The sequence below is a fragment of the Clostridioides sp. GD02377 genome (assembly GCF_045899875.1).
GTDB lineage: Bacteria > Bacillota > Clostridia > Peptostreptococcales > Peptostreptococcaceae > Clostridioides > Clostridioides difficile_A.
Window position 1 is genome coordinate 230686 of the sequence record NZ_JBJODA010000001.1, and the last position, 57671, is coordinate 288356.

Below are 57671 nucleotides of genomic sequence, written 5' to 3' on the forward strand. Positions count from 1 at the left end.
AAGTTGACTTTTTAACTGTTCAACTCTTTCATCTCTATTTAGTATCTCGTCTAATCTATCTTTTATCTTTTCATAATACTCAAATATATCGTCTATACTATCTCCATATTTTCTTCTTAAATTGTTAATCTCATCAATTCTAAGTTCAATCTGCTCTAATTCATAAGGCTCAAAGTCTATATTATCTTTGTAATTTCTTATATCACTAGATATATCTTGTAACTCATACATAATTCTTTCTACAGTATCACTATATTCACTCAAAACACTATCATATTTTGATATGTCATTAAGTTCTTTAGATGCAAGACCTATTAGGTCAATAACATTATACTCACCATTATGTAACTTGCTATAACTTAAATTCAAGTTATTATATATCTTTTCACTATTTCTATAAACTTCTCTTTGTTTTAATAAATCTTCATATTCATTCTTATTTAAATTTGCTACCTCAATTTCATTTATTTGAAATTTTAACAAATCTATTTCTCTTTGAATTTGCATCTCATCCTTATTTTCTGTTAAACAATTTAAAGCCTTTTTTACTTCACTATACTTGTTGTACACTTTTTTATAGGCAACTTTGAATTTTTCTAATTCATTCTCTCCAAAAAGGTCTAGAAATTTCAAATGAGTGTCTTTATTAAATAAAGCCTGATTTTGATGTTGACCATGTATATCTATAAGTGTTGATGCGATTTCTCTAAGAAGAGATACTTTAACAGTTCTTCCATTTATTCTAGCAGTGCTCTTTCCATCTGAATATATCAATCTAGTTATGACTAACAAATTATCATCTTCTATACTTATATCATTTTCGTCTAGTATTTTTTTTAGATATATATTATCTGATAAAAATACGGCTTCAACAAGTCCCTTGTCTGTTCCTTTTCTTAGAAAAGACCTATCATATTTATCACCTAGACAAAGTCCAAGCGCATCTATTATTATAGATTTTCCTGAACCAGTTTCACCTGTAAGTATATTTAAATTTTTATCAATACTCAACCTTAGCTCTTCAACTAAAGCACAATTTTTCATATATAATTCGAGGATCAAGTCTAAGCCCCCTTTTAGCCTATTTGTCTAAATTATGTGAAGCCTCAACGACTTCCACTATTTTATTATCGTATGTGTTACTATCAAACTCATAACCTTCATTTCCATTTCTCAGATGAATTAGATACTCTATATTTCCTTCTGGCCCTTTAATTGGAGAAAAGTCTAATCCTAAAATTTCAAATCCATTTCCAACAGAAAAGTCAGAAATCATTTTTATGACTTCTATATGTGTAGATTTTTCTCTAACTACACCTTTTTTACCTACTTTTTCTCTTCCTGCCTCAAATTGTGGTTTAATTAAAGCGACAATTTCTCCGTCATGACGTACTAACTCCTTAGCTTTTGGAAGTACTAGTTTTAATGATATAAAAGACACATCAATTGATGCGAAATCCGCAAACTGCTTTGTATCTTCTATTGTCACATTTCTTATATTTGTTCTCTCCATACACACAACTCTATCATCTTGTCTTAATTTCCAAGCAAGTTGCCCATAACCAACATCTATAGAAAATACTTTTATTGCTCCATTTTTTAACATACAATCTGTAAAACCACCTGTAGATGCACCTATATCCATACATACTTTTCCATCAATAGTTAAATCAAAGTTTTTCATAGCTTTTTCAAGCTTTAAACCACCTCTACTAACGTATGGTATTGGATTTCCTTTTACTTGTATATTACAGTCCTCTTTTACTTCTGTACCAGCCTTATCACATCTTTGATTATCAACAAAAACTAGACCAGCCATTATTGCTTTTTTAGCTCTTTCTCTACTTTCAAAATGACCTTGTTCTACTAACAATAAATCTATTCTCTTTTTCATAAAATTACCTTTCTGTTAAAAGCTACTTTAATAATAACTAAAGTAGCTTAAAGTAACACACCTGATATTTATTTAATTGATAAATTTTATATTTTATATCAGTCTTAATTTATAATATTTTCATTAATTTTTTATTTAATAACTAACTTTTTTATTTTATCAGCAATACCTTTTGGTGATAGTCCTACAAAATCATATAATTCATCTGCATTACCATGTTTTATAAATTCTTCTGGTATTGCTATATTGAGTATATTTACCTTATGCTCATTATCTATAATAAACTTGTTTATTCTACTTCCAAACCCTCCAGTTACAATGTTATCTTCTATTGTAACTACATTTTTGTGATTCTTTAATAAAATATTCAACATATCTTCATCCATTGGCTTTAAGAATCTAGCATTAACTATTGTTGGATTTATTCCTTCCTTCAACAATAGTTCTTTAGCTTCTAAAGCATGTTTCACCATACTTCCAATAGAAAGTATAACTGTATCTTGTCCATCATCTAATACTTCATACTTTCCTAATACAAGTTCTTTATATTCTCCCTTGTCCAAGTAATAGCTATTTCCTCTTGGATATCTAATTGCTGATGGATAGTCTAGCTTTAATGATAAATCCATCATAAGTTCCATCTCTCTTGTATCTTTTGGTGCCATTACTACAATATTTGGAATAGAATTCAAGTAACTTAAATCAAACATACCATGATGAGTTTCTCCATCATTTCCAACTAGTCCAGCTCTATCTATAAGAAAAGTAACTGGCTTTTTAGTTATACATACATCATGAATAATTTGGTCGTATGCTCTTTGCAAAAACGATGAATATACAGCAAAGTAAGGTTTCATCCCACTTTTTGCAAGACCTGCTGCAAACCCTGTTGCGTGTTGTTCAGCTATACCAACATCATAATATCTTTTTGGGTATGCTCTTTCAAATAAATTTAACCCAGTACCAGATGGCATTGCAGCCGTTATTGCTACTATATCTTCATTATTACTAGCCATATCAACCAGTTTTTCTCCAACACTAACTGACATAGACTTAACTTTTGAAGATGTTACTCCTGTCTTTATATCAAACTTTGATACTCCATGATATTTATCAGGTTGCTCCTCTGCAAATCTGTACCCTTTTCCTTTTTTCGTAATTACATGTAAAAGTACAGGCCCTTTTTTATGTTTAGCCTTTCTCAATGTATCTATTAATTCTTTAGTATTATGACCATCTATAGGACCATAATATTTTATACCTAATGAATCAAAAAATGAACAATCTTGAGGCGAAAAGCTATACATTAACTTATCTTTAAATCTATGTGCAGTCTTAGATAAAATCTCACCTGTTTGTGTAACATTTAAAATTTTATCAACTTCATCTGTCATTTTTTCAACTGTTGAGTTTCTTATAATACTTGACAGATATTTAGACATTCCACCAACATTTTTATCTATGGACATTTCATTATCATTAAGAATTACTATCATATTGGTATTGATATATCCTAATTGATTTAAAGCTTCAAGTGCCATACCTCCAGTTATAGAACCATCTCCAATTACAGATATAACACTATAGTTTTCTTTTTTTATGTCTCTAGCACAGGCAATACCTGTAGCTACAGAAATAGATGTACTACTATGTCCTGTGTCAAAAATATCATGAGGACTTTCACTCTCCTTTGGAAAACCACTTAGTCCATTAAATTGTCTTAAAGATACAAAATAATCTTTTCTTCCAGTAACTATTTTATGAACATAAGATTGATGTCCTACATCCCATACGATTTTATCTTTAGGACTGTCAAACACTTTATGAAGTGCTAATGTTAGCTCAACTACTCCTAAATTAGAAGCTAAGTGCCCGCCTGTCTTAGAAACAGATTTTACTAAAAATTTTCTTATATCTTTTGCAAGTAAATCCATTTCTTCTATGCTCATATTTTTTATATCCTTTGGAGAATTTACTTTATCTAAATATTTATACATATTATCCTCACCTTTATTTTGTAAATTTTAAATTTACATCAATATTAAAGCTGTTACTATTCCAAGTAAAGCTCCAAACCAAACTTCTAGTGGTGTGTGACCTATTAATTCTTTTAATTTCTTCTGCTCTATATGCTTTCCATGCTGTATATCCGCTACTATTTGATTTAATATGATAGCTTGCTTACCTACAGCCCGTCTAACACCTGCTGCGTCATACATTATAATCAGGGCAAGCACAGTAATTATAGCAAAATCAGTAGAATTAAACCCTTTTTCAATACCTACCACTGTAGCTAAACTTGTAACAAAAGAACTATGGGAACTAGGCATACCTCCTGAAATAAGTATTCTTGATAACTCAATTCTTTTTTCCTTGCCAGTAAATATTTTTATAAATTGTGCTAAGAAACAAGCAATCAGACTTATTCCCAAAGCCCCATTGTTAAAAATCTCCGAAAAAAAGTCCATTTTTCCCTCCTCGATTTTAGCTGTATATTTTAGTATTCCCTATCTATTATATATTCAGCCAATCCCTTTAAAAAATCTACATCGTCAGATAATTTTTCTATACTTTTCTTTGCTTCATCAATCAAATTATATGCAATTTCTTTAGATTTATCTAAACCTAAAAGTGATGGGTATGTTGACTTGTGATTTTCTATATCACTTCCAACTTTCTTACCTAATTTAGCTTCATCTCCCACTATATCTAGTATATCATCTACTATCTGGAATGATAATCCGATATTTTTTGCATATTTAGTTATTTCTTCCATCTGTTCTGAATTTGCTCCACCGATAGTAGCTCCTGCTCTCATACAACCCACCATCATTGCTGCAGTTTTATTCATATGTATATAATCTAATTTTTCTTTTTCAATTTGTTTATTTTCACTTTCTACATCTACTACCTGACCACCTATCATGCCATATATACCAGCACCTTTAGCAATTTCATTTATAGCTTTTAAATACTTTTCTGGATTTTCTTTATTGATTGAACCTGAAAGCATAACTTCAAAAGCATAATTCAATAAAGCATCGCCTGCCAAAATACCCATAGCTTCTCCATATACTTTATGATTTGTTGGTCTACCTCTTCTTAAGTCATCATTATCAAGAGCTGGTAAATCATCATGTATTAGTGAATATGTATGTATCATTTCAATGGCCATAGCAAAAGGAATAGCTTCTTCTTCATTACCTCCAACTACTTTACAAGCTTCTAATGTAAGTATTGGTCTTAATCTCTTGCCTCCAGCACTTAAACTGTAGTTCATAGCTTCAATAACTGTTTTTTGATACCCTTCTTCTTTAGGCATATATTCTTTAAGTACATTTTCTATAAAACTTGCTTTTTCTTTCAGACATTGTTTAAATTCCAATTTTATTCCTCCTCAATTTTAAAATCTTCTTCTATTCCTAATTGATTAAATTTACTTATTTTCAATTTAGCATCATCTAAAAGCTTATTACAATGTTTGTAAAGGCTTATACCTTCTTCATACAAGCTTAAAGATTCATCTAAGCTAGCATTTTTAGATTCTAGTTCATTTAATATACTCTCTAATCTTTTATAAGCTTCTTCATAAGTTAAATTCATACTATACCTCTTTATTTTCAATTTTATCTATCATACATTCCAAATTTCCATCTTTTAAGACTATCTCTATGTTATCTTTTGTTTTCAATCCTTTTATACTGTTTATTACTTTTCCATCTTTTTGGGCTATGCTATAACCTCTATCCATAGTAGCTAATGGACTTAAATTATGAAGTAATGCTCCAATCTTTATTAGTTTCTCATCTTCCAATTTCAAATTATTTTCTATTCCAAAAATTATTTTATCATATATTTTATCTAATTGTATAACTTTATCTTTTATTGTATAAGAATCTAAATAGTTATTTATCTTGTTAAATGCTGATTCTAACCTGTATTGGTCTAGCTCAATTTGATTTGTAAGAGACTTACTCATTCTACTTTTTATATTTCCAAGTTTGTAATTTATATCATCTAACGATGGAGTAGCAATCTCTGCTGCTGCGGATGGTGTTGGTGCTCTCATATCAGATACAAAGTCACAAATAGTAAAATCAGTTTCATGCCCAACTGCTGATATTATTGGAATCTGAGAATTAAAAACCTCTCTTGCTACCATTTCATCATTAAAAGACCAAAGCTCTTCTATTGAACCCCCGCCTCTACCAATTATAAGTGTATCAACATTCTTCATATGATTAAAAAATCTGATTGCTTCACATATTTCTTCTGCTGATTTATCTCCTTGAACCGTTACTGGATAAAGCTTTATATTAATTTTAGGGTATCTTCTTTTTATAACATTTATTATATCTCTTATAACAGCACCTGTTGGAGATGTTATAACTCCAATTGAGTTTGGCATTTTAGGTATAGGTATCTTGTATTTAGAGTCAAATAAACCTTCTTTAGCAAGTTTTTCTTTTAATCTATTAAATTCTATGTGTAAATTCCCTATTCCCTCTATTTCAATTTCATTAATATATAATTGATACGCACCATCTCTTTCGTAGACCGATATGTATCCACTAGCTATAACTTTCACACCATTGTCTAATTTTAGATTACGATTAAAATTACTTTTAAAAATTACACAGTTTAACTTTGATGTTTCATCTTTAAGTGATAAATATACATTCCCACTACTATGAACCTTAAAATTGGAAATCTCTCCTTTAACCTTAAGATTAGAAAGTATTGGGTCGTTTATTAAAATTCTTTTAATATATGAGTTTGCTTCACTTATATCTAAAGCTCTTAGTTTCATACTCTTTCTCCTAAAAAGTTATTCAATCCTATTATAGCACACCCAACAGCATTATCAGTTGAATATTGTGGTTCTGTAAAATGAGCTTCTATATGTTTTTTTCTTAATTTTAGACTTAATTCTTTAAGAATATACCTACTTGCAGAAACTCCACCTGCAAAAACTACTTCATCTACATTATAAGTTTCACATAAATAAACTAAAGATTTAAACATATTTCTAACTACTGAATCTAATACTAATTTAGATACATATTCTTTTTGATTAGTATTATCTTTATTATCTTTTATAATCTTGTTTACCTGATTCTCTAATCCAGATAAATTCATATATCCATCTCTCACAGAAGTTTTCAGACCACTTTCTATTTTAAAGTTACAATTTAAAGCATTTTCATCTAAATATTTTCCTGAAGGAAACTTATACCCCAACTTAACTCCTACTCTATCTATAAGTTGACCAAAGCTAATATCTTTACTTCCTCCAATTATATCTATATTATATCCAAAATTATTGTATAGCTTACTTTTATCATCTTTTTTATTACTTATTCTGGTAATTGCACCTAAGCTACTATCCAATATATTATAATTATCATCCATTTTGTTTATTAAAAGTATCTCTGTAGTGCCACCAGACATATGAACAGAAATAAATCTATTATTATTTTTTAACTTACTATTTAATAAACTTGCTTCAATGTGATTTTCTTGATGAGTAGTCTCATAAAATCTACAACCATATATACTTGATAATAACTTTCCAAAATTATATCCTACATTAAATACAGGCATATATGAGTTTTCAACTGGTCTAGGTCTTATAGTTGAACAGACACCTTCTATATTAAACTTATCTTTAAATGACTTTACTCTATCACTTAAAAGCCCTAAATTATTTACATGCTGGAATACAGCTTCACTTTGTCTTAGTCCTTTTGTATTTTCTCTTACTTCTAGCATTATTTTCTCATTAAAGATAACTTTCTTATCTAAAGAGATAGCTGCTATAGAAGTAGTATAGCAGCTAGTATCAATTCCAATTATTATATTATTTACCGATTTCATCAACAACACTTCCCAATATACCATTTATAAATTTAGGAGACTTATCATCACAATATATCTTTGCAAGCTCTACAGCTTCATTTATTGACACTTTATTAGGAGTGTCCAAATAAGCTATTTCACATACAGATAATCTAAGTATAGACACATCTACCTTTGGCATTCTATCTACTGTCCAGTTTTTAGCATGCTTGTTTATTAACTCATCTATCTTATCATGATTTTCTTTTAGTGCTTTGCATACTCTGCTTATATAGTTTCTGTCTATAACATCTTCAAGCTTAGTATCTTCTAGCTTTAAATTTGCATTATTTGAATACTGAAGTGCAAGCTCTTCATATCTATTTATAATATGTTCTGAATTATCATTTAAAAAAGTATCTACTTTATCATCTAAAGTTTCAAAATCTTCCTTATTAATATTTATCTGGTATATAAGTTTCATTATATATTCTCTTGTTGTACTCTTTTGTGCCCTATCTTTTTTCATCAATCAAAATTCTCCTTTAAGTTTAATTATCTATATAAAAATCAAATGCCAACAAAAAACCCTCTGACTTTTCAGAGGGCTAATATTAATTTTTCTTAGTTGCTTTTGCTTCTTCTTTATCAACTTTATCTTTCTTAAAGCTGATTCCTTGAATGTGTATATTTACTTGAGAAACCTTCAGTCCTGTCATTGTCTCAACAGTATTTTTTACATTTTCTTGAACTTTAAAAGCTGTATCTGGTATTGACATCCCATATTTTATCATAACCATTACATCTAAATTAACATCCTCTTCTTCTATTTGTATTTTTACTCCATTATTTTTTAACAACTTATCTGTTAATGTTGCTGTAGTTTCTATGCCTTCAACTTCTAATGCTGCTAGACCAGCTATTGTAGCTATTACATCATTAGATATTTTTACTTGTCCAAACTTATTATCTTCCATATTAAAACTTACCTCCTGATTTTAAGGAACTATTTTTATAAGTATAATAATACCAAATACAAGTCTACTTTGCAAGAAAATAACCTCAGTTAATTCTGAGGTTTATTTTTTACTTTTTATTATTATTTGTAAGTTTAATATTTTCATACTTTACATTAGCTTGTTCTGCAACTAAGTCAAATATTTTTGCTGCATCTTTCTTATCTAATTTAGCTTCATTTACCACTACATTGACTTTACTATCACTTATATAAACTAATGCTTCTTCATATCCTTTTGTACTCAAGAGATTTTCTATTTGAAGTTCTTTTTCTTGAATTTTAACTATATTTAATTTCATATTAGAAGCTTCTTTTCTAGATTCTTCTGTTGTAGATGGATTATTTATCATTTCATTTAAATCTTGAACTAGTTCATTTCTTTGCTTTTCTCTATTCATTTTCATATCTAAAATATAAGATGCTTTTTTCATGTTTTTCTCAGATGATAGTTGTTCTTTTATTTCTTTACTTGTTTCAGTTACCTTTTCTTTTACTTTACTAGCTTTACTATCAACTATTTCTATATCAGCACTTTCTTTTGCATCTTGTTTATTCACATTACTAGAATCCTCTGTTTTACTACTATCACTATCATCAGTATTTTTCTGTAATTGAGCTTCTTCATATGCCTTAAACTCTTTTGATGTTTCTAATAAAGATTTCTTACTCAATTGATAATTTACTGTTCCTACTACAACCAACATTGCAGTTAAAGTTATTATTACAAATCCTCTTCCCTTATAATTAAACTTCATTCATTTATCCCCCCGGTTATATGTATTTATTTAGAATATATTTCTACTTGATGTCCAGCTACTTGTAATGATGTTTGTACTGCACTATAAAGTGTTTCTTTCACACTTGGGTCATTAGCTCCACTTGCTACTACTATCACTCCCTTTATCTTTGGCTCTGTAGTTTTTATAACTACAGGGTCACTTGAATTTGAAGTTATCATTGTTTTATTTTCACTAGAAGTCGTAACTGTTCTTTCTCCTCCTTGTGCATCTTTTTCCTCTGTTGTCTCTGTTGTTTGATTTGAATTAAAAGCAGGTTGTATTTCTTCACTTGATTCAAATGTAACCATTACATCAACATCCCCTGCACCATCAATTTTAGATAGTATTGTTGTTAACTTTGATTCCAAATCATCTTTTTCTTGTTCTTTAGTAACTTGTTTTTCAGTATTTTTGTTAGCCTCTGTTTTTCCAACTTGTTTATCGCTTTTGCTACTAGGAAAACAAGACAATAAGACTAATGACACCACACAGATTCCAGCTATAGTTATTAGTGAATATACCTTTCTCTTATCTTTGTCATTTAAGTTTTTCAACATTCTCCCAACTCCTATTTATCAATTTGTATATCTTCTATAGAAACATCAAGCACCTTTATTAAGTCATTTTTTAATTTGTTTTCATTTAGGTTCAGTTCATATTCTGTACCTTTTTTAAAAACTTGTTTAGAATTTTCTTTGTCATTAGAGTTTATGTTTTCTTCATCCTCTTTAGTACTATTATTTTTATTTTCTTCATCAATATTGCTATTACTTTTTGTACTATCATTTTTTTCTTTTATTTTTATATTATTTATATTTGCTCCGTTAAGCTCTATATCTTCTAAATCGTAACCATACTCATCAAGTTTCAATTTAAGCACTTCTTTTAAACCATCCTCATATCCTTTAGATAAACTATTGTTTCCAGTTTCTTTTGCTAAAGCATTTGTACTATCTACATATTGTTTGTTGTAGTTACCCATAGACTTCAAGATTCTATCTTCTAAGCTCATATCTTTTGAAAAAAATCCTACTACTGGAGTTATTACAATAAATACAAACATAAAGTTTAAAACTAAGTTGACATAAGGTTTTATCTTAGAACTTGGTAAAATCATATCTACTATATTTACTATAAATGCTCCTATTAAAACACTAACAATCCATGCCTTTATGCCCTCTAACATAGCTTCCCCCTCTCTACAAACTCTAAATTCGATGCAATTTTATATTGATATATATTATCCTTGACTTACGACACTTATCGATGTCAAGATAGCCACAGTTACAAAGAACATTATTGTTATGGCAATTACTGATGCTAGCATTATTATCATTAGATTTGCAACTTCATTTAAAAAATTAGATATCCCATCTTCTCCAACTGGCTCTACAATTATTGCAGCTAACTTGTACACTACTATTACTGATAAAATTTTTATAACTGGAAGTAAACAAATTCCAACAAGTAAGATAAGCCCTATTCCTCCAAATATATTTTTTATAAGCTGAGATGAAGATAATAGAATATCCACAGAATCAGATACAAATCCTCCAACAACAGGAATAAAATTACCTATAGCAAACTTAGCAGTCTTGACACTGAATTTATCAAAACTAGTTACATACAATCCTTGTATAGATACAAGTCCTAAATAAACGGTAAACATCGCCCCAATAGAAACATAATTTATTTGCTTTACAAAGGAGAAAAATCGTTTTAACCTTATATTTTTTGATAAATTGTTTATTATTAAAATACCAAATGCAACAGTAATTGATACAAATAAAAAGTTCTTGAAAAATACGTTTATAAATGTTACTCCTCCTATAAAGATAGGATTCAAAGTAGTAGATGTTATTGGAAATCCAATTAAAAGTAAAAATGTTATTAATATTGGCATTATAACTTGCATGAGACCTACAGTATGGTCTATTGCATCATAGCAAATCTGTAATACATCCTTAAATCCAACAAGTGTGAGTGATACCATTGTGATAAATATTATATATGTTGCGATTTGACTTACTGCACCTGATGAAAAAGAGTTTTCTAAGCTTTTTAAAATGGATGATAATAAAGCCAGTACTAAAATCACTGCTACTACCTTTAAACTTGCTTTAAATTCGTCAAACATCAATATCTTCAATCCATCTTTATTAAATAAATCTAAGATATTTTTTTTGCCACTAATTAAATCTTTTACAAACGATTTTAAATTAACATCATTAATAACTATTTCCTTATTTATATAGTCTTGTATTTCATTTATATCTAGCTTGTCTAACTGACCATCTATATATTTATCTATGCTATTTTTTGTTTCACCATATTCCTTATCTTCACTACTTGGTACTTCATTGGCGAATATCATAATAGCAAAGATATTTATAAAAAAGAAAGTAAATACAAAACCTATAATCATTGGTAAAAATCTTTTTTTCATAAGCAACCATGCCTCTCTTCACTCTATAAACCTCAATACAACGAAATCTCTTTAATATACCTATAGTTATCTTAAGATACACAACTATGGAATTATGTTCACTACCATTTCTACAATGGATAGAAGTATAGGGAAAGACATTGACATCACTATTATTTTTCCTCCAAACTCTAACTTAGAAGCAATGTTTCCTTCCCCACAATCTTTGCAAAGTTGTATTGCAAATTCCATTAAATATGCTATCCCAATTAATTTTATTATTAATGATATGTACATGGTTGGGATATTAGCTTTATTAGCTAAATCTTGTATGCTATCTACTATAAAGTTCAGCTTAAACATAACTGATAATAGTATTATTACTCCAGTTATTATAGCTATGAAATTTGCTATTTCTGGTCTATCTTTTTTAATTACTAAACAGAGTGTAGTTGAAATGATTGCAATTCCTATTAATTGCATTATTTCCAAATTACTCCCTCCCTTTAGTAAAGTTGAAACATTGTTCTTACAGTATTAAATAAATCACTTATTTCTGTTATTACCATTCCCAATACGATTATCACACCTGCCAATGTAGTAAGACCTGCCCAATCTTTTCTATCTGTTTTTTCCAATATCATATTCAATACTGATATTAGAATCCCAACGCCTGCAACCTTTAATATCAATGATATCTCCATAATAAACCTCCCCATATTTAAATCAATATAATACATATACCTATGCCTATAAATGTGACTAATTTTTTATACAATACACCTTTTTTGTTTATGTCATCTTTTGTCTCATAAGTCTGTTTTTTTAAATTTTCTATAGATAAATCTATCATTCTTTGTTGTGACTCTATATCACTTTTACCTAAAGTAAGTATTAGATTTTTTAACTCCTCAATTTCTTTATTACCTAGATAAGTCTCTTTGTTTAAAACATCAAGATTTTCTAATATTATCATTTCTAAAGTTTTGCCTTGTTCATTGTGAAGCTCTTCTGATACTTGAAGAAAAAACTTCCAAAAACAAAATTCTTTATTACCACCTATCCTCTTAAAAATCTCTTCCAATGTATAAAGTCCGAAAGATAAATCCATCCTTAATATTTCTAAAACTCTTATTAAATCATTTAATTGTTTATGTCTACGAGTATAAGTCTTGTATATGTGTTCACCTATCAAATAACTACTTCCTATTAAAAGAGCTATAATAATTATCTTAATTTGCAAAATACCATCTCTTTTCTTCTAAATCATAAATTTTTTCAATTGTTCCAGCACCTCTTTTTGCAGAAAGAATTATAACTTTTTTAAATAATTCTTTATCTAGAAGCCTATTTAATTCTTTTCTATTTTGTATATCCTCTATCGAATCTCCATGTACAGTAGTTATTAGTCCTATCCCTCCATTTAATGCTGTATATAATGCCTTTATCTCTTTTTCACTTCCAATCTCATCTGTCACAATAACATTTGGCGACATAGACCTTAAAAGCATCGTAATCCCCAAGTCTTTTGGGCAAGTTTCTATTATGTCAGTCCTTATCCCAACATCCATTTGTGGAACTCCTAGATAAGCACCTGCTATCTCATTACGCTCATCCACTAGAGCTACTTTTAAGCCTTTAAACCCATAATCCTCATTACCATTACTTAAATTCCTTACTATATCTCTTATTAAAGTTGTTTTTCCACATTGAGGTGGCGATATTATCAGAGTATTATTAATCTGATTTTTTCCATTTATGATATGACTTAAAATCTTATTTGAGCATCCAATGATTTCTCTTGATACTCTTATATTTAAAGACGATATATGCTTTATATTTTTGACTTGTCCATCTTCTACTATTGCTTTCCCAACTAATCCTACTCTATGCCCTCCTCTCAAAGTTATAAATCCTTTTTTTATATCATCCATAAATGAATGTATTGAGTATTTACATATTATTTGAAAAGTTTGCTCTACATCTTCTCTTGTCACTACATATGAGTCTTGTTGATTTAAATCGAGTGTCATAGTTTTTTGATTATAAAAATAATCCTTAGAGTTTGCATTTAGTATCAATGGTTTTTGTGAGCGTAACCTAATTTCTTCTATATTTAGATTATTGTTTGAGATTTTTTCTACCTTTTCTCTTATAGTTGTAGAAAGAGAGTTTATTATTTCATCAGAAAGTTTATTCATTTCTTGTCCTCCTCCTTTGTTTATATAATTCTATTTATAAAGGACAAGGAATATTACCAAAACATATACATTTTTTAAAATAATATTTATAAATAAAAAAATGACTCCATTTCTTTTGGATTCACTTAATACATAGACTCTATTAAACTACTATTATTAATCTTTATAAGATATTACTCAATAAAAAAGACACTTCAAATATGAAGTGTCTCTATAATAATTACATTTCTTTTATTAGTCCTTTTTTATAAGCCATTAAAAGTAGCTTTAAATCTTCTATTTCTTCTTGTATTTTTACTCCTTCATCGGTATCTCTCACCATTTTTCTCTTTGCCTTATGCTCTACTACAACAGTTGTCGATAAAATATCGCTTTCATTTGCAATAGCTTCCTCAGCAGAATTAAATGGTTCATGTGATACTAATTGTAGAGTTCTAGAATTATATATTAAAGTGTATCCAGCTATACCAGTCGTTTTTTGATACGCTCTAGAAAAACCACCATCTATAACAAGAATTTTACCATTAGCTTTTATTGGACTCTCTCCATTTTTACTTTCTACAGGTACATGACCATTTATTATATGTGATTCATCAAGTTCTAAATCAAATTCCTCAAATATTCTTTTACAAGCCATTTCATTTTCTCTAAGCTTAAAATAAGGGTTCTTATTTTCTTTATGAGTCTCTTTTTCTGCTATAAAGTATCTTTCAAATGTTGTCATATCATCTTTGCCAAATAATGATGAACATTTTCCAGTCCACAAATACCACATAATATCCATACCATATAACTTTTCTTCTGCCTTATCCTTAAAGAAAAACCCTTCTCTTGCTAGAGATTCCATTTTATCCATAAGAGCCTTACCTTTATACTCTTTTCCCATTATATTCATAGACATAAAACTTCCATCTTCATTTAATGGTACACATCCATGAATCAGTAAATTTAAGTTTGCCTTTAAATATATGCTTCCTTTAGAAAATAAAAACGAAACGTGTTTTTGTAATTTTTCACTACCTCTAAATGAGGATACCAATTTATCAATAACATTTTTTTCTTCTATTGTTAATTTGTATGGGTCTTTTTTGTCTATTGTAGGCAGATAAGTATCTTTTAATTTATATGTCTTTCCATTTAAAGTAATTGTACCTTCATCATAGTTTATCATATTAAGCAAAAGTCTATGTTCCATCTCAAATTCAGGTCTTCTTCTTATAACTTCACCTTCAAGCTTAAATTGGATTATACTTATTGCTTTGTGCATCTTAGCCATCAACGACTTTTCTGTTATTGTTACACTTTGGTCATTAATCTTTGGAATAAATTCTTTACAAGGGTCATCCTTATATGTATCTATAGCGAAAGTTGCTAGAGGTAATAGATTTATTCCATATATGTCTTCTACAATGTCTAAATTAGCATATCTAGCTGATATTCTAAGAGCATTTGCTATACAAGTTTTTTCACCTGATGCTGCCCCCATCCATAATATATCATGATTTCCCCATTGAATATCTACACAATGATGTTCAATAAGCTTGTCGACAATTATATCTGGTCTTGGACCTCTATCGTAAATATCTCCTATTACATGCAATCTATCAACAACTAATTTTTGTATGACTGTAGAAATAGCAATTATAAATTCTTTTGCTATCCCTATGTTGACTATTGTTTCAACTATACTTTTATAGTACTCTTCTTTATGTTCACTTTTGACATGCTCATGTAAAACTTCTTCTATTATGTATTTAAAATTTTCTGGCAAAAGTTTTCTAACTTTGGACCTAGTATATTTGCTAGAAGCATACTTACAAAGTTCTATAAGTCTATAAATATTTATTCTATAAAAATCATCTATATTTTCCTCTTGCTTAATTATTAGGTCTAACTTTTGTTCAGGATAATATACAAGAGTTGCCAACATCTTTTTCTCGCTATCTCTTATTGTGTTTGAAAACAATTCTTCTATTTTTCTCTTTATTACACCAGAACCATTTTTTAATACGTGCACAAATGGCTCATATTCGCCATGTACATCTGTTATAAAATGTTCTGTTCCCTTTGGAAGATTTAATATAGCCTCTAAATTTATTATTTCTGTACTTGCTTTTGATATACTTGGATATTGTTTTGATAATAACTTTAAATACTTCAGTTTGCTGTTTAAATAATCATCTGATATTTTACACAGATTTTTCATAATTCGTCCTCCAAAATTATATTAAGTTATATTCTTTTTTAATTATACCATACTTAATATACTTTTTTCGAGATAAAATGTACACTAATTATATTCCTAATAAAAGTGACATTCCTACTAAATCTGTATAAACACCATTATAATAACATTCTTTCTTTAATATACTCTCTACTTCAAATCCAACCTTTTTGTATAATCCTATAGCACTATGATTTTCTTCATTAGTAACAAGAGTTATTTTCTTAGTTATTCCATTTGATTTACACCACTCTATAAGGTCTAACATCAGTCTTTTTCCCAATCCAATTCCCCAATATTTTTCTTTTACAACAATTCCTAATACTCCAACATGCTTTCCTTTTGCTTTTTGATTAGAATCAATTGTCGCAATACCAACTATCTCACTATCTATAAATGCAATCAGTTTTACTGAATTATCAGATGATTTTACTGCTTCTATAGCATTTTCTTGTTCCTCTAATGATACTTTGTATTCATCTTTTCCAAATGAGAGAAAATGAGTTTCCCCTCCTACTTCATTATAAAAATCTATAATGTTTTGAGCATCTTCTTTTACTGCCTCTCTAATAAGTATGTCCACACCATTTTTTAAAGTTATTGTTGGCATAAATTTACCTCCTAACAAGTTTTTTATCTATAAACATAATACTATTGTTTTTAGCCTATTACAATATTTTTCATGTATTAATAACAATATAAGGTTATACTAAAATAAAAAATCAATAATATTTTAATATAACCTTATACATATTTATATATATTTAATTTTCTGCCAATATCCAACTTTATTTCAATTAAATTTTATAATATAATTAAACTATTTTTTTAATTCTTCTCCATAAATTTTTCTGTTATAAGACTTCATTATAAAATATAATGGTACTCCAATTGCCAATGCTCCTAATCCCATAATTAATTGATGCATAGATGCCTGGAATAACAGCCAAGTCCCAACGCATACTGCAATTAAAGGAATCACTGCTCCAAATGGAGTTTTAAAAGTACCTACTAATTCTGGTCTTTTCTTTCTAAATACTAATACTGATAAAGATGTTGGTATATACTGTATAAATCTAGCAACTGCACTTATTGCTGCTAATTCAGCAAAACTTCCAGATAAAGCTATTGGTATAGTAATTATCATAGTGGCTATTATTGCTACATATGGTGTACCTTTTTTATCTTTTCTTGCAAATAATCTAGGTAGCATTTTATCATCAGCCAAAGCTACACAACTTCTTGGATTTACGAAAGCACCACACATACAAATTCCTCCCACAGAAACCAGTGTACCAAAAGTTACCAATCCCGCACCCATATTTCCAAAACATATCCTTGCAGCATCTGCGACTGGTGTAGATGTACTAGATAATGAATCTCCTAGTATACCAACACATACAACTTGATTTAATATGTATATTATTGATGCAATTACTATTACACTTATAATTGCTATTGGTATATTCTTTTTAGGGTTCTCCATATCTTCTGCTGCAACTGCTATAGATTCAAATCCTGTAAATGAATAAAACATTAAAAGTGCTGCTGCCCCAAACTCTGTTACCCCAGCTCCTGGAGGTACCATTGTTGAAGTAGTAAAATTAACTCCTTTTATGAAGAATATACCTATTCCTATAAATAATATTAATGGAATTAGTTTACCTACAGTTATAACATTCTGTACAATTTTTGATAAAGATACACCTAATAAGTTTATAATTGTAAGACCAACTATCATAGCTACAATTATAATTTTCTGTATATGAGGGTCGCCTGCTGGAGCCCATACTGCTGACAATGATGTAGGAAAACCTACTATTAATGCTCCCCAAGATATACATCCTATTACCCATTTCATAAGACCTACTTCAAAGCCACAAAAATCTCCAAAAGCTTCTTTAGTATATACATAGGCCGCACCATTTTTATTAAATTTACCTGCCACCTCAGCAAAACAGAATGCCATTGACAAAACCAATAACATATCAAACATATATACAAATATACTTGCTACACCAAATGATTTCATTGCATCTCCTGGTAATAGGAAAACTCCAGCTCCTACAACTGCGTTAATACCTAAAAGTATAATACTTATTAATCCCATTTTATTCTTTTCGTTCATGTTCAATCCCCCCAAGGTATATTATAAATTTGAACAAATATTTATAAAATATTCAAACAATTTTCCCATCTTGTTACAGTACTCTACCATCATTTCTGGATGCCACTGTACTCCTACTACAAAATTTTCATCCTCTTTCTGAATAGCTTCTATTATACCATCTTTTGAATAGGCTATGGCTTTTAATCCTTTTCCAAGCTCATTAACACTTTGATGATGATAGCTATTTGTAAGTAATTGTTTTCCTAAGATTCCTTCTAAAATACTACCTTCTTTAACATCTACTTTATGAGTAGCTACATATCTCTTTGCAGATTGTGTATGTTTTATATAACTTCCTTCTATAAGATTATTATCTTGATATAAAGTTCCTCCTAAACTTACATTTAATATTTGTAGCCCCCTACATATACCTAATATAGGTTTTTTAAGTTCTAATGCTATACTTATAGCTATTAAATCAAACTCATCCACTTCTGGATATATAAATGTGGTTTCTTCTCTTGTTTCTTCTCCATATAATTGAGGATTAACATCCCAACCTCCAGATATTAAAACTCCATCAACCATCTCAATCTGTTTTTTTATAACTTCTTTATCTGTATTTACTGGAATTATAACTGGACTACCTCCACCTTTTAGTACAGCATTTATGTAATCATTATTTACATATGACCTTTCAAGACCTGGAAACATTCCATTCTCCATTATTATTAAATTTCCTAAAATCCCTATTATTGGTTTCATAATCAAGCTCCTAACTAATCGATTGTTTTGTGTATTTATTTTATATTTATATAATTTTCCAATGCTAGAGAAAGTTGATCTGGACAAGATGTTGGTTTTGTCTTACATTCAATTCCTTTTAATTTTTTAATTACATCTTCTATATTCATACCTTCAACTAATATTTTTAGTCCTTTTAAATTTCCATCACATCCACCAATAAAATTTACATTTGTAACTTTATTTTCTTTTACTTCAAATTCAATTTCTGTAGCGCAAGTCCCTGTTGTTTTATATTTCATAACTAAACCTCCCAATTATTTTGTCGTCTTATCCCTATAATTAGCAATATACATGCCAAGATTTATAATTATTTATATTTATTTTTTATCTAGTATTTTCAGTGCTTTTGCTGACTATATTTTTTATTGTTTATCTTATATACAATCTTTTGGAAAATAAAAATAGGTAATGGGTTATTTTATAATAACCTATTACCTATCTAAACCTATTTTTTCACCCTATTAATATTTAATTTAAAACCTTTAAAATGTATAACATTATATATCTACTATAATATAGTTTAAATTTTATAAGTGTAAAAGTTTGCACTTATTCAAATATTTATGTCCAGAATAGCTTATTTTAATATCAATATACTTAAGTCATTTTATTGTAAAGATTTATACCTTCTGGAGTTAGTTGACTTCCACATCTACCAGATTTAGATGATATATATCCACACTCACTTAAATAAGATAACACTTTTCTAACTTTATTTTCAGAAATCTCAATTCCTTCCTCTGTAAGTTTCTCGATTATAAATCCTCTTCCAACTCCAGAAGCTGAATCTCTTCTTTTATATAAGACTCTTAATATATCCTCAAGTTCTTTTTTTGTATATCCAAATCCATCTTCATAATTAGAAATATCTGTCTTTATATATGGTGGTAAGTCATCTTTAAAGACCATACTATCACACATTAGACTTACATAAGAAGCGACATTTTGTAACTCTCTTATATTTCCTGGCCAATTATATTTTTCTAAAATAGTTACAACTTCAGGTGAAAGCCTTATATTATGTTTCAAAAAGAAGTTCATAAGCGTTATTATATCTTCTTTTCTATTTTTTAACGATGGCACATCTATTGGCAATACATTCAGTCTATAATACAAATCCTCTCTAAATTTACCTTCTCTAATCATCTTTGGTAAGTTTTTATTTGTTGCTGCTATAACTCTAACGTCTATATTTATAACATTATGAGAACCTATAGGCATAACTTGCTTCTCTTGAAGTACTCTAAGTAATTTTGTTTGCAACAATGGAGGCATATCTCCTATTTCATCCAGAAATATAGTCCCATTGTTTGCAAGTTCAAAAAGCCCCTTTTTTCCTTCTTTTAAAGCTCCTGTAAAAGAACCCTTTTCATATCCAAACAACTGACTTTCTAATAAACTATCTGGAACCGCTGCACAGTTAACTGCTATAAATGGTTGATTACTTCTATTAGAGGTATTATGGATGGATTGAGCTAATAATTCTTTACCAGTACCACTTTCCCCTATTATTAATACAGAAAGGTCTGATTTAGATATTTTTTTAGCCAATTCTATACACTTTATCATATTTTTATTTTTAGTCTTTATATCTTTAAATGTGTATTTGGCTATTTGTCCTTGTTCTCTCAATTTATTAGTGAGATTTTGTTCTAATTTTTTTATATATGTTATCTCTTGTAAATTATAATATATACCAGCTTTATTCCCCATAGAAAATATATTTTTTTTATTTACATTTATATATTTTTTATTTGTAAATACTACTTCATCAACTATTTCTTTGTCTCCAAGTAGAATACTTAAATCTTTAGATATAACTTCTTCTATGTTTTTACTTTGGGGATTTTCATTTATCCCTAAAATCTTTAAAGCTTCTTTATTAAACGTATTTATAACACCATCTGCTGAAGTAAATATTATTCCGTCTTTTGATAAGTTTAATATGACATCTTGTTCTTCCATTTTTAGAAACAATTGTCTATAATTATCTTTGACTCCATTATCTAGACTTATTAAACGTTCAGAATAAGCCATTAAGTTTTTACGTATTTCCTTAACATCAATTCTAAGTCCATTTATTATTTCTATAAAAGTAGATATATCAATATATCTATTCCCAAGGTCAATTACTTTATTTATATAACTTGGTACTCTTTCTTTTACTCCAGGTGTTATAGCTATATCTATGTCTTTATAAATTTTTCCTTCAATGTATGGAGTGAACTTTAAATTTTTTACTCCTATCTTGTAAAATAAACTTATTGTTTCTAAAGTGGTTTCTTTAGTATCATTTACAACCAGTACTTCTGTTCCATTTGGAATTGAGAATAATCCATAGATTTCATTTTCTTTAAGAGTTCTTCTTACCACTATAATCTTGCTATCTTGTACCAAATGTTTTCTCATACTATTTAATCTATCGTCAGTCATTACCAGCACAAAGTCACCTTGTATTTTATCATCATCTTTTAAATTTTCTAAATAATAATGATTTATATCAATGTAATTGCCTAAAACCAAACGTATATTTTCTTCTAAAAAAGATGATAATTTGGTTATTTTATCAGTTACTATAGCTATTGATTGTTTCATGCTTATACCTCTTATTTATATAGTATATAATTACTTATATACTACTTTATTCCTACCAAGTTGTTTTGCTTTGTATAAATTTTTGTCAGCTTCTTCTAGCACATTTTTACTATCAGAAATATGAGCTACACCTGCACTTATAGTTACAGTTACATCTTCACCCCATTTTTTATTGGCAATTGCAATTCTTATATTATCAATTATATTTACTACTTCTTCACCAGATTTATTTCTTATCAGCACAGAAAACTCTTCGCCTCCATACCTAAATACTTTATCTTCTTGTTCCAACATAACAGAGATAGTATTCGTTATACCTTTTATAACAATATCTCCAAATTTATGCCCATAATTATCATTTATAAGTTTAAAGTTGTCAATATCTATCATTACAAGTGCAAAATTATTGTCTTTCTCTCTGTATTTTTCATACATAATATCAAAACTTTTTCGATTATAAACATTCGTAAGACCATCATGTAAATTTTGTGCTTTAAAATATTTGAGTCTATTATATAAAAAAGTAGACCCTAATATAGCAATTATAATCACTGTAAATAATATCTTATAATATTTGATTTCTTTTTTAGTTTTTTCAAATAATGCACTTTCATTTGATACTTTATCAATTATATAGAAACTGGTCTCCGAATCTCTTATACTTTTGTTCTCTTTATATTCATTTATTAGTATCTTTTGATATTTATTTACAGCATTTACATTTCCTTGTTTTTCATATATATTTAATATTTTCTCTAAGTTTTTTATTTTCTCTTGAGTTAACTTTCTTTTAGTGGATATTTCTAAACTTTTTTTATAATTATCTGATGCAGAATCATAATTTTCACTTTTATATTCTAAATTCCCCACTGCCATATAATAATACATATCTTTATCTAATATATGAACTGTTTTATCAGACTTTATAAGAGAATCCGCTCTTGCTAAAGAAGACTTTGCCTTTGATGTATCATTTTTTCCTATATATGCATTTGCCTTCATTATTGATGCCATTATCTCAAAATCATTGTAATCATCTGTATTTACAAACTTTTTATAGTCCACTACATTACTACAAGTTTCAATAGCTTTATCATATTCTCCTAATTCTACATATATTTCTGCTAGATTTATAAGAGCATATAATCTAACCATTCCATTTTTCTCACCTTCATAAACATCTATCTTAAAAGAATCTTTTATTAATTTCTCTGCTCTCTCATATGCACCTACCTTTAAAAGTATGCTCGCCAAATCAACATCTAGTCTTGCTCTTTCATAATTATCCCCTAATTTCTCAGCCAATTTTATAGATTTTACAGTTAAATCTACTGCTTTAGAATAATTATTATCCATTATATACACTGATGCTAGTCTTTTTTCTATATTAAATCTACACTCATCAGATAACTTTTCATCTGACATTCTCATTTTTTCTAATGAATCAATGACTATCTTCGTTCCATCTGGAACCGATGAAATGGTCTTTAACATATTCCACACTTCATCATATACTTTATTGTATTTTTTTTCAGGTATAGCTTCAAAAGAATTTTCAACCAATTTTTTTGCTTCATTGTACTTCTTGTCTGACACAAGACTTTCAGACATATACTTTCCCTTATTTATAATTTCTCTTTCTTTCAGCCCACTTTGGTCGTAATTTATAAACAAAATAATACTAATAAGTATTACACCTATAAAAATTATACTTTTTAGTAATCTTTTCTTTGGTAGTCTAAAATTCAAAATTTTAGTCCTCCTTCTGTATATTGTAGAATGGAAACTTACATATATATAAATAACCTCTTAATACCTAATAATACAATATATCAAAATGATTTACAACATATGCTAGAATTAAATCTCAATAAAAAAGTCCCCTAAAATAGTTTAGGAGACTTTAAATTTAATATATATGATTTATTTATACATATTTTTTTAATACAATTGTAGCATTATGTCCACCAAATCCTAAAGAATTTGATAGTACATATCTAACATTTTTTTCTTTACCTTGATTTGGAACATAATCTAAATCCAAATCTTCACCAACTTCTTGTAAATTTATAGTTGGAGGTACAAAACTATCTTCTATACTCATAGCACAAACAACTGCTTCTATAGCACCTGATGCTCCTAATAAATGGCCAGTCATAGATTTTGTTGATGATACACATAAATCATATGCCTTTTCCCCAAATACAGTTTTTATAGCCATAGTTTCATACAAGTCATTATAATAAGTTGAAGTTCCATGAGCGTTTATATAATCCACTTCTTCTAATGGAACATTTCCATCTTTCAAAGCCATATTCATAGACCTAGCTGCTCCTTCTCCATTTTCAGCTGGAGTTGTCATATGATATGCATCAGCAGTTAAACCATATCCAACTACTTCTGCATATATTTTAGCACCTCTTGCTAAAGCATGTTCTAAGTCTTCTAAGATAACAATACCTGCTCCTTCTCCCATTACAAATCCATCTCTGTCTTTATCAAATGGTCTTGATGCAGTTTTAGGGTCGTCATTTCTAGTTGACATAGCTTTCATATTACAGAATCCAGCAAATGCAAGACCTGTTACAGCAGCTTCAGAACCTCCTGCTACCATAATATCTGCATCGCCTCTTTGTATAACTTTAAAAGCATCACCTATTGAATGAGTTCCTGATGCACAAGCTGTACATACATTAGTGTTAGGTCCTTTTGCTCCTAAAAATATTGATACTTGACCAGCTGCCATATTTCCTATCATCATAGGTACAAAAAGTGAACTTACTCTTTTATTTCCTTTTTCTAAAAGAATTTTATGTTGAGTTTCTATTGCTTCAACTCCACCTATTCCAGAACCTATTATAACACCAACACGCTCTCTATCAGTTTTATCTAAATCAAGGTTTGCATCTTCAACTGCCAATTTTGCAGATACTATTGCAAATTGAGCAAACTTATCCAATCTCTTCAATTCTTTTTTGCTTATATATTCTTCTGGATGAAAATTCTTAACTTCTCCTGCTATCTGAGTTTGATATGTGCTAGCATTGAAATTAGTTATTTTATCTATACCAGATACTCCAGATTTTATGTTGCTCCAGAACTCATCTTTTCCCGTTCCCAACGGCGTAACACATCCAAGTCCTGTTATTACTACTCTTTTATTCATCGGATACCTCCACTTTTTTAAAGCTCGACTATTTATTAGCTTCTATATACTTAACTATATCTCCTATAGATTTGAAGTTTTCTGCTTCTGTATCTGGTATTTCTATACCAAATTCATCTTCAAGTGCCATTATTATTTCTACTGCATCTAATGAATCTGCTTCTAAATCCTTCATTAATGATGTTTCCATAGTTATTTCTTTATCTTCTACTCCTAATTGCTCTATTATTATTTCTACAACTTTATTAAACATTGTGTACCTCCTAAGATTTTTTATTTTAATAGATTTCTCTACTTTTTAAATTATTATTTTTTATTATTGCATTACCATTCCACCATCTACATTTATAACTTGTCCTGTTATATAACTTGACATGTCACTAACTAAAAATGCTACAGCATTTGCTACATCTTCTGGTTTACCATAAGATTTTTTTGGTATGTTTGCAAGTGTTGATTCTTTTACATCATCACTTAATACTTTAGTCATATCTGTTTCTATAAATCCAGGTGCTACTGCATTTATATTTATATTTCTTGATGCCAATTCTCTTGCAGAAGCTTTTGTAAATCCAATCACACCAGCTTTTGATGCACAATAATTAGTTTGTCCTACATTACCCATAATTCCAACTACTGAAGTCATATTTATTATTCTTCCATACTTCTTTTTCATCATAGGTTTAGTAACTGCTTTTGTACAATTAAAGACACCTTTTAAGTTTATATCTATAACTCTATCAAAATCTTCTTCTTTCATTCTCATAAGCAAAGCATCTTTAGTTATACCTGCATTATTAACCAATATATCAACTTTTCCAAATTCTTTTATAACAGAATCTATCATTTGATTTACTTCTTCAGATTTAGACACATCACATTTTATAGAAGTACACTTTACACCCATACCTTCTATTTCATTTTTAGTTTTTAGTGCTTCATCTTCTTTAGAAGTATAATTGATTACTACATCAGCCCCAAAAGATGCTAGTTTTTTTGCTATTTCTTTTCCTATACCTCTAGAGCCACCAGTAACAACTGCTACTTGTCCTGTAAGATTTATCATTATATCTCTCCATTTCTATAATTTTGTACAAATTCATTAAGAGAACCTATACCATCTATATTATAAATATTCACACTTGCTTTTTTGTTAGAAGCTATCTTCTTGATGAATGCTTTTAAAGTTTTTCCAGGTCCCATTTCTATAAAAGTATCATATCCATCGTTTAAAAGTCTTTCTATAGAGTCTTCCCAAAGGACAGATGAACTTACTTGTTTTATAAGTAGTTCTTTCCCTTCACTTTTATAATAATCTGCATTTACATTTGCTACTACATCAATTTTAGGTTTAGTTATGTTAACTTTTTCTAACTCACTGCCTAGTTTTACTCCAGCTTCTTTTAGCATTGATGAGTGAAAAGGCCCACTTACATTTAATTTAACAGCTCTTTTTGCTCCTGCTTCTTTGCATTTCACCATTGCTTCTTCTATCTTTTCATTTTCACCAGATATAACTATTTGACCAGGAGAATTGTAATTTGCTACTTCTACAATACCTCCTTGTATATCTTTAACTACATTTTCTAATATACTTCTATCTAGACCTAAAATTGCTGCCATAGCTCCAACACCTGTTGGAACTGTTTCCTGCATAAACTTACCTCTTTTTTTGACTAAGCATATAGCATCTTTAAAGTCAATTGCATCTGCTGCAACCAATGCACTGTACTCTCCTAAAGATAAGCCTAAACATGCACTATATTTTAAATCTACTTGAGCTTGTACTGCTTTTAATACAGCTACACTATGTGTAACCATAGCAGGTTGAGTATTTTCAGTTTTAGAAAGTTCTTCTTCATTGCCTTCAAACATAAGTTTTTTTAAGTCTATTTTTAAGACTTCACAAGCCTCATCTATTACATTTTTAGCAACATCATTATTTTCGTATAAATCCTTGGCCATACCTACATATTGAGCGCCTTGACCAGGAAATACTAGTGCTACTTTTCCCATCTTACTCCTCCTGATTTACAGTTCTATTGCTGGCATAATCTCTTTTGCTTGATTTACCATAGTCTCTATAATTTCTTTACAAGGTGTTATTTCTTTTACCATAGCAGCACTTTGACCTGCCATAAATGAACCTTTTTCGATATCTCCATCTACTGTTGCAAATCTTAAAGCACCTGTACCTTTTTTATCTAACTCTTCAGGAGTAGCTCCATTTTGCTCCATCTTTAAAAATTCTTTTGATAATTTATTTTTTAATGTTCTTACTGGATGACCTGTACTTCTTCCTGTAACAATCGCGTCTCTATCTTTTGCTTTTATTACTAAGTTTTTGTAGTTTGAATGTACAGAACACTCTTCACTACAGATAAATCTAGTTCCTACTTGAACTGCACTAGCACCTAATGCAAAAGATGCAGCAATACCTCTACCATCTACAATGCCCCCAGCAGCTATTACAGGTATGCTTACAGCATCAGCAACTTGTGGAACCAAAACCATAGTAGTAAGCTCTCCTATGTGTCCTCCACCTTCTGTACCTTCAGCTATTACTGCTGTCGCCCCTAACTTTTCCATTCTTTGAGCTAAAGCTATTGTTGGCACTACAGGAATAACTTTTGTTCCAGCTTCTTTTAATCTATCCATATATTTTGCAGGATTTCCTGCTCCAGTAGTAATAACCTGAACATTTTCTTCTATAATCAAATCCATTATATCATCTACAAATGGTGACATAAGCATTACATTTACCCCAAAAGGTTTATCTGTTAATTTTTTGCACTCAATAATTTCTTTTTTTATAGCTTCTTTTGGTGCATTTCCTGCTGCTATTATTCCAAGCCCTCCTGCATTAGATACAGCACTTGCTAATGATGCAGTAGCTACCCATGCCATTCCCCCTTGGATAACTGGGTATTTTATATTTAATATTTTGCAAATTTTATTCATACAATTCTCCTTCACTTGAAATCATAAAAGTAAACTTTTTATTATTAATCAACCTTACTCTTAATATAAAGTTAATTTTGTCAATTAAAGCATCTTAGATATTTTCTACTATAAAGTCCACTTGACAACTGAAGCCCCCCAAGTTAGACCTCCACCAAAGCCAACTAAAACTACGTTATCTCCTTTTTTAATCTTACCTTCTCTGTAAGCTTCATCTAATGCTACTGGTATAGATGCAGCAGACATATTTCCATACTTGTTTATATTTACATAAACTTTTTTCATATCAAGTTCTAATCTCTTAGAAGAAGCTTGTATGATTCTTATATTAGCTTGATGTGGTATTAAATAGTCTATGTCAGTTGTATTTAAATTAGCTTTTTCAAGAGCTATTAAAGAAGTTTCTGCCATCTTTCTAACTGCAAATTTAAATACATCACTACCTGCCATTTCTATTGTATGTAGATTAGCTTCTACAGTCTCTTTACTTGCTTTAAGTCTTGAACCTCCAGCAGGTACTTTTAAACAATCTTTTCCTTTACCATCAGAGCCCATATGAGTAGATAGTATTCCACCTTCACTTACAGGTCCAATAACAGCTGCTCCAGCACCATCTCCAAATAATACTGCTGTTGATCTATCATCGTAATTTAAAAACTTAGAACAAGTTTCTGCTCCTATTACAAGTACATTCTTATAACAACCAGTTTCTACAAATTGCTTTGCAATAGTTACTCCATATACAAATCCAGAACAAGCTGCTGATATATCAAATGCAGTAGCATTCACTGCTCCTATTGCATCTTGCACTATACATGCAGTTGAAGGCAAAGACATATCAGGAGTAATTGTTGCTAATATAATCAACTCTATATCCTCTACACTTAACTTTGCACATTCTATCGCTTTTAGGGCAGCTTTAGATGCTAGGTCAGAAGTTGCTTCAGATTCTTCTGCAAATCTTCTTTCCTTAATACCAGTTCTAGTACTTATCCACTCATCTGATGTATCCATTATCTTTTCGAAGTGAAAATTATCGTATGATTTCTCAGGTAAATAACTTCCTACTCCCAATATTCCAGCCTTTGTATTCATTATATATTAAACCTCCAAAACGAGTTTATTCATCTTCGTTATTTTTATTTTCTTCATTATATTTGCTTATAAATTGACTTATATCTTCAACAACTTTTCCTTTTGCAAATTTAATGCCTTGATTTATAGCATTCTTTATAGCTTTGGCATCAGAGCTTCCATGAGCTTTTATAACGCCTCCATTTAGACCTAAAAGTGGAGCTCCACCATACTCAGAATAATCTATAAAACTCTTCAATTTTCTTAAATCATCCTTTATAAGTAATGCTCCTATTTTACTTTTTGTACTAGCCATAAAAGTTTCCTTTATAAGGCTCATAACTGAAAGAGCTACACCTTCAGCAGACTTAAGTAATATATTACCTGTAAATCCATCACATATGATTATATCTGTGTATGCATTTATAACTTCTCTAGCTTCTACATTCCCTATAAAATTTAAATCTAATTTTTTAACTTCTTCGTATGACCTTTTAACTAAATCATTGCCTTTTCCTTCTTCTAGTCCAACATTTGCTAATGCTACCTTAGGATTTTCAAGACCTAAAACTTTTCTTGCATAGATATTGCTCATAGCTGCAAATTCAACTAGATTTTTAGGTTTACAATCTGCATTTGCGCCACAGTCTGCTATAAGTGTCATTCCTCGCTTTACATTCGGTATTGCTGAGCATAAGCAAGGTCTATCGATTCCTTTTATTCTACCAACAACAAATAATCCACCAGCAAGTAAGGCTCCTGTATTTCCAGCTGATATTATAGCATCTGTCTTTCCTTCTTTTACGAGGTTTAATGCTACTACCATAGAAGAATCTTTTTTACTTCTTATAGCCTTTACTGGTTTATCTTCATTTTCTATAATCTCAGTAGTATGAACTATTTCTAGTTTATTTCTATCAAATTCATAATTTGAAAATTCCTTTTCTAATAAATCTTTATCTCCTGTGATTATTAAATCAACATTATATTCTTTTATAGCATTTACTGCGCCTTCTACATTAGATTTAGGTGCATTATCTCCACCCATTCCATCAATTACTATTTTCATAATTACCCTCCTAATCTAATTCTTCAAAGATAAACTTTCCTCTAAATATTTGCTCTTGAGCTTTATTATTGATAACAACTTTTACATAATGCTTTTTATCTATATTTCTATATACTTCGGCTTTCGCTATAAGCCTATCTTGTTGTTCTATCAATTTAAAACTTTTTACATTTGCAACTCTCATAATAACTTTAGGTGCATCTATTATAGCCATTGCCAATGAATCTGCTAGAGAAAATATATACGTATCTTTTAAAGTATTAGTCTTAGAGTAAATCATGTCTTGTGTAACTTCTAACATAGATATACCTAATCGCCCTACAGATAAATCAATGATTTCTCCTGTAATTTCCTTTACTCCTAAAGTCTTTACTTTTGAACTCTGAGTTTCTGCTATTGATTTGACTCTTTCTCTTAGCTCTGGTATGTTTAGACTCATTCTATCTAATCTTATAGTCTGTATACTTACATCAAACAGACTTGATAATTCTTCATCAGTATAAAAAGGATCCGTCTTTAGCATATCTATAAGCTCTTTTTGTCTTTGGGCTTTACTTTTCTTTTTCATGTTCCCTCCAAATTTTATAGCTGTAATTAGTACCAGCTACTAATAGTAGTATATAGTAACACACAAAAATTTTCAATACTTATATTATTATTTTTCTATTTTTTAATATGCATAAAATCCACTTATTTCTCTAGTAAATCATCTTATTTTTATATGTACAAAAAAAACATGTAGAGTATACTCTACATGTTTTTTAGAAGCTATTACTTAGACACAACTTCTTTACCTTTATAATATCCACAGTCTGGACACACTCTATGTGGTAATTTTGGCTCATGACATTGTGGGCAACTTACAAATCCTGTTGCTTCCATCTTTGAGTTAGCTGCTCTTCTCATTTTTGTGTTTGATTTAGACGTTTTACGCTTTGGTACTGCCATTTACGCCACCTCCTTAGTCAAAATTTAATTAAATAAATCTTTTAATTTAGCAAAACGAGGATCTATGTATTCCTCATCGTTTGTAATTTCACTGCAAGAACATTCTCCTTCATTTAAGTTTGCTCCGCATACTTGACAAAGACCTTCACAGTTTTCACTACAAAGAACCTTATGAGGTACATTAAAATCTAATGTCTGTTCTATTATATCAATAAGGTCGATTTCTTCGCCATCGAATATAAAAGGATCAAATTCCTCAAATTCATCTTCATCATAATCTTCTTCTTTTACTAAAAAACCTTGTATAGAATACTCTAGTGGTATCTCTACTTCTTTAAGACATCTTGAACAATTGTCAACAATTGTAAAATTGACATCTATATCTAGATATAAACCTTTATTAGTCTTTGACACTTTCCCTTTTAAATTTACAGGTGATACTAATTTGTAAATCTCATCACAATAACTAATAGTATCAATTTTTTCACAAAAATTCAAGTCTATTTTATCAGTTTCTTTTCTATTTATTTTTTCTATGCTAACTTTCATTAAGTTCACCTCAACATATCACCAAATTTATTATACAAATCTAGCATTTGTTTGTCAAGTATTTTTACTTGATAGGCATAAGTTTGCTTAAATTATTTTACTAATCTTAATGTATCTCTAGCTATCATTAATTCTTCATTAGTTGGTATTAAAAGCATTTTTACTTTAGAATCAGCAGTAGATATTATTGTTTCTTTTCCTCTAACATCATTAGCTTCTTTATCTAACTTCATTCCTAAGAACTCCATATTAGAAGCTATATCTGCTCTTATAGCTTTTCCATTTTCGCCAACACCAGCAGTAAATACTACGACATCCAATCCATTCATCTCAGCAGCATAAGCACCTATATATTTTTGTACTTTTTTAACATAAGCTTCTAATGTCGCTTGAGCTCTTTCATCTCCATTTTTAGCTGCATCTTCTATATCTCTGAAGTCACTAGAAATTCCAGTCATTCCATATACTCCAGATTCTTTATTCATTAATTTGTCTAATCCATCAGCATCTAAACCTTCTTTTCTCATTAAGAAAGGTAATATAGCTGGGTCTATATCTCCACATCTAGTTCCCATTATTAATCCTTCTAATGGAGTGAATCCCATAGATGTATCTACACATTTTCCACCATCAACAGCAGCTATAGAAGCTCCATTTCCTAAGTGACAAGTTACTATTTTTAAATCTTTTATGTCTTTTCCTAATATCTCTGCTGCTTTTTGAGATACATAATTATGAGAAGTTCCATGGAATCCATATCTTCTTACCCCATACTTAGTATATAATTCATGAGGTAAACCATATAAATATGAAGATTTAGGCATTGTTTGATGGAAAGCAGTATCAAATACTCCTACCATTGGTACATCTGGAAGTATAGCTTTACAAGCATCTATTCCCATTATGTTTGCTGGATTATGAAGTGGTGCTAAATCTATACACTCTTTTAAAGCTTCTTCTACTTCTGGAGTTATTACTACTGAAGTAGCAAATTTTTCTCCAGCATGTACAACTCTATGTCCTACTGCATCTATTTCTTTCATTTCTTTAACTGCACCAAATTCTGGATGAGCAACAGCTTCTAAAACTAATGCTATTGCATCTTTGTGGTCCTTCATTGGTTGTTCAACAATGTATTTATCATCTCTACCTGCTTTTTCATGTTTTAGTATAGAACCTTCTATTCCTATTCTCTCAACTAATCCTATACATAAAACTTCTTCATTACTCATATCTATTAATTGATATTTTAATGAAGAACTCCCACAGTTTAATACTAATATTTTCATTATTATTTCCTCCTTAGATTTTTATAAATAATATGTAATAAGTTTTGATTTGTAATAAATGTCTAAATAAAACTCTATCTTTTATTATTCTGTCATAGATATATTATTGTATACATTAAACGATTTTCATAAATAATATATCACCTTTTAATATAAAAGTATATACTTTTTTTTAATATTATATCATATTTATAGTATGGTAATTTGTGTATTTTCCTAATAATATATTAACAAATTAACTTAATGTAGATTATTCTTTCCCATTTGCTATAATAATATAATATAAAGCTCTAATAAAGTTATTTTAATAACATTTAACTAGTTTTTTATTATGTAGTATTTCTACATTTTTATAACTTTTTTTACGTTTTTTAGTTTTATAATTAAAAATTTAAATTTTATATACATTTTAATAAATTAAGATATATATAAAAATAACTAAAGATAGAAGGAGTATTTTATGAATGTACTTGGATTAATAGTTGAATACAACCCATTTCATAATGGACATATATATCACTTATCTAAATCTATAGAAAAAACAAATGCAACACATACTGTAGCAATAATGAGTGGAAACTTTCTACAAAGGGGCGAACCAGCTTTATTTGATAAATATACTAGAGCAAAAATTGCTGTCGAAAATGGCGTAGACTTAGTTATAGAATTACCAACTCTATTTGCTTGCCAAAGTGCTGAAATTTTTTCTCATGGTGCCATAACAATTTTAAATTCACTAAGCTGTATAGATTCTGTATGTTTTGGTAGTGAAGAAGGAAATACAGAAATTCTTTACAATATTGCAGAAATTTTAGCAAGTGAGCCAGATGACTTTAAGCTATTCTTAAAAAAATATTTAGATGAGGGCCTGTTATTTCCAACAGCTAGAGCTAATGCACTTTTTGATTATATACATCAATACAAAAAAAATAAATTCATGCAGAGTTATTCAAAAGAACAATTATCAAAAACATTAAATTCATCAAATAATATACTTGGTATAGAATATATAAAAAATCTTATCCACCTAAATAGTGATATAAAACCATTTACTATATCTAGAGTTCAGTCAGAATACAATTCTGAAGAAATTAATAGTAATATTTGTTCTGCTACTGCTATAAGAACTTCACTTAAAGAAAATAATAGTCTTTTTCACTTAAAAAATGTTATTCCAAAAAAGACTTATAATATCCTAAATAAAAAAATAGATAATGGCTTTTTGCCTATGTTTGATGATTTTTTCTTTGATACTTTAAAGACCATTATACTTAGAGATATAGACAATTTAAAAGATTATTTTGAAGTAAATGAAGGTATAGAAAATAAAATCTACAAAGATATTTTTACATCTAAATCTTTATATGAACTGCAATTATCAATTAAATCTAAACGATATACTTTAACCAAAATTAAACGAACTTTAAACAATATATTATTAGGTATTAAAAAAAGTGATATGCAACTTGTAAAAAACATAGATGCTATTCCTTATGTAAGAATACTTGCTTTTAATGATAAAGGCAGAGAAGTTCTAAAGGAAGTAAAAAACAAATCTGAAATAGAAATAATAAACAAATTTTCAAATATATCATTTTCATTAGATGATGTAATTTTTAAAACACTCATAAATTATGATATAAAATCTACAAATATATATGACTCAGTATATTATAAAAATAATAAAGACTTAATAAAAGGTCCTATGGATTTTTATACTCATCCAGTCTATGTAAAATAGATTCTTAAAATAAAAAATATTTATAAAAAACTATTTTATTAATACTTTATATAAATACAATAATCTTATTTGAATCTATTTGCACATACTTTTAGGATGGCAACATCAACTTAAATATTATGCTAATTTCTAAATTTAAGTAAATATTGCCATCCTAAAACTTTTACAATTTATGTTGTCATTTAAAAGTAAGTTTTAAAATATTACATTATTGGTATGTTTAATATATTTTTCCTGGATTCAAAATATTTTTTGGGTCAAAAGCTAACTTTATATTTTTAATTAGCATCATATAAGCATCTGAATTTGATTCATGTAAGTACTCTTTTTTAGCATACCCTATACCATGTTCGCCAGAAACTTGACCACTAAGTTCTCTGGACTTTCTATACATACAGTCAAAAGTTTCTTTTAATCTTGTCTTCCATGTATTATCATCCATACCATCTTTTAAAATATATATGTGTAGATTTCCATCCCCTGCATGACCAAAACTTTTTATTCTTATTTTTAATTCATCTTGAAGCTCATGAGTATATCTTATAAACTCTGCTATCTTATCTCTTGGAACAACAACATCACATTCATCCATTTGTGTTGTAGATGCCTTTATAGCCTCTAAAAAGGCCCCTCTAGCTGACCATATAGAATCATTTCTTTCCTGTGTATCTGATATAAATACATCTAATGCACCATTTTCTAGACATAAATTAGCTACCTTTTCATATTCTTTTTCTATATCTTCAGTGCTATTTCCATCAAATGTAAGTAGAAGATAAGCATCTGATGTATTATCTGGAAACTTCTTACCTAAAAATTCTTCTGCTGCTAGTATTACATCTCTTTCCATAAATTCTATAGCTGTTGGTATTGACTTTGACTTTATTATTTTAGGAACAGTCTCGATTGCCATTGATAAATTTGGAAATGGTATAAGTAAACTTATAATTTTCTTTGGCAGTGGAAGCAATTTTAATATAGCTTTAGTAACTATTCCTAAAGTTCCTTCTGAGCCAACTAATAAGTCCTTTATACTATATCCTGAACTATTTTTAACCACTTTTCCACCTACATTTATAATTTCTCCATTTGGCAATACAACTTCAAGACCTCTTACATAATCTCTTGTAACACCATATTTTACTGCTCTCATCCCACCTGCATTAGTGTTTATATTACCAGCAATTGTAGCACTTTTTTCACCTGGGTCAGGTGGATAAAACAAATCTCTATCTTGAACATATTGACCTATTGTCATCAACAATACTCCTGGTTCTACCGTTAATGTTAAATTTTCATAATCAACTTCAAGTATCTTATTCATTTTACACAGATTAATCATTATTCCACCTTTTATGGCAACAGCAGCACCTACAAGACCAGTTCCTTGACCTCTTGGTGTAACTGGTATATTATTTTTATATGCGTATTTCATTATTTTAGATACTTGTTCAGTTTCAACTACATTTACTAAAACTTCAGGATATTTTTCAATCCCTCCAAGTTCATCATGTGAAAAATCTTCATTTATATCACTTCCAACTATTAAGTTTTCTTCTCCACAAGTATCTATTAAAAAATCTATATCTTTTTTATCGATTAATTTGTACATTTCTATCCCCCTATTTGGCTGCTGATGCCATATATATTTGATTATCATCTTTTTTATTTTCTATCTTTTCAATCAATTTAGGAATAATATCATAAATATCACCTATTAAAGCTAGATGCGCTACATCAAGTATAGGAGCCTTATCATCTTTATTTATAGCTACTATATAATCAGCACCTTGCATCCCTGCAACAAATTGAACAGCTCCAGATACACCACAAGTTATTATAAGTTTAGGCTTTACAGTTCTACCACTAAGACCTATTTGTTTTTTGGCATCTATCCATCCTGCCTCTATTACAGGTCTTGTTCCTGCTACTTGAGCATTTAATTTACCAGCTAACTTATATATCATCTCCATATCTTCTTGTTTCTTTATTGCCCTACTTGCGACAACTATTACTTCAGCTTCTTCTAAATCAACTTCTTTATTTTTTTCTTTTACACTCAGTACTTTAATCTTAGAGCTTAGCTCTTTTTTTTCTATTTGACATAAAGTAATCTTTCCTGTAGCATTCTGCACTTTTTCTGGTACTGAGAATATTTTGTATCTTACAGTAGCAAATTGTGGTCTATTATTAGGTGTATTTATATGAGCCATTATATTTCCACCAAATGCTGGCCTTATTTGGTCTAAATCAGTATTTGATTGAATATCAAGTATTGTACAATCGGCTGTAAGACCAGTTCTAAATCTAGCAGCAAGCCTTGGAGCTAATGACCTACCTAGCGTAGTTCCACCTACTAGCATTATTGTTGGCTTTATATTCTTTATAAAATTTTCTATTGCTTTTGCATATGGTTCTATCCTGAAATCTTTAAATTCATCCTCATCATATACGAATACTTCATCCACACCATAAGAAATCAAATTATTACACTTATCTTTTATATCTTTTCCTACAAACACACAATACACAGGTTGTTTTATCTTTGATGCCATCTCACGAGCTTTTCCTATAAGCTCATATGTCACAGGATGTATGCTTCCATTGTGATGTTCCACATATACTGCAATTCCCCTCCATTCCTCTTTATTTATTTGTACTTTGCAACTCTCTATAAATTCAAATGCACCTTTTGGCCCACTTTTGACACATAACTTACACATCTTACATCCAGCACTTATTTCTACTATCCCTGATTTTTCTTCTATAGCACCAAAAGGACATATTTCTAATACTCCTTTTAAATCAGTTATTTTATCTTGATTTACAATTATCTTTGACATTTATTAATCCTCCTTAAACTAATTTTAATTCCTCTAATTTATTTATAAGTGCAGAACTTAAATCATCTGCATTTCCTCTTACAATATTTTTATCTGTATTTGGCTTTGGAGGAAATATTTTTACAACTTGAGTAGGAGAACCATTAAGTCCATAGTTGTTTTCGTCTTTGTCTTCAAAATCATCTAAGTTATATACAGGTATTTTTCTTTCTTTAGTATCTAATTTTAATTTAAATGAAGGTAGTCTTGGTTGAAAAATATCTTTTTCTACAGTTATTAAACATGGATATTCAATCTCACATACTTGTAAATCGTTTGGCATATCTATTTCAACAACTATACTTTTCTCTTTGACATCAATTAATTTTGTGACATTAGTAACATGAGGTATATCTAAAAACTCAGCTATTTCAGGTCCAACCTGTGCTGTATCACCATCAGTAGTTTGTTTCCCACATATTATTAAATCTACCTTTCCCATCTTCTTGATGCCTTGTGATATAGTATAAGAAGTAGCCAGTACATCTGCACCTCCAAATCTTCTATCACTTATTAAAGCTCCTTCATCAGCTCCCATCATAAAGCTCTCTTCTATTACTTTTTTTGCTTGAGGAGGCCCCATACTAAGTACTTTTAGATTAGCTTTTTTTTCTTGTTTTATTCTAAGTGCTGTTTCTAAAGCATATAGGTCATAAGGATTCATTTTTGAATCTACTCCATCTCTCTTTAGTACTCCTGTAGTTTCATCAACTTCTACTGAAGTTGTTCCAGGTACTTGTTTTATACATGTCAAAATTTCCATAAAGTACACTCCTTTTTTATTTAACTATAACTGACACTCCATCAGGTATAACTACTATCTTACTATCTATACCAACTATACTAGTCGCCATTTCTAAAGCTTCTTTAAAATTAAACGCATGCTTCATATGCATTTTCTTTATCATTTCAGGATTACATTTATCCGTTACCATTATCACAGTATATTTAGATAATATTCTTGCTAATATCTGAAACTCCCATTGGTCTGGGATTGTATCACATCTACCAACACTCCTAATTTTTTCTAATAGTTGCTTTGGAGAATCTGCATTTGCTACATTTTCATAAAAAGATTGACCTCCATGACCATCATTACATGCTGCAATCATTATTATTACTCCACCGTTCCTACAAGTTGCCTCTGCTGCTGTCATCCCCTTAACTGCTTGATAAATATTTTGGTCTAGCGGATATCCTCCATTTGTAGTTACAACAATATCTGATTTTATGGAATTTACTTTTGATAGCTCTGTTACAAATTCACAACCTTTAGTGTGTGCTTTTTCGACATCACCAGCAAAGGATGCAACTATCTTTTTATCTTTATCTATTACAACATTCAGTATGAATGCTAACTTCGCAACTTTAGCTGCATATACCATATCTTCATGAATAGGATTATGCTTTAATTTTCCAGTTCTTGAATTATCACTATCTATAAAGTCACTACAATGGTTGTACATTATAGTCTTTGCAGATGCTATTCCTGGAAGTACACTTTTTCTTCCACCTGAAAAACCTGCAAAAAAATGTGGTTCTATAAATCCTTCTGCTATTAAAAGTTCTGCCTCATATGCTAGTTTATTTATATATAAATCCCCACCTGAAGGTAGTACTCCCACTTTACACATAGATTCGTCATCAGTAGATATGTGCATAACTATATCCTCATTATCTACTATTTCTTCTCCCATTTTATAAACTAACTCTTCCCTTGTACTTGGCCTATGAAATCCAGTTGCCACTATAATTTTCACATCTATGTCTGGATTGACCTTCCTAATTCGCTTCAATATAATTGGCATAGTTATTTTACTTGGCACAGGTCTTGTATGGTCACTCGTAATTATGATAACATTCTTTTTTCCCTTAGCTAGCACTTCTAGTGAATGAGAGCCTATTGGATTATTCATAGATTCTTCAACAGTTTCTTCTTGAGTTTTACGTTCTATACAATTATCCGATTTTGCTTCCAAAACACCAGTAAAACGTTTCTCAGGTATTTCTAAAATCATTCCTTGCTTTGAATACGGTACTTTTAACTTTACCATTTTTAATCTCCCATTATATAAACTATAAAATTGGTATGTGGTCATACCAGTTTTACACTTATATGATAATACCATTATATTCCATTTGCAAGAATAATTTATTTTATAACAAACTTTTAATTTTCATTTTTTCTATAGTTTTTACTTATAAACTTCATATGTTCTTTTGCTTTTTCACATGCAAGTTCTAAATTATTTTCTACAACTGCATTATATATAGCCTCATGTTGGTCAAGTAATATATATTCATTTAAAGGTTCTGCAATTATTTTTTCTCTTGCATCTTCTATAAATCCATCAAATAATTTTGATGCTGTCATAAAAAGACTTTGAATTAAATAATTTTTGCTTATTGTAGCTAATTTACTGTGAAATTTTTGGTCTAACAAAACTAAAGTTTGGTTATTATCTTTTCTCTTAGTTTCTATCCTCATTTCATCTATTATATTTTTCAATTCTATAGCTTCAGAAGAAGTTATTCTCTTTGAAGCAAGTTTTGCAATTTCAATCTCTAAAATTATTCTAAGCTCTAATATGTCTTCAAGTGTCCCATTATTAAGTTTAAAAATCATAGATAATGGTTCTATTAAAGTTTTTTCTATATTTGTACATATAAAGTTTCCTTCACCTTGTCTACTTTCTATCACTCCCATAGTTTCTAAGACTCTAATAGCTTCTCTAATAGATGTTCTACTTACATTCATTTGTTCAGACAATTCTCTTTCAGACAGTAATTTATCTCCTTTTTTTAATTCTCCATTCAGTATTTTATGTTGTATTTGTTCAATCACTTGTTCATAAACTTTCTTACTAGCTATACTATTAAACATTTTTTCCTCCAATATGATAATCGTTCTTGTAATATATATCTATTATATATCTTAAGCCATTACATTCATATATTTTTATTATTTTTAATATAATATCTTATAACTCAAATTTATAGGTGATATTATGAAAAAAAATAAAATTATTGCTTTTTTTGCTCCAGCTATTATAGTTGGAGTTCTAGTTTTAGGCATTATCCTATACCCAAATGAAGCTATAAAATCTGCAAGAGAGGGTTTCTCTATATGGTCTAACGTCCTAGTTCCATCACTACTCCCATTCATAATTGGTGCAAACCTGATTGTCGATTTAAAAATAGTGGATATTATAGGATTTATTATTAATCCCATAACTAGACTCGTGTTTAATGTTTCAGGTAAAAGTGCTTTAGCTTTTGCAATATCAGCAGTATCTGGTTATCCAGTAGGGGTAAGTTTGGCTTCTGAATTTAGAAATAATAGACAAATTTCTAAACATGAGGCACAAAGACTCGTTTCTTTTTGTTCTACATCAGGACCTTTATTCATAATAGGTTCAGTTGGCACTGGTATGTTTCAAAACTCAAATTTAGGTTATTTAATGATTCTATGCCATTATCTAGGGACTATATTGGTTGGTCTTTTTTTTAGAAATTATGGTAATGAAAATCTTCCAAAGACAAAATTAGATTTAAAAACAAACATAAAAAATATAATCAATCTTCGAAATTCAAGTGGAAATGGATTTTTTGTTCTATTTGGAAATGCTGTATTTAATGGAGTAAACACATTACTCACAGTTGGTGGATTTGTAATTGTTTTTTCAGTAGTATTTAAAATACTATCACTTTTTAATGTAATATCTTTAATAGCATCAGTTTTGTATTTACCCCTTTCATTTTTAGGTGTAAATAAAGAGCTCTGTCAAGCATTTGTAAGTGGTTTATTTGAAATTACTATAGGTTGCAATAAGGTATCCAGTATAACAAGTACTCCAGAAATACTAAGAGCATCTTTAGCTAGCTTTTTAATAGGATTTAGTGGATTATCCATACTAGCTCAATGCTGTACATTTTTATCAAAAACAGACATAGATTTAAAATTATACATACTAAGTAAGTTTGCTCATGGAATCTTAGCTGCTCTCTTCATATTTATACTTTATCCTATTGCAAACTCTACTGTATTGGTTTCTAGTTTTGCTGATACATATAATGTTATATATAATAACTTAATTTGGTTTTATTATCTTAGCTATTATGACACAATTCTTCAAATTGTAGTAATAATTTATCTAATCTCAGCTTTATTTATTGCTAAAAAACATATGAAAAGTTTATCTACAGATGGAAAATTAATCAGATATAAAAACACTTTCTCCATTAAAAAATTTTTACGAAAAAAATAAAAATCACAAAAATTGACTAAATACTTCCATTTTTTTATTATATTTGTCATAATTTTAATAACCTTTTTAATTAGTTTAACAACACAGTTATTTCATCACAATTTTATAATTTTATTAGTAAATATTTTTCAAAAAATTCTCCTTAATCACATATATCACGCTTGCATAAGTTAATTGGTATATTTTTCCATTATATAATATTTCATTTATATTATATAATAAATACCGACCCAAACTTAACAAATCAAATAAGAGGAGTGGTTGAAAATGGCAACAAGACCTATAGAGATAGACGAATATAAAAAGATAATGGAACTATTACATACTGGCTTTATTTATAGTGAAAATGGCGTTGAAAAAAGATTTAGAAAAAATCCTAAAGTTGCATTGGCACTAATGTTAGAAGCTAATTTAGGTCTAAGAATATCAGATATTTTAAGATTAAAAATAGGAAATTTTAAGGGTAACATGTTAGAAATAAATGAAAAAAAGACAGGTAAATTACAGTATAGACCAGTTAATAAAAATATAATTGAATCTATAAATGAACATGCAAGAAAGTATAATCTTAAATCAAACGACTACTTAGTAAATATAAAAACAAAAGCTATTCAAAAACAGTTAAGAATAATTTGCAGATACTTAAATTTGTATAATATAAGCACACATAGCTTTAGAAAGCTCTATGCTACTACTCAATTTGAAAAGAGTAATAATAACTTAGAGTTAGTCAAGGAACTCTTAAATCACAGTTCTGTGGCCACTACACAGCGATATATAAGGGTAACTCAACAAGCTATTAATGAAGCTAGTGAAAATTTCTTTATTGGCTAATTATAACGTATTTATTTTTCTATTATCTTATTAATTCACCAGATATTAAAAAGGTGAAGCAAAACAAAATATTTATTTTGTTTTGCTTCACCTTCAATTTTATAATTCCTATATAAACAGATTAATCTATCTTTAATAATTTTTTGACTGATTTACTATAATTGTTTCTTTTTACCTCTTCCAAGAGTCTATCAATTTCATGTTCTGACTTTGCATTTACAAAAATTGCTAGTTCTTCGTCATCTATAATATCGTAACTATCTACATATTTATCTAGACATTTTAAAATTCCATCTTTATTATATCCATCAAATCTAACTACAGCACTACATTCATCTTCTATAAGTCCACTTAAGTCCAATTTGCCTTTTGAGAATGACTTTATATTGGCATTTCTCTTATCTATTACATCTATGATATCAGCATAAACAGCACTACCTGTTGCCCCTCTTCCAGCACCTTTACCTACAAAAGAAAGTTCTCCTACTGAATCACCTACTAAAATTACTACATTAAACTCATTATCTATTTTTGAAAGCATATTATCGTTATCAACCAATGCTGGTCTAACAAATCCACTTACTTCTCCTGATTCATACTTGCTTCTAGCAACCAACTTTATCTTACAATTTAATTTTTTTGCATATTCTATATCTTTTTCATCTATCGAAGTTATTCCCTCTAGTAATAAATCTTTCCAATATACTATTTTTCCATAAGACAAAGTAGATAATATAGATAATTTTCTAGCACTATCATATCCTAAAACATCTGCATCTGGGTTGACTTCTGCAAACCCCAATTCTTGAGCTTGTTTTAAAGCTACATCATATGGTAAATTTTCATCATACATCTTTGATAATATAAAATTACAAGTTCCATTCAAAATAGCATTTATACTCTTTATACTGTTACCTTCTAATGATTCTATCAATGGCTTTAAAACTGGAATACCACCTGCCACAGATGCCTCAAATTTAATACTAACATCATTTAAATTAGCTAATTCTATAAGGTCACTACCTCTCTCTGCAAGTAAGTCCTTATTGGCTGTTACTACATGTATTTTTTTATTTAACGCTCTTGTCACATAATCAAAAGCTGGATTCAATCCTCCAATTAATTCAACCAGTATATCAATATCCTTATCAAATATATCTTCTATATCTGTTGTTATCTTGTCAAAATACTTCTTAGACTTATGTTTCTCTTTATTTTTAACTAAAATTCCAGCTATTTCTATATCTCTTTTTGAATTATTGTTTTCTATTAAATCAATTAACCCACTTCCTACTGTTCCATACCCTAATATTGCTATCTTCACTGTTACATACCCCCATCATTTTGATTATATTAAATTATTTATATGTATAAATATACCAATTAAAAAAGCTTGAGTATAAACTCAAGCCATATGACGGGTTTATACTCATCTTTCAGCATAACTGCTGCAGGATTTAGCACCAATGTATAATAAAATATACTGGTTGCCGGGCTTCATAGGGCCAGTCCCTCTGCCTCTCTTGATAAGATTGCTAATTTAAATTTATGTTTAATAGTATAATACAATTTCTGCCAATTGTCACTATTTTTTTAACTTATTTTCCTAAAAGTATATAGACTATTATCTAACCGCTCTTTTAGTTGGTTTCCCTTTTTTTGTAACATTATTATTTTTAATCTTTGCTTTTGCCTGTTCATGTCCTGGGAAAAGTATCTTAGGTTCCTCAACATTTCTTTTATAAATAGTAAATTTAAAACCAATAGCTTGCACAAATTCAGCTCTTAAAGCTTCACACACAGCATTAGCAGTTTCTTTAGCATCAAGGCCTGCATTTTCCAGTATAGTAACCTTTACTAATTCTCTAACTCTTAACATATCATCTAATTGCTCTAAGAAACTTTCTGTGACACCTTCTTTACCAATTTGTGTAGTAGGTTTTAAAGTATTTGCCAAAGATCTTAAATACGCTCTTTGTTTTCCTTTTAACATATTCTCACCTCTATAATTCTATACTAAAATTAATTGTAAAATTCAAATTCCAATTCGTAAATTCTAACTACATCTCCATCCTCTATTCCCATCTCTCTAAGTCTGTCAAACACACCTTGACCTTCCATAGCTTTTTGGAAATATTGAAGAGATTCCATATCATCAAAATTTACAGAATACATTATTCTTCTAAGTGCTTTACCTGTAACTACATACACTCCATCTTCAATATCTATACTCAATTCTTCTTCAGTACCAATATCAAGCTCTGGTCTGTACATTTCTTCTTCTGAAACTAATTCTACATCTTCTACTTCTTTTAAAAGTTTAGAGACATAAGCTATTACATCATCTATTCCTTCACGAGTTGCTGCAGACATTTTAAAGACTGTATACCCTCTGCCTTCTAATTCATTTTTAAATGTCTCAAACTTGCTTTCATCTTCTAATATATCAAATTTATTTGCAACAACAACTTGTGGTCTCTTTGAAAGCTTTTCATTGTACAGTCTAAGTTCGTCATTTATCTTGTCAAAGTCTTCAATAGCATCTCTACCCTCTAGTCCAGATATATCTACAATATGTATCAATACCTTGGTTCTCTCTACATGTCTTAAAAACTCATGACCTAATCCTATACCTTCAGAAGCACCTTCTATAATTCCAGGTATATCTGCAAGTACAAAACTATCTCCAAACTTAGTTTGGACAACACCTAAATTTGGTGTCAATGTTGTGAAATGATAGTTCGCAATTTTTGGTTTGGCCTTAGTTACTACAGATAGAAATGTTGATTTACCTACATTAGGAAATCCTAAAAGACCTACATCTGCTATCATTTTAAGTTCAAGAGTTACCCATCTTTCATCTCCATCTGTACCAGACTTTGCAAAAGCTGGAGCTTGTCTTACTGCATTGGCAAAGTGTTGATTTCCCTTACCACCTATACCACCTTTTGCAACTACAGCTGTATCTCCTTCTTTCTTTAAATCTGCTAATATAAGACCTGTAGCCTCATCTCTTATTACTGTACCTGCTGGTACTTTTAATACTAAATTTTCTCCATTTTTACCAGCTCTTTTACCTTTGCTTCCGTCCCCACCATTTTGAGCTTGATATTTTTTTTGATACTTAAAGTCCATTAGCGTTCTAAGACCCAAATCAACTTCAAATATGATGCTTGCTCCACGACCACCATCTCCGCCATCTGGTCCACCAGCTGGAACGTATTTTTCTCTTCTAAATGCTACCGAACCATTTCCACCATTTCCAGCCTTAACAAATATTCTTGCCTTATCTATAAACAAATTCTTCACCTACTTAATTAAAAACTTTTAATTAGCATTACCAAAAACACTATTATAAATTCATCAGTACTATAAGAAAAAGGAGTGCCTCAACACTCCTTTTATGTATATTACTCAGCTATTGCTACTGGATATATACTAACTTTTTTTCTCTTCTTGTCTTTTCTTTCGAATTTAACAGTACCATCAACTAATGCAAATAAAGTATCATCGCTACCTTTTCCAACATTAGTTCCTGGATGTATTTTAGTTCCTCTTTGTCTAACTATTATACTTCCAGCAGTTACTAATTGCCCATCGAATCTTTTAACACCTAATCTTTTAGATATAGAATCTCTACCATTTTTAGAAGAACCTACCCCTTTTTTAGATGCTAATAATTGTAAATTCATGTTTAACATATGGAGTCACCCCCTACTTTTTTAAAATTTTTATATTTTTTGGGTATTCCCGTTTAATTTCTTCAACCGCTAATTGAAAGTGATTTAGTAATAATTGTGCATCTTTTATATGTATATCTTTAACTATACATTCTATATGACCTTCTTCTCCTACTACTTTCTCAAATTCAATCTTTTGTAATTTGTCTAAAGAATTTATAACTGCAATAGCATTAGATGTAACTGCAGCACACACTATATCATAGCCTATTTCAGCAAAATCAGCATGTCCCTTTAAACAAAAACCTTGTATCAAGAAATCATCATTATAATAATATTTTACTTTTATCATAACTTAACCAACTACTAAGCGTTTATTTTTTCTACAACTATCTTAGTATATGATTGACGATGTCCTTGTTTTCTTCTGTAATCTTTTTTTGCTTTATACTTGAAAACTATAACTTTCTTAGCTTTACCTTGTTCAACAACTTTAGCTTGAACAGATGCTCCTTCTACTACTGGAGAACCTAATTTTAATTCTCCATCTTTAGAGCAAGCTAATACTTCGTTTAAAGTAACAACATCACCTGCGTTAGCTTCTAATTTTTCAACGAATAACACATCACCTTCAGAAACTTTATATTGTTTCCCACCAGTCTTTACTATAGCGTACATTAAATACACCTCCTCGGCCTCAAACTCGCCAGTACAAGGTACTTCATTTGAAGATTTAGACCTTTACTGTGCGGCATTACAATTATTAATTATAAAATATTTACATTTTATTGTCAACTATTTTATCGAAAATAACATTGGTTTTATTGTGTTTTAATGTACAATTTGCAGTTAAAGAAATTTTTATATTATATTTTTCACCAATTTTATCAATTATATCCATATAATATTCTTTTATTTGTCTAAAAATAAAATCATTAAACTCTATTATTATATTTTTATAAACTGTATGCTCGCTTATTCTCATAATTTCTTTTTCAATGCCATCTACCATATGATGTATAGATTTTATCGTTTGTGCACCATCACAACATGGGCAGGACATTAGATAATATTTATCAATAGACTCTTTTTCTCTACGTCTTGCAACTTCTACTAAACCAAGCTTCGTCATACCTAACACTTCAGCTTTTCTTTTATCTTTATTAAATTCTTCCTCTAAGAGGTGTAAAACCTCGTTTTGATGCTTCTTTTTGTGCATATCTATAAAATCAATTATTATTATTCCAGCTATATCTCTAATTCTAAGCTGCCTTACAATTTCCTTTGCAGCTTCAATATTAGTTTTATAAACAGTCTCATCAAGTTTGCCAGTTCCAACAAACTTACCTGTATTTACATCTATAACAGTAAGAGCTTCTGTCTTTTCAATTACTAGATAACCTCCACTCTTTAACCATACCTTTTTATTTAATAATTTCTCTATTTGAGATTCTATTCTATATAAATCAAATACATCTCTATTTTCTTCAAGACACAGTTTATCAACATAAGTATTGTCTATTCCCTTTAAAATAGACTTAAGTTCACAATATCTATCATAACTGTTAGTAATTATGGATTCGATATCATCATTCACATTATCCTTTACATATTTGGTTGCAAAGTCTAAAGATTTATATAATACTTTTGGTCCTATACCAAGTTTATATTCTTTTAAAATATTCTCATACTGTAATTTTAATTCTTCTATATCTTTTTTTATTTCATCATGAGTACAACCTTGAGCCTCAGTTCTTATTATTAATCCTAAATTTTCTTTATTCACTGCTTTAGTAATTTTTTTTAATCTAAATCTTTCTTTTTCATCAGTAATTTTATTTGATATTGTAGTTCTATCATTGGAAGGTATATAGACAATATACCTTCCAGAAATACTAATTTCAGTGTTTAATTTTGCACCTTTAGTACCTATCTCTTCTTTATTTACTTGAACTAGAATATCTTGACCAGATTTTATAGTACTTCCTTTTTTCAATTGTAAATAAGCAAGCTTTTTAAAGCCAATATCTACAAAACAAGCTTCTATTCCTGGTATAACTTTTTTTACAATTCCACGATATATATTGGATACAGTCTTTTTATTTAAACTATCTTCAACAAAAAGTTCTGCTAATCTTTCATCTTCAAGTACTGCTGTTTTTTGAGACCCTACTAAGGACTCGATAACTATCTTTTTCACAACTTCACCTCTCGAGCTACATAGGAGTCACTAATTCCCCATCTTCTAATACATATAAGTCTCTTCTCAATATATCAACATCTAATGGGTCAATATTCAATTCAAACATATCTAATATTTTTGGAATAAGTATATTAGTATTTAAATTAGTTTTTGAACCTGTAGCTATAGTAGCAGTAAGAGTAATATGTTCATCTTCTAAATTTAAAACATCAAAAGTTCTTATCATAGGTCTTATATCTACTTCGACCATTTTACCTTTTTTATTCTTCTTTGTTATAATTATCTCTTTATTATTCATAAAATCAATTACTTTTCTTTTTACAAACTCTTTAGTAAGAGGTCTTTTCAATTCTATATTAAACAGATATTCTCCATAATCTATAACAGAAGAAAGAGAAGGTGTTTGTCTATCAATTTCTTTTACTTTTATAAATTCTATCCCATCTGGAAGTTGAACTGATACTTTACTTAAAAACTCCTCTACTGATAAATCTTCTTCCTCTATCTCAATATCTACATACTCTCCTTGACTTTCCGTACCTAAAGCCAAAGCATTACCATAACTCATCTTAGGATGAGGATTAAATCCTTGAGAATGTGCTAAGTTTATTTCAGCCCTTCTAAATGCTCTTTGCAATAATCTCTGAAGGTCAAGATGTGATATATATATCATATCGCCTTCTTTTTTAAATTTTACTCTTATTATTTTACTCATATTAGCAAAGCCCCCTTCCTATATCATGTATATTTATTCCACAGCCATTACAATTATGTCTACAATCAGAAGTGATTTTTTCTTTTTTAGCATTCTCATCTTCTCTAATTAAGAATTTTTTATTGACACCTACATCTATATGGTCCCAAGGAAATACCTCTTCATAATTTCTATTTCTATGTGCATAGAAATCTATAGAAAGGTTATTCTTTTCCATAGCTTCCTTCCATATGTCTAAATTAAAGTGTTCTGCCCATCCATCAAACTTTGCACCTAGTTTGAATGCATCATATATAACTTTTCCTATTCTTCTATCTCCTCTAGCCACTACAGCTTCCATCAAGCTAGTTTTTGAATCATGGTAATTGTATTTTATATTGTTGTTTCTTAATTTATTTACTAAATGTCTTTGCTTCTCAACTACTGCTTCTGTAGTATCTTGACCATGCCATTGGAAAGGTGTAAATGGCTTTGGTACAAAAGTAGAAGTACTTACTGTAACACTAAAGCTTCTCTTTAATTTACCTCCATTTACTTTTCTGTAAATATCAATAACCTTATATGCTAATTTAGCTATTCCATCTAAATCATCATAAGTCTCAGTTGGTAAACCAATCATAAAATATAGTTTGACACTATTCCATCCCATTTCAAAAGCTCTTTCTGTTGCATTTTCTAAATCTTCTTCTGTAACACCTTTATTTATAACATCTCTAAGCCTTTGAGTTCCTGCCTCTGGAGCAAAAGTAAGTCCAGACTTTCTTACTTGTTGTATTTTATCAGCAATTTCCATTGAGAAGTTATCTAATCTAAGAGATGGAAGTGAAATCCCTATATTATTAGAAGCATACTCGTCCACCAAATAATCAGTAAGCTCAGATAGCTTACTATAATCACTCGTACTAAGTGATGATAATGATATTTCATCATATCCGGTATTTTTAACTAATTTATCCAATATCTCCTTAAGTCTTTCAACACTTTTTTCTCTTATTGGTCTATATATCATACCTGCTTGACAGAATCTACATCCTCTTGTACATCCTCTGAATAATTCCAACACTATTCTATCATGAACAGTATCTATATAAGGTACTATTAGTTTTTCTGGATAGTCTACAGTTTCAACATCTTTTATTATTCTCTTAGTAGGATTCTTTGGAATACCATCTCTATTAGGAGTTACACTTTGAACTGTACCATCTTCATTGTATTTAACATCGTAAAAACTTGGTATGTAGACTCCTTCTATACTTGATATTTTATATAAAAAATCTTCTCTAGTTGTTTTATTTTTCTTCCATTCTTTATACTCATTTACTACTTCTAAATTGACCTCTTCACCTTCACCTAATATTACTATATCCACAAAATCTGCTAAAGGTTCAGAATTATAGGCACAGGGGCCTCCAACCATTACAAATGGGTCTTCCAGTTTTCTTTCCTTTTTTAATATTGGTATATTTGCTAAATCTAATATATTTAAGATATTAGTATATGAAAGTTCATATTGAAGTGTAAAAGTAACAAAATCAAAGTTCGTTATAGGCTCTCTTGACTCTAATGCAAATAATGGTATGTTTTTTTCTCTCATTATATTTTCCATGTCAACAGCAGGAGAATATACCCTCTCACAAAATACATCTTCATCTTTGTTTATTACATCGTATAATATATGACTTCCTAAGTGACTCATACCAACTTCATATAAATCTGGAAAGCAGTGTGCGTATCTTATCAATTCACTATTACTAGTATCTTTATGAATTGAATTTATTTCATTTCCAAGATATCTAGCAGGCTTTTCTACTTTTTTTAAGATTTTTTTCAAGTCTACTTTATTCATTTATCCAAATTCCTCCAAACAAGCTCTTTATTTTTATTCTTATTTATAAGTAATATTATACACGATAAAATATTTTCTATCAAAAATATAACTAAAATATTGAATTTAAAACCTATATTATTCACAAAATAGAATAACTAAAAATATTTGAGTATATTTTATATTAAATTTTTATTGAATTACAATTTTTTTACAAAATATGATATATTATAAACATAGAACTATTGTTTTAGATAACTTATAATGACATCTTTTGTTTCATTGACCCCAAAATGGGGTATGTTACTTGTATAATGATAAATTTTAGGAGGGTTAAAAATGAGTAAAGTTTTTGAAGTAAAAAAAGATATCTACTTTACTGGCGTAGTAGATGAAGGTTTAAAAGTATTCGACATAATAATGGAAACTGAGTTTGGGACAACTTACAATTCTTATTTAATCAAGGACGAAAAAACGGTTTTATTTGACACAGTAAAGGCAAATTTTAAAGATGAATTCTTAAGCAATCTATCAGAAGTTACTGATATAGCTAAAATTGACTATGTTGTAATTCATCATACAGAACCAGACCATGCTGGTAGTTTAAAGTACTTATTAGATTTAAATCCTAATATAGAAGTTTATTGTACTAAAGCTGCTAAACTATACTTAGATGGTCAAATAAATAGACCTTTTAATTGTCATGTAATAAAAGATGGTGAAGTTCTAAATATTGGTAAAAGAAATCTTAAATTTATAACTGCTCCATTCTTACATTGGGTTGATACAATGTTTACTTACATTGAAGAGGACAAGACTCTTTTAACTTGTGATGCATTTGGTTGTCACTTTGCAAGTGTTGATGCAGATATAGTAAACAGTGAAGATTATCTAAAATCAGCTAAACACTATTATGACTGCATAGTTAAACCATTTGCTAAGCATGTTTTAAGCGCTGTAGATAAGGTTGTAGGAATGAACATAGAATTTGATACTATATTAACTTCTCATGGTCCAATGCTTACTAAAGACCCAATGGCTGCCGTTAAAAGATACGTTGAATGGTCTACAGAAGCTATTAATACAACAAATCAAAATCAAGTTTCTATATTCTACTTATCAGCTTACAGTAATACTTTAGAAATGGCTAAAAAGATAAAAGAAGGTCTTGATGCAGAAGGTGCAAAAGCTGAATTATATGATTTGGAAGATATGACATTAACAGAAATGCATGATACACTAGTAGTATCAAAGGTAATACTATTAGGTTCTCCAACTATAAACAAAACTATGGTTAAACCTATGTGGGATTTATTCTCTGTTATAGACCCAATGGCTAACCAAGGTAAGATAGCAGGAGTGTTTGGTTCATTCGGTTGGAGTGGTGAAGGTATAACTATGGCTGAGACTTTACTTAAAGCTATGTCATTTAAAATGCCTGTAGAATCTCTTAAGAAAAAATTCTTCCCTAGTGAAGAAACATTAAAAGACTGTATGGCATTTGGTGCAGAATTTGCAAAATTAGTTAAATAGTCATTAATAACAAATAAAATTATTTAATTTAAATAAGGAGATGATTCAAAGTTTTATTTTGAAACATCTCCTTATTTCATATACAATTATACAATTTATTTTTTTAAACACGTTGACTTTTATTTTTTCTAACTTCTCTCCATGATAGTTCTCCTCTATCAAGAGCTTTTATAAATATTTCTGCAGAAGCTAGATTTGTAGCTATTGGAACATGATAAACATCACAAAGTCTTATCAATGCTTGTATATCCGTTTCATGAGCCTGAGATGTCAATGGGTCTCTTAAAAAAATAACTAAATCTATATCTTGTGTTACTATTAAAGAACCTATTTGTTGGTCTCCACCTAAAGGACCAGATGCTAACCTATTTATATTTAAGTCAGTTTCATCCATTATTCTTTTTCCTGTAGTTCCAGTTGCATACAGTCCATACTTTTTTAAAATTGATTCATAACCTATACAGAATCCGACCATAGTATTTTTCATCTGGTCATGCGCTACTAATGCTATATTCATATACTCAATCTCCTCAATTTATGTTTACAAGTATCAAATCTAGAAATTTATTTTCTTTCTTCTCATACACACATTTAGTACTAACCCTAAATTTGCTAAGGATGTTAATAAAGAACTACCTCCATAACTTACAAAAGGTAATGTTACTCCCGTTACTGGAATTAATGCGACGGTCATACCTATATTTTGGATTATCTGATAGCCAAACATCCCCATAACACCAACCACGATGAGGGTTCCATAAAAATCTTTGGCATCTCTTGCAATTACTAAAAGCCTCAATAAGAATATTGCAAATAAGATTATCAACACTGACATTCCTATTACACCAAGTTCTTCACCTACAACAGCGAATATGAAGTCACTATCTTGTACAGGTAAAAAATCCTCTTGGTTTTGACTTCCATTATATAGCCCCTTACCAGTTACACCACCAGAGCCTATCGCAATAAGAGATTGCATAACCTGATAATTTCCTTTCAGTGTTACATCTTCTGGATTTAAGAATGCTTCTATTCTTATCTTCTGATGGTCTGCCATCATTAAATACATCAGTGGCATAGATACCAACAGTATGATTATTCCTCTTTTTATCAATTTTGAACTAAGACCTGCTGTAAATAGCATTGCAAATATCATACAACAAAATACAATTCCTGTTCCTAAATCTGGCTGTGCAAGTAATAATCCAATAAATGGAATAGCATAAACCACAACAGGTATAACTTCTTTCAATGTATTTAATTTGTCCTTCTTAGTTTCAAGTATCTTTGCATAACTAAGTACAAATGTTAATTTGACTATTTCAGATGTTTGCAAATCAAGTGGACCTAAATTAATCCACGACCTAGCGCCACCTTTTTCTGTCCCAATTCCAGGTAATAAAACGATGGCTAACAAAACAAGACTTATTATATAAAGCACTTTGTAATACCTACCTAGAAGATTATAATCAAAAAATAATATGACTATAATCATCCCTATACCAAGTACAAAAGCTAATCCTTGCTTAATTAATTGATTATATGAACCTGTCGAATTAGCATGTGTTGCACTACTAAGTATAACAAGTCCAAAAATAAAGATAGCTAATACTGTAACTATAAGTTTCCAGTCTAACTGTTTTATCAACTTAATTGTCGACTTATAATTAATATTGATTTTTTTCAAAGAATCACCGTCTTTCTATCTTTAAACACATAATTAAATAAAAGGGGCATATACCAATAAGGATATCCCCCTTTTAAGCACTAATTACATACATCTATCTTTTATATTCTTTAATGGTATATTAGCAACTAATGCAGATACAGGTTTGTCATCATGCTCACCTCTGCATTTAGACATTTTTATTTCAAGGCCATCATCTTCTATCTCTGCATAATTGGCTATTACTTTTAAAATGTCTGTTTTTATCATCTCTAAAAGTTGTGGTGAACAATCTACTCTATCATGAACTAAAACTAATTTTAACCTCTCTTTAGCAACAGATTTACTAGTTTTAGCATCGTTAGAAAAAACTCTAAATAAATCTAACACAGATGTATCCTCCTTTGCTACTTAGCCATGCTAAACATTTTTTTAAGTCTACCAAAGAATCCATCTTCAACTTCTAGTTCAAGTAGAGGAACTTCTTCATTTAGTATCCTTTTTGCGATATTCTTGTATGCTTGACCAGCAAGTGACTTTGAGTCAAGTATAGCTGGTTCACCTTTATTTGTTGATATAATTATACTTTCATCATCAGGGACAAGACCTAACAAATCAATTGCTAATATTTCTATTATATCTTGTTTGTCCATCATGTCTCCACGTTTAACCATATCATTTCTAATTCTATTTATAACTAATCTTATCTCTTTTATTTCATTTGCTTCTAATAGACCTATGATTCTATCAGCATCTCTTACTGCTGATATTTCTGGATTTGTAACTACAATAGCTCTATCTGCTCCAGCTATTGCATTTTTAAATCCTTGCTCAATACCTGCTGGGCAGTCTATTATTATATACTCGAAAGATTCTTTCAGTTTCTCACATAGGTCAACCATTTGTTCAACTGAGACAGCATTTTTATCTCTAGTCTGTGCTGCTGGTAATAAATATAGATTATCAAATCTTTTGTCTTTTATTAGAGCTTGCTTAAGCCTACAAGTTCCTTCAACTACATCTACTATGTCATAAACTATTCGATTTTCAAGACCCATTACTACATCTAAGTTTCTAAGTCCGATATCTGCATCTACAACTACTGTTTTTTTATTTTCTAGGCTTAGCGCAGTTCCTAAGTTTGCTGCGGTAGTAGTTTTTCCAACTCCACCTTTACCAGATGTTATAACTATAACTTCGCTCATAATACTACCCCCTATTTTTCTTTCTATTTGTCTAATTTTGACAAATAGCTTTCGATTACAATTCTTCCATTACTCACAAAGGCTATTTCTGGGCTAATTTCTGATTCAATTTCATAATTTTCTTCATCATCTGGAGCTTCTGCAATATTCTCTGCTATTTGTAATATTTTAGGATTAAGATTTCCAGCAACAACATATGCAAATTCATTACCTTCTGCACCTGCATGTACAAAGCCTTCTATTTTACCCATTACAAAAACATTACCACCTGCTACAACTTTAGCACCAGCATTTATATCTCCCATAACAACTGTATTTGATTTTGAAAGGACTTTTGAACCAGGTTTCATATCATTTAATATTACTACATCACCTTCAAATTCAATATTTTCTCCAGATCTTAGGGTATTGACATATTTTGTTGGAAAATTACTATTTTCTTCAATTTTGTGATCTTCAACAAATTCCACATCAAATCTAGAAGTAATTCCTTCTTTTAATTCTAAAATCTCCATGTCAGTTAAATAATCACTATTAATTTTACTAATTTTAGCCCCATTAAAAAAACCAACATACGCTTCCAATTTGTTTATTATTTTTTCCTGTATTTCCTCAAATGGAGCTTCTTTTTTTATATTTACTATTATCCCTCTTTTATTACCCTTGAACTCTACTAGTTCTTGACTACAAATTTCTCTTAAAGACATAACAACCTCCAGAGTGATATATCATTTATATTCTTCAAATACGCTTTAAATCCTTTTATTTTTTATATATAAAGCTAAAGTTTATACGTGGATTAAGCTATCTGTTAATTTGTGACTCGAAATTTATATTTTCGTCAGAAGAATTGTTAACATCATTCGTATTGTTGTCTTTTTTACTATTAGTTGGTTCTAACCCCATATATGTTCCAATAACTTCTCTAGTTGGTAAAAGTGAGAATACACTTGAATCACCTTGAGGAATTACACATACAACAGCTATTTCTGGGTCATCTGCTGGAGCAAAAGCAACAGTCCATGTAAAAGAACCATAATCTTGTTTAAATTTATCTATCTCGTCATCTGTTATTTTTGGATTTAATTCTTTTATAGCTTTTCTTAAATATGAAGAATTTACTTTATCAGTATCTTCTAATCTAACTTTTATTCCATCCTCTAATTCTTCTTCTAATTTCTTTCTTTCTTCGTCCTTTAAATCTTTATTTTCTAATTTCTTTTTTACTTCCTTTTCTTTAGCTAATGAAAGTTCTTTTTCTTTTTCTGCTTTCATCCTATTTGCTAGTTTAACTGCATCATCTAGATTAACATTATAAGATGACATATGACTTTTTAAATATTCATATTCGTTATCTGTAGGTATTTTCCCACTTTTCTCAGCTGTACCAGTCTTTGCTGCTACATCTATTGGGAAATCAGCAAAGGCGCTCTTTGCTGTACCTTGTCTTGCAACCAATTTCATACCTTTTGTTAATTCTTTTAAGTTATCAGGATTTTTAAAAGGTATTTTTTCTACCTTCTTCTGGTCATTGATTTTCACTGATGAATAATCACTTGAAACAGCTCTATCAACTACAGATAATTCTACTAAGTTACCTCCATTTGCTATGGCAGCCACGTATCTTGATATCTGAGCTGGTGTATAGGCATTCTCACCTTGTCCTATAGCTAAGTTGAATGTATCTGCAGTACTCCATTTTGCAAAGTTAAAATAACTAAATACTGCTAAATCTGCTACTTCTTCAATTCTATCTTCTTTAACATCCAATTTTTTTAGTCTATTCATTGTTTCTACTCTACCAGGAGTTTTCTTTTCTGCTGCCCAGCTTACAATCTCATTGATTCTTTTTTCATATTCTTTAGGATTTTTATCTCTAGTTATATCAACAAAATCATTTGCCATTTCTCTTTCTAAATTTGACTTTAACAGAGCTTGTGTTGATTTAAGCTTATCCTCTGTGCTAGGTACCTTACCTGCTCTTTCTTCTACTTCATCTTGAAGTCCAGTATTTTGGTCAAGTCCAAATAATTTTGCATATTCAAGAATTTTATTGGCATTCATGTCTATACCAATGCTTTTTCCATCTGGCCATGTTTTACCTGTACCAATAGTTGCCATATATATATTACAAGACTCTTGTATTGCTTTATACAAGTTTGTCATACCATG

General features: G+C 29.4%; 60 protein-coding genes and 1 riboswitch (2 of these 61 only partly in view). Of the genes, 4 read left to right on the plus strand and 56 right to left on the minus strand.

Annotation, left to right across the window (positions count from 1 at the left end; all coding sequences use genetic code 11):
- From recN to Q3304_RS01260, 36 genes are all read right to left on the minus strand, one after another.
- Positions 1-1062, minus strand: the 5' portion of a protein-coding gene (gene recN / locus Q3304_RS01085) for a DNA repair protein RecN (protein WP_054276254.1). The gene continues 618 nt to the left of window position 1, outside the view; 1062 of the gene's 1680 nt are visible here — the first part of the coding sequence; its start codon is at positions 1060-1062; its stop codon lies beyond the left edge, outside the window.
- Between the two features lie 19 nt (positions 1063-1081).
- A complete protein-coding gene (locus Q3304_RS01090; protein ID WP_407813332.1) occupies positions 1082-1894 on the minus strand; it encodes a TlyA family RNA methyltransferase in 813 nt (270 codons plus the stop codon).
- Positions 1895-2025: 131 nt separating this feature from the next.
- Positions 2026-3891 carry a 1-deoxy-D-xylulose-5-phosphate synthase gene (gene dxs, locus Q3304_RS01095; protein WP_407813331.1) on the minus strand — a complete coding sequence of 622 codons (1866 nt, stop codon included), beginning with the start codon at positions 3889-3891 and terminating at the stop codon, positions 2026-2028.
- A 33-nt stretch (positions 3892-3924) separates the two neighbouring features.
- Complete coding sequence (locus Q3304_RS01100; RefSeq protein WP_021383959.1) at positions 3925-4362, minus strand: divergent PAP2 family protein; 438 nt, start codon at positions 4360-4362, stop codon at positions 3925-3927.
- Between the two features lie 29 nt (positions 4363-4391).
- Entirely contained in the window at positions 4392-5279 is an 888-nt protein-coding gene (locus Q3304_RS01105; RefSeq protein ID WP_054269710.1) for a polyprenyl synthetase family protein, read from the minus strand.
- Positions 5280-5281: 2 nt separating this feature from the next.
- Positions 5282-5497: an exodeoxyribonuclease VII small subunit gene (gene xseB / locus Q3304_RS01110; RefSeq protein ID WP_003419178.1), complete on the minus strand. Its 216-nt coding sequence runs from the start codon at positions 5495-5497 to the stop codon at positions 5282-5284.
- A 1-nt stretch (position 5498) separates the two neighbouring features.
- On the minus strand, positions 5499-6704 hold the full coding sequence (xseA, locus tag Q3304_RS01115) for an exodeoxyribonuclease VII large subunit (protein WP_054269709.1): 1206 nt from the start codon (positions 6702-6704) through the stop codon (positions 5499-5501).
- Positions 6701-7771, minus strand: coding sequence for an O-sialoglycoprotein endopeptidase (locus tag Q3304_RS01120; protein ID WP_054269708.1), 1071 nt, complete (start codon positions 7769-7771; stop codon positions 6701-6703). The genes xseA and Q3304_RS01120 overlap by 4 nt, the downstream gene beginning before the upstream one ends.
- On the minus strand, positions 7755-8261 hold the full coding sequence (nusB, locus tag Q3304_RS01125; RefSeq protein WP_054269707.1) for a transcription antitermination factor NusB: 507 nt from the start codon (positions 8259-8261) through the stop codon (positions 7755-7757). The genes Q3304_RS01120 and nusB overlap by 17 nt, the downstream gene beginning before the upstream one ends.
- A gap of 85 nt (positions 8262-8346) precedes the next feature.
- Positions 8347-8709, minus strand: a complete 363-nt coding sequence (locus Q3304_RS01130; RefSeq protein WP_021383951.1) for an Asp23/Gls24 family envelope stress response protein — start codon at positions 8707-8709, stop codon at positions 8347-8349.
- A gap of 109 nt (positions 8710-8818) precedes the next feature.
- Complete coding sequence (locus tag Q3304_RS01135; RefSeq protein ID WP_054269706.1) at positions 8819-9505, minus strand: SpoIIIAH-like family protein; 687 nt, start codon at positions 9503-9505, stop codon at positions 8819-8821.
- Positions 9506-9531: 26 nt separating this feature from the next.
- Positions 9532-10086, minus strand: coding sequence for a hypothetical protein (locus Q3304_RS01140; RefSeq protein WP_054269705.1), 555 nt, complete (start codon positions 10084-10086; stop codon positions 9532-9534).
- A gap of 11 nt (positions 10087-10097) precedes the next feature.
- Complete coding sequence (locus tag Q3304_RS01145; protein ID WP_407813330.1) at positions 10098-10715, minus strand: stage III sporulation protein AF; 618 nt, start codon at positions 10713-10715, stop codon at positions 10098-10100.
- Positions 10716-10769: 54 nt separating this feature from the next.
- A complete protein-coding gene (gene spoIIIAE / locus Q3304_RS01150; RefSeq protein ID WP_054269703.1) occupies positions 10770-11975 on the minus strand; it encodes a stage III sporulation protein AE in 1206 nt (401 codons plus the stop codon).
- A gap of 84 nt (positions 11976-12059) precedes the next feature.
- The gene (spoIIIAD, locus tag Q3304_RS01155; protein ID WP_003428424.1) at positions 12060-12437 is read right to left on the minus strand and encodes a stage III sporulation protein AD; all 378 of its coding nucleotides are present in this window, start codon (positions 12435-12437) and stop codon (positions 12060-12062) included.
- Positions 12438-12460: 23 nt separating this feature from the next.
- Entirely contained in the window at positions 12461-12658 is a 198-nt protein-coding gene (spoIIIAC, locus tag Q3304_RS01160) for a stage III sporulation protein AC (RefSeq protein ID WP_009888937.1), read from the minus strand.
- A gap of 17 nt (positions 12659-12675) precedes the next feature.
- Positions 12676-13197, minus strand: coding sequence for a stage III sporulation protein AB (locus Q3304_RS01165; protein WP_054269702.1), 522 nt, complete (start codon positions 13195-13197; stop codon positions 12676-12678).
- Positions 13187-14155: a stage III sporulation protein AA gene (gene spoIIIAA / locus Q3304_RS01170; RefSeq protein WP_054269701.1), complete on the minus strand. Its 969-nt coding sequence runs from the start codon at positions 14153-14155 to the stop codon at positions 13187-13189. The genes Q3304_RS01165 and spoIIIAA overlap by 11 nt, the downstream gene beginning before the upstream one ends.
- A 220-nt stretch (positions 14156-14375) precedes the next feature.
- Entirely contained in the window at positions 14376-16361 is a 1986-nt protein-coding gene (locus Q3304_RS01175; RefSeq protein WP_054276248.1) for a fructose-bisphosphatase class III, read from the minus strand.
- Positions 16362-16449: 88 nt separating this feature from the next.
- A complete protein-coding gene (locus Q3304_RS01180; protein ID WP_407813329.1) occupies positions 16450-16989 on the minus strand; it encodes an N-acetyltransferase family protein in 540 nt (179 codons plus the stop codon).
- A 210-nt stretch (positions 16990-17199) separates the two neighbouring features.
- Entirely contained in the window at positions 17200-18507 is a 1308-nt protein-coding gene (locus tag Q3304_RS01185) for an APC family permease (protein WP_407813328.1), read from the minus strand.
- 21 nt (positions 18508-18528) lie between these two features.
- The gene (locus tag Q3304_RS01190) at positions 18529-19254 is read right to left on the minus strand and encodes a gamma-glutamyl-gamma-aminobutyrate hydrolase family protein (protein WP_407813327.1); all 726 of its coding nucleotides are present in this window, start codon (positions 19252-19254) and stop codon (positions 18529-18531) included.
- A gap of 35 nt (positions 19255-19289) precedes the next feature.
- A complete protein-coding gene (locus Q3304_RS01195; protein ID WP_054269697.1) occupies positions 19290-19535 on the minus strand; it encodes a TIGR03905 family TSCPD domain-containing protein in 246 nt (81 codons plus the stop codon).
- A 358-nt stretch (positions 19536-19893) separates the two neighbouring features.
- Positions 19894-21891, minus strand: a complete 1998-nt coding sequence (locus tag Q3304_RS01200; RefSeq protein WP_407813326.1) for a sigma-54 interaction domain-containing protein — start codon at positions 21889-21891, stop codon at positions 19894-19896.
- A 30-nt stretch (positions 21892-21921) separates the two neighbouring features.
- On the minus strand, positions 21922-23640 hold the full coding sequence (locus tag Q3304_RS01205; RefSeq protein ID WP_074178859.1) for a diguanylate cyclase: 1719 nt from the start codon (positions 23638-23640) through the stop codon (positions 21922-21924).
- Between the two features lie 178 nt (positions 23641-23818).
- The gene (gene fabF / locus Q3304_RS01210; protein WP_407813325.1) at positions 23819-25057 is read right to left on the minus strand and encodes a beta-ketoacyl-ACP synthase II; all 1239 of its coding nucleotides are present in this window, start codon (positions 25055-25057) and stop codon (positions 23819-23821) included.
- 28 nt (positions 25058-25085) lie between these two features.
- Positions 25086-25310, minus strand: coding sequence for an acyl carrier protein (gene acpP, locus Q3304_RS01215; protein ID WP_003419132.1), 225 nt, complete (start codon positions 25308-25310; stop codon positions 25086-25088).
- Positions 25311-25373: 63 nt separating this feature from the next.
- Entirely contained in the window at positions 25374-26123 is a 750-nt protein-coding gene (gene fabG / locus Q3304_RS01220; RefSeq protein ID WP_054269693.1) for a 3-oxoacyl-[acyl-carrier-protein] reductase, read from the minus strand.
- A complete protein-coding gene (gene fabD, locus Q3304_RS01225; RefSeq protein WP_407813324.1) occupies positions 26123-27073 on the minus strand; it encodes an ACP S-malonyltransferase in 951 nt (316 codons plus the stop codon). The genes fabG and fabD overlap by 1 nt, the downstream gene beginning before the upstream one ends.
- Positions 27074-27088: 15 nt before the next feature.
- Positions 27089-28018, minus strand: coding sequence for an enoyl-[acyl-carrier-protein] reductase FabK (fabK, locus tag Q3304_RS01230; protein WP_054269691.1), 930 nt, complete (start codon positions 28016-28018; stop codon positions 27089-27091).
- A 108-nt stretch (positions 28019-28126) separates the two neighbouring features.
- Positions 28127-29113: a beta-ketoacyl-ACP synthase III gene (locus Q3304_RS01235; RefSeq protein ID WP_054269690.1), complete on the minus strand. Its 987-nt coding sequence runs from the start codon at positions 29111-29113 to the stop codon at positions 28127-28129.
- A 25-nt stretch (positions 29114-29138) separates the two neighbouring features.
- Positions 29139-30161, minus strand: coding sequence for a phosphate acyltransferase PlsX (plsX, locus tag Q3304_RS01240; RefSeq protein ID WP_407813323.1), 1023 nt, complete (start codon positions 30159-30161; stop codon positions 29139-29141).
- Positions 30162-30171: 10 nt separating this feature from the next.
- Positions 30172-30729, minus strand: a complete 558-nt coding sequence (gene fapR / locus Q3304_RS01245) for a transcription factor FapR (protein ID WP_003419115.1) — start codon at positions 30727-30729, stop codon at positions 30172-30174.
- Between the two features lie 203 nt (positions 30730-30932).
- Positions 30933-31109 carry a 50S ribosomal protein L32 gene (gene rpmF / locus Q3304_RS01250; RefSeq protein ID WP_003419113.1) on the minus strand — a complete coding sequence of 59 codons (177 nt, stop codon included), beginning with the start codon at positions 31107-31109 and terminating at the stop codon, positions 30933-30935.
- A gap of 24 nt (positions 31110-31133) precedes the next feature.
- Positions 31134-31658 (minus strand): DUF177 domain-containing protein, encoded by a 525-nt coding sequence (locus tag Q3304_RS01255; RefSeq protein ID WP_054269688.1) that lies wholly within the window; start codon positions 31656-31658, stop codon positions 31134-31136.
- A gap of 92 nt (positions 31659-31750) precedes the next feature.
- Complete coding sequence (locus tag Q3304_RS01260) at positions 31751-32947, minus strand: acetate/propionate family kinase (protein WP_054269687.1); 1197 nt, start codon at positions 32945-32947, stop codon at positions 31751-31753.
- Between the two features lie 460 nt (positions 32948-33407).
- On the opposite strand from Q3304_RS01260, the gene Q3304_RS01265 reads away from it, so the two are divergent.
- Positions 33408-34688 carry a nucleotidyltransferase gene (locus tag Q3304_RS01265; protein WP_407813322.1) on the plus strand — a complete coding sequence of 427 codons (1281 nt, stop codon included), beginning with the start codon at positions 33408-33410 and terminating at the stop codon, positions 34686-34688.
- 220 nt (positions 34689-34908) lie between these two features.
- Here Q3304_RS01265 and Q3304_RS01270 read toward each other — a convergent pair whose 3' ends face one another.
- From Q3304_RS01270 to Q3304_RS01290, 5 genes are all read right to left on the minus strand, one after another.
- Positions 34909-36300, minus strand: coding sequence for an FAD-binding oxidoreductase (locus Q3304_RS01270; RefSeq protein ID WP_407813321.1), 1392 nt, complete (start codon positions 36298-36300; stop codon positions 34909-34911).
- A gap of 10 nt (positions 36301-36310) precedes the next feature.
- Positions 36311-37531 (minus strand): electron transfer flavoprotein subunit alpha, encoded by a 1221-nt coding sequence (locus Q3304_RS01275; protein WP_407813320.1) that lies wholly within the window; start codon positions 37529-37531, stop codon positions 36311-36313.
- 13 nt (positions 37532-37544) lie between these two features.
- The gene (locus Q3304_RS01280) at positions 37545-38333 is read right to left on the minus strand and encodes an electron transfer flavoprotein subunit beta/FixA family protein (protein ID WP_054269683.1); all 789 of its coding nucleotides are present in this window, start codon (positions 38331-38333) and stop codon (positions 37545-37547) included.
- Positions 38334-38349: 16 nt separating this feature from the next.
- Positions 38350-39624 carry a nickel-dependent lactate racemase gene (larA, locus tag Q3304_RS01285; protein WP_407813319.1) on the minus strand — a complete coding sequence of 425 codons (1275 nt, stop codon included), beginning with the start codon at positions 39622-39624 and terminating at the stop codon, positions 38350-38352.
- 116 nt (positions 39625-39740) lie between these two features.
- On the minus strand, positions 39741-40454 hold the full coding sequence (locus Q3304_RS01290) for a FadR/GntR family transcriptional regulator (RefSeq protein WP_054269681.1): 714 nt from the start codon (positions 40452-40454) through the stop codon (positions 39741-39743).
- 124 nt (positions 40455-40578) lie between these two features.
- Here Q3304_RS01290 and Q3304_RS01295 point away from each other — a divergent pair, with 124 nt between their 5' ends.
- Together Q3304_RS01295 and Q3304_RS01300 are read left to right on the plus strand one after the other, a co-directional pair.
- Positions 40579-41838 carry a nucleoside recognition domain-containing protein gene (locus Q3304_RS01295; RefSeq protein WP_054269680.1) on the plus strand — a complete coding sequence of 420 codons (1260 nt, stop codon included), beginning with the start codon at positions 40579-40581 and terminating at the stop codon, positions 41836-41838.
- Positions 41839-42105: 267 nt separating this feature from the next.
- Positions 42106-42672 carry a tyrosine-type recombinase/integrase gene (locus Q3304_RS01300; RefSeq protein ID WP_054269679.1) on the plus strand — a complete coding sequence of 189 codons (567 nt, stop codon included), beginning with the start codon at positions 42106-42108 and terminating at the stop codon, positions 42670-42672.
- A gap of 121 nt (positions 42673-42793) precedes the next feature.
- On the opposite strand, the gene Q3304_RS01305 is transcribed toward Q3304_RS01300, so the two are convergent.
- The 9 genes from Q3304_RS01305 to Q3304_RS01345 all read right to left on the minus strand — a co-directional run bounded on the left by Q3304_RS01305 (position 42794) and on the right by Q3304_RS01345 (position 51116).
- Complete coding sequence (locus Q3304_RS01305) at positions 42794-43996, minus strand: homoserine dehydrogenase (RefSeq protein ID WP_407813318.1); 1203 nt, start codon at positions 43994-43996, stop codon at positions 42794-42796.
- 102 nt (positions 43997-44098) lie between these two features.
- Positions 44099-44205, minus strand: a riboswitch (SAM riboswitch).
- 91 nt (positions 44206-44296) lie between these two features.
- Positions 44297-44665 carry a YhbY family RNA-binding protein gene (locus tag Q3304_RS01310; RefSeq protein ID WP_054269677.1) on the minus strand — a complete coding sequence of 123 codons (369 nt, stop codon included), beginning with the start codon at positions 44663-44665 and terminating at the stop codon, positions 44297-44299.
- Between the two features lie 29 nt (positions 44666-44694).
- Positions 44695-45972 carry a GTPase ObgE gene (obgE, locus tag Q3304_RS01315; RefSeq protein ID WP_167639690.1) on the minus strand — a complete coding sequence of 426 codons (1278 nt, stop codon included), beginning with the start codon at positions 45970-45972 and terminating at the stop codon, positions 44695-44697.
- A 110-nt stretch (positions 45973-46082) separates the two neighbouring features.
- Complete coding sequence (gene rpmA, locus Q3304_RS01320; RefSeq protein WP_003419086.1) at positions 46083-46373, minus strand: 50S ribosomal protein L27; 291 nt, start codon at positions 46371-46373, stop codon at positions 46083-46085.
- Positions 46374-46386: 13 nt separating this feature from the next.
- Positions 46387-46704, minus strand: coding sequence for a ribosomal-processing cysteine protease Prp (locus Q3304_RS01325; RefSeq protein WP_021383819.1), 318 nt, complete (start codon positions 46702-46704; stop codon positions 46387-46389).
- 14 nt (positions 46705-46718) lie between these two features.
- Positions 46719-47030, minus strand: coding sequence for a 50S ribosomal protein L21 (rplU, locus tag Q3304_RS01330; protein ID WP_003419082.1), 312 nt, complete (start codon positions 47028-47030; stop codon positions 46719-46721).
- Between the two features lie 100 nt (positions 47031-47130).
- The gene (locus Q3304_RS01335; RefSeq protein ID WP_054276232.1) at positions 47131-48552 is read right to left on the minus strand and encodes an Rne/Rng family ribonuclease; all 1422 of its coding nucleotides are present in this window, start codon (positions 48550-48552) and stop codon (positions 47131-47133) included.
- A gap of 16 nt (positions 48553-48568) precedes the next feature.
- Entirely contained in the window at positions 48569-49270 is a 702-nt protein-coding gene (locus tag Q3304_RS01340) for a TIGR03936 family radical SAM-associated protein (protein WP_407813317.1), read from the minus strand.
- 1 nt (position 49271) lies between these two features.
- Complete coding sequence (locus tag Q3304_RS01345; RefSeq protein ID WP_219673571.1) at positions 49272-51116, minus strand: TIGR03960 family B12-binding radical SAM protein; 1845 nt, start codon at positions 51114-51116, stop codon at positions 49272-49274.
- 318 nt (positions 51117-51434) lie between these two features.
- On the opposite strand from Q3304_RS01345, the gene Q3304_RS01350 reads away from it, so the two are divergent.
- Positions 51435-52628 (plus strand): FprA family A-type flavoprotein, encoded by a 1194-nt coding sequence (locus Q3304_RS01350; RefSeq protein WP_054269672.1) that lies wholly within the window; start codon positions 51435-51437, stop codon positions 52626-52628.
- Positions 52629-52731: 103 nt separating this feature from the next.
- On the opposite strand, the gene mgsA is transcribed toward Q3304_RS01350, so the two are convergent.
- The 6 genes from mgsA to Q3304_RS01380 all read right to left on the minus strand — a co-directional run.
- Positions 52732-53145 (minus strand): methylglyoxal synthase, encoded by a 414-nt coding sequence (gene mgsA / locus Q3304_RS01355; protein WP_054269671.1) that lies wholly within the window; start codon positions 53143-53145, stop codon positions 52732-52734.
- A gap of 39 nt (positions 53146-53184) precedes the next feature.
- Positions 53185-54315, minus strand: a complete 1131-nt coding sequence (rodA, locus tag Q3304_RS01360) for a rod shape-determining protein RodA (protein ID WP_054269670.1) — start codon at positions 54313-54315, stop codon at positions 53185-53187.
- An 84-nt stretch (positions 54316-54399) separates the two neighbouring features.
- Entirely contained in the window at positions 54400-54684 is a 285-nt protein-coding gene (gene minE, locus Q3304_RS01365; RefSeq protein WP_021383822.1) for a cell division topological specificity factor MinE, read from the minus strand.
- Positions 54685-54701: 17 nt separating this feature from the next.
- A complete protein-coding gene (gene minD, locus Q3304_RS01370) occupies positions 54702-55499 on the minus strand; it encodes a septum site-determining protein MinD (protein ID WP_021383865.1) in 798 nt (265 codons plus the stop codon).
- A 23-nt stretch (positions 55500-55522) separates the two neighbouring features.
- Positions 55523-56206: a septum site-determining protein MinC gene (minC, locus tag Q3304_RS01375; protein WP_054276227.1), complete on the minus strand. Its 684-nt coding sequence runs from the start codon at positions 56204-56206 to the stop codon at positions 55523-55525.
- Positions 56207-56303: 97 nt separating this feature from the next.
- Positions 56304-57671, minus strand: partial view of a penicillin-binding transpeptidase domain-containing protein gene (locus Q3304_RS01380; RefSeq protein WP_407813316.1) — the final stretch only. The gene runs 1611 nt beyond the window's last position; only the last 1368 of its 2979 coding nucleotides appear in the window; its start codon lies beyond the right edge, outside the window — the gene reads right to left on this strand; the stop codon is at positions 56304-56306.

Coding starts and splice junctions, on each gene's coding strand:
- Q3304_RS01090 (WP_407813332.1), bottom strand. CDS start 1,894: ATGAAAAAGAGAATAGATTTATTGTTAGTAGAACAAGGTCATTTTGAA.
- dxs (WP_407813331.1), bottom strand. CDS start 3,891: ATGTATAAATATTTAGATAAAGTAAATTCTCCAAAGGATATAAAAAAT.
- Q3304_RS01100 (WP_021383959.1), bottom strand. CDS start 4,362: ATGGACTTTTTTTCGGAGATTTTTAACAATGGGGCTTTGGGAATAAGT.
- xseB (WP_003419178.1), bottom strand. CDS start 5,497: ATGAATTTAACTTATGAAGAAGCTTATAAAAGATTAGAGAGTATATTA.
- xseA (WP_054269709.1), bottom strand. CDS start 6,704: ATGAAACTAAGAGCTTTAGATATAAGTGAAGCAAACTCATATATTAAA.
- Q3304_RS01120 (WP_054269708.1), bottom strand. CDS start 7,771: ATGAAATCGGTAAATAATATAATAATTGGAATTGATACTAGCTGCTAT.
- nusB (WP_054269707.1), bottom strand. CDS start 8,261: ATGAAAAAAGATAGGGCACAAAAGAGTACAACAAGAGAATATATAATG.
- Q3304_RS01130 (WP_021383951.1), bottom strand. CDS start 8,709: ATGGAAGATAATAAGTTTGGACAAGTAAAAATATCTAATGATGTAATA.
- Q3304_RS01135 (WP_054269706.1), bottom strand. CDS start 9,505: ATGAAGTTTAATTATAAGGGAAGAGGATTTGTAATAATAACTTTAACT.
- Q3304_RS01140 (WP_054269705.1), bottom strand. CDS start 10,086: ATGTTGAAAAACTTAAATGACAAAGATAAGAGAAAGGTATATTCACTA.
- Q3304_RS01145 (WP_407813330.1), bottom strand. CDS start 10,715: ATGTTAGAGGGCATAAAGGCATGGATTGTTAGTGTTTTAATAGGAGCA.
- spoIIIAE (WP_054269703.1), bottom strand. CDS start 11,975: ATGAAAAAAAGATTTTTACCAATGATTATAGGTTTTGTATTTACTTTC.
- spoIIIAD (WP_003428424.1), bottom strand. CDS start 12,437: ATGCAATTAATAGGAATTGCAATCATTTCAACTACACTCTGTTTAGTA.
- spoIIIAC (WP_009888937.1), bottom strand. CDS start 12,658: ATGGAGATATCATTGATATTAAAGGTTGCAGGCGTTGGGATTCTAATA.
- spoIIIAA (WP_054269701.1), bottom strand. CDS start 14,155: ATGAATAAACTTTCTGATGAAATAATAAACTCTCTTTCTACAACTATA.
- Q3304_RS01175 (WP_054276248.1), bottom strand. CDS start 16,361: ATGAAAAATCTGTGTAAAATATCAGATGATTATTTAAACAGCAAACTG.
- Q3304_RS01180 (WP_407813329.1), bottom strand. CDS start 16,989: ATGCCAACAATAACTTTAAAAAATGGTGTGGACATACTTATTAGAGAG.
- Q3304_RS01185 (WP_407813328.1), bottom strand. CDS start 18,507: ATGAACGAAAAGAATAAAATGGGATTAATAAGTATTATACTTTTAGGT.
- Q3304_RS01190 (WP_407813327.1), bottom strand. CDS start 19,254: ATGAAACCAATAATAGGGATTTTAGGAAATTTAATAATAATGGAGAAT.
- Q3304_RS01195 (WP_054269697.1), bottom strand. CDS start 19,535: ATGAAATATAAAACAACAGGGACTTGCGCTACAGAAATTGAATTTGAA.
- Q3304_RS01200 (WP_407813326.1), bottom strand. CDS start 21,891: ATGAAACAATCAATAGCTATAGTAACTGATAAAATAACCAAATTATCA.
- fabF (WP_407813325.1), bottom strand. CDS start 25,057: ATGAATAAAAGAGTAGTAATAACAGGACTTGGATGTGTTACGCCGTTG.
- acpP (WP_003419132.1), bottom strand. CDS start 25,310: ATGTTTAATAAAGTTGTAGAAATAATAATAGAGCAATTAGGAGTAGAA.
- fabG (WP_054269693.1), bottom strand. CDS start 26,123: ATGATAAATCTTACAGGACAAGTAGCAGTTGTTACTGGTGGCTCTAGA.
- fabD (WP_407813324.1), bottom strand. CDS start 27,073: ATGGGAAAAGTAGCACTAGTATTTCCTGGTCAAGGCGCTCAATATGTA.
- fabK (WP_054269691.1), bottom strand. CDS start 28,018: ATGAATAAAATTTGCAAAATATTAAATATAAAATACCCAGTTATCCAA.
- Q3304_RS01235 (WP_054269690.1), bottom strand. CDS start 29,113: ATGAATACAAAGGCTGGAATATTGGGAGTAGGAAGTTATTTACCTGAG.
- plsX (WP_407813323.1), bottom strand. CDS start 30,161: ATGAAAATAGTAATTGATGGAATGGGTGGAGATAATGCACCTAAATCT.
- fapR (WP_003419115.1), bottom strand. CDS start 30,729: ATGAAAAAGAAAAGTAAAGCCCAAAGACAAAAAGAGCTTATAGATATG.
- rpmF (WP_003419113.1), bottom strand. CDS start 31,109: ATGGCAGTACCAAAGCGTAAAACGTCTAAATCAAACACAAAAATGAGA.
- Q3304_RS01255 (WP_054269688.1), bottom strand. CDS start 31,658: ATGAAAGTTAGCATAGAAAAAATAAATAGAAAAGAAACTGATAAAATA.
- Q3304_RS01260 (WP_054269687.1), bottom strand. CDS start 32,947: ATGAAAATATTAGTATTAAACTGTGGGAGTTCTTCATTAAAATATCAA.
- Q3304_RS01265 (WP_407813322.1), top strand. CDS start 33,408: ATGAATGTACTTGGATTAATAGTTGAATACAACCCATTTCATAATGGA.
- Q3304_RS01270 (WP_407813321.1), bottom strand. CDS start 36,300: ATGTACAAATTAATCGATAAAAAAGATATAGATTTTTTAATAGATACT.
- Q3304_RS01275 (WP_407813320.1), bottom strand. CDS start 37,531: ATGTCAAAGATAATTGTAAATCAAGATAAAATAACTGATTTAAAAGGA.
- Q3304_RS01280 (WP_054269683.1), bottom strand. CDS start 38,333: ATGGAAATTTTGACATGTATAAAACAAGTACCTGGAACAACTTCAGTA.
- larA (WP_407813319.1), bottom strand. CDS start 39,624: ATGGTAAAGTTAAAAGTACCGTATTCAAAGCAAGGAATGATTTTAGAA.
- Q3304_RS01290 (WP_054269681.1), bottom strand. CDS start 40,454: ATGTTTAATAGTATAGCTAGTAAGAAAGTTTATGAACAAGTGATTGAA.
- Q3304_RS01295 (WP_054269680.1), top strand. CDS start 40,579: ATGAAAAAAAATAAAATTATTGCTTTTTTTGCTCCAGCTATTATAGTT.
- Q3304_RS01300 (WP_054269679.1), top strand. CDS start 42,106: ATGGCAACAAGACCTATAGAGATAGACGAATATAAAAAGATAATGGAA.
- Q3304_RS01310 (WP_054269677.1), bottom strand. CDS start 44,665: ATGTTAAAAGGAAAACAAAGAGCGTATTTAAGATCTTTGGCAAATACT.
- rpmA (WP_003419086.1), bottom strand. CDS start 46,373: ATGTTAAACATGAATTTACAATTATTAGCATCTAAAAAAGGGGTAGGT.
- Q3304_RS01325 (WP_021383819.1), bottom strand. CDS start 46,704: ATGATAAAAGTAAAATATTATTATAATGATGATTTCTTGATACAAGGT.
- rplU (WP_003419082.1), bottom strand. CDS start 47,030: ATGTACGCTATAGTAAAGACTGGTGGGAAACAATATAAAGTTTCTGAA.
- Q3304_RS01340 (WP_407813317.1), bottom strand. CDS start 49,270: ATGAGTAAAATAATAAGAGTAAAATTTAAAAAAGAAGGCGATATGATA.
- Q3304_RS01345 (WP_219673571.1), bottom strand. CDS start 51,116: ATGAATAAAGTAGACTTGAAAAAAATCTTAAAAAAAGTAGAAAAGCCT.
- Q3304_RS01350 (WP_054269672.1), top strand. CDS start 51,435: ATGAGTAAAGTTTTTGAAGTAAAAAAAGATATCTACTTTACTGGCGTA.
- mgsA (WP_054269671.1), bottom strand. CDS start 53,145: ATGAATATAGCATTAGTAGCGCATGACCAGATGAAAAATACTATGGTC.
- minD (WP_021383865.1), bottom strand. CDS start 55,499: ATGAGCGAAGTTATAGTTATAACATCTGGTAAAGGTGGAGTTGGAAAA.
- minC (WP_054276227.1), bottom strand. CDS start 56,206: ATGTCTTTAAGAGAAATTTGTAGTCAAGAACTAGTAGAGTTCAAGGGT.